General features: G+C 62.5%; 45 protein-coding genes (2 of these 45 cut by a window edge). 28 read left to right on the forward strand and 17 right to left on the reverse strand.

Going from position 1 to position 57,671, the window contains the following annotated elements:
• Positions 1–9,156, reverse strand: the 5' portion of a protein-coding gene (locus V6767_RS14580; RefSeq protein ID WP_448474141.1) for an autotransporter-associated beta strand repeat-containing protein. It extends 3,396 nt beyond the left edge of the window; only the first 9,156 of its 12,552 coding nucleotides appear in the window; the start codon lies at positions 9,154–9,156; its stop codon lies off the left edge, out of view.
• 634 nt (positions 9,157–9,790) lie between these two features.
• Here V6767_RS14580 and V6767_RS14585 point away from each other — a divergent pair.
• The 8 genes from V6767_RS14585 (at position 9,791) to V6767_RS14620 (ending at position 19,450) form a co-directional block, all read left to right on the forward strand.
• Entirely contained in the window at positions 9,791–10,498 is a 708-nt protein-coding gene (locus V6767_RS14585) for a gluconate 2-dehydrogenase subunit 3 family protein (protein ID WP_448474142.1), read from the forward strand.
• A gap of 3 nt (positions 10,499–10,501) precedes the next feature.
• Positions 10,502–12,274, forward strand: coding sequence for a GMC family oxidoreductase (locus V6767_RS14590; RefSeq protein WP_448474143.1), 1,773 nt, complete (start codon positions 10,502–10,504; stop codon positions 12,272–12,274).
• A 10-nt stretch (positions 12,275–12,284) separates the two neighbouring features.
• On the forward strand, positions 12,285–13,613 hold the full coding sequence (locus V6767_RS14595) for a c-type cytochrome (protein WP_448474144.1): 1,329 nt from the start codon (positions 12,285–12,287) through the stop codon (positions 13,611–13,613).
• 301 nt (positions 13,614–13,914) lie between these two features.
• On the forward strand, positions 13,915–14,184 hold the full coding sequence (rpsO, locus tag V6767_RS14600) for a 30S ribosomal protein S15 (RefSeq protein ID WP_230719524.1): 270 nt from the start codon (positions 13,915–13,917) through the stop codon (positions 14,182–14,184).
• 273 nt (positions 14,185–14,457) lie between these two features.
• Complete coding sequence (gene pnp / locus V6767_RS14605; RefSeq protein ID WP_448474145.1) at positions 14,458–16,596, forward strand: polyribonucleotide nucleotidyltransferase; 2,139 nt, start codon at positions 14,458–14,460, stop codon at positions 16,594–16,596.
• A 297-nt stretch (positions 16,597–16,893) separates the two neighbouring features.
• Entirely contained in the window at positions 16,894–17,901 is a 1,008-nt protein-coding gene (locus V6767_RS14610; RefSeq protein WP_448474146.1) for a class I SAM-dependent methyltransferase, read from the forward strand.
• Positions 17,898–18,305 (forward strand): bleomycin resistance protein, encoded by a 408-nt coding sequence (locus V6767_RS14615; protein ID WP_448474147.1) that lies wholly within the window; start codon positions 17,898–17,900, stop codon positions 18,303–18,305. The genes V6767_RS14610 and V6767_RS14615 overlap by 4 nt, the downstream gene beginning before the upstream one ends.
• Positions 18,306–18,430: 125 nt before the next feature.
• A complete protein-coding gene (locus V6767_RS14620) occupies positions 18,431–19,450 on the forward strand; it encodes a hypothetical protein (protein WP_448474148.1) in 1,020 nt (339 codons plus the stop codon).
• A gap of 12 nt (positions 19,451–19,462) precedes the next feature.
• On the opposite strand, the gene V6767_RS14625 is transcribed toward V6767_RS14620, so the two are convergent.
• Entirely contained in the window at positions 19,463–19,669 is a 207-nt protein-coding gene (locus tag V6767_RS14625; protein ID WP_448474149.1) for a DUF1737 domain-containing protein, read from the reverse strand.
• On the reverse strand, positions 19,666–20,565 hold the full coding sequence (locus V6767_RS14630) for an HpcH/HpaI aldolase/citrate lyase family protein (RefSeq protein ID WP_448474150.1): 900 nt from the start codon (positions 20,563–20,565) through the stop codon (positions 19,666–19,668). The genes V6767_RS14625 and V6767_RS14630 overlap by 4 nt, the downstream gene beginning before the upstream one ends.
• 151 nt (positions 20,566–20,716) lie before the next feature.
• Between V6767_RS14630 and V6767_RS14635 the strand changes: the two genes are divergently transcribed.
• The 19 genes from V6767_RS14635 (at position 20,717) to V6767_RS14725 (ending at position 39,813) form a co-directional block, all read left to right on the forward strand.
• On the forward strand, positions 20,717–20,959 hold the full coding sequence (locus tag V6767_RS14635) for a hypothetical protein (RefSeq protein ID WP_448474151.1): 243 nt from the start codon (positions 20,717–20,719) through the stop codon (positions 20,957–20,959).
• A 157-nt stretch (positions 20,960–21,116) separates the two neighbouring features.
• The gene (leuD, locus tag V6767_RS14640) at positions 21,117–21,722 is read left to right on the forward strand and encodes a 3-isopropylmalate dehydratase small subunit (protein WP_230719517.1); all 606 of its coding nucleotides are present in this window, start codon (positions 21,117–21,119) and stop codon (positions 21,720–21,722) included.
• Between the two features lie 49 nt (positions 21,723–21,771).
• Positions 21,772–22,422: a class I SAM-dependent methyltransferase gene (locus tag V6767_RS14645; RefSeq protein WP_448474178.1), complete on the forward strand. Its 651-nt coding sequence runs from the start codon at positions 21,772–21,774 to the stop codon at positions 22,420–22,422.
• A gap of 280 nt (positions 22,423–22,702) precedes the next feature.
• Entirely contained in the window at positions 22,703–23,095 is a 393-nt protein-coding gene (sdhC, locus tag V6767_RS14650) for a succinate dehydrogenase, cytochrome b556 subunit (RefSeq protein ID WP_448474152.1), read from the forward strand.
• Between the two features lie 10 nt (positions 23,096–23,105).
• Positions 23,106–23,486 (forward strand): succinate dehydrogenase, hydrophobic membrane anchor protein, encoded by a 381-nt coding sequence (gene sdhD / locus V6767_RS14655; protein ID WP_448432142.1) that lies wholly within the window; start codon positions 23,106–23,108, stop codon positions 23,484–23,486.
• 7 nt (positions 23,487–23,493) lie between these two features.
• A complete protein-coding gene (gene sdhA / locus V6767_RS14660) occupies positions 23,494–25,335 on the forward strand; it encodes a succinate dehydrogenase flavoprotein subunit (protein WP_448474153.1) in 1,842 nt (613 codons plus the stop codon).
• A 53-nt stretch (positions 25,336–25,388) separates the two neighbouring features.
• The gene (locus V6767_RS14665; RefSeq protein ID WP_448462929.1) at positions 25,389–25,763 is read left to right on the forward strand and encodes a virulence factor; all 375 of its coding nucleotides are present in this window, start codon (positions 25,389–25,391) and stop codon (positions 25,761–25,763) included.
• Positions 25,763–26,542 (forward strand): succinate dehydrogenase iron-sulfur subunit, encoded by a 780-nt coding sequence (locus V6767_RS14670; RefSeq protein ID WP_448474154.1) that lies wholly within the window; start codon positions 25,763–25,765, stop codon positions 26,540–26,542. Before V6767_RS14665 ends, V6767_RS14670 begins: the two co-directional genes overlap by 1 nt.
• Positions 26,543–26,788: 246 nt before the next feature.
• Positions 26,789–27,379 (forward strand): protease inhibitor Inh/omp19 family protein, encoded by a 591-nt coding sequence (locus tag V6767_RS14675; RefSeq protein ID WP_448474155.1) that lies wholly within the window; start codon positions 26,789–26,791, stop codon positions 27,377–27,379.
• Positions 27,380–27,470: 91 nt separating this feature from the next.
• Entirely contained in the window at positions 27,471–28,625 is a 1,155-nt protein-coding gene (zapE, locus tag V6767_RS14680; RefSeq protein WP_448474156.1) for a cell division protein ZapE, read from the forward strand.
• Between the two features lie 175 nt (positions 28,626–28,800).
• Positions 28,801–29,763 carry a malate dehydrogenase gene (gene mdh, locus V6767_RS14685; protein WP_230719507.1) on the forward strand — a complete coding sequence of 321 codons (963 nt, stop codon included), beginning with the start codon at positions 28,801–28,803 and terminating at the stop codon, positions 29,761–29,763.
• Positions 29,764–29,792: 29 nt separating this feature from the next.
• A complete protein-coding gene (sucC, locus tag V6767_RS14690; RefSeq protein WP_448474157.1) occupies positions 29,793–30,989 on the forward strand; it encodes an ADP-forming succinate--CoA ligase subunit beta in 1,197 nt (398 codons plus the stop codon).
• 6 nt (positions 30,990–30,995) lie between these two features.
• Positions 30,996–31,901, forward strand: coding sequence for a succinate--CoA ligase subunit alpha (gene sucD / locus V6767_RS14695; RefSeq protein WP_230719505.1), 906 nt, complete (start codon positions 30,996–30,998; stop codon positions 31,899–31,901).
• A gap of 158 nt (positions 31,902–32,059) precedes the next feature.
• Positions 32,060–35,044 carry a 2-oxoglutarate dehydrogenase E1 component gene (locus tag V6767_RS14700; protein WP_448474158.1) on the forward strand — a complete coding sequence of 995 codons (2,985 nt, stop codon included), beginning with the start codon at positions 32,060–32,062 and terminating at the stop codon, positions 35,042–35,044.
• A gap of 96 nt (positions 35,045–35,140) precedes the next feature.
• Complete coding sequence (odhB, locus tag V6767_RS14705; RefSeq protein WP_448474159.1) at positions 35,141–36,394, forward strand: 2-oxoglutarate dehydrogenase complex dihydrolipoyllysine-residue succinyltransferase; 1,254 nt, start codon at positions 35,141–35,143, stop codon at positions 36,392–36,394.
• Positions 36,395–36,420: 26 nt separating this feature from the next.
• On the forward strand, positions 36,421–37,035 hold the full coding sequence (locus V6767_RS14710; RefSeq protein ID WP_448474160.1) for a LysE family translocator: 615 nt from the start codon (positions 36,421–36,423) through the stop codon (positions 37,033–37,035).
• A gap of 15 nt (positions 37,036–37,050) precedes the next feature.
• Positions 37,051–37,689, forward strand: coding sequence for a LysE family transporter (locus V6767_RS14715; protein ID WP_448474161.1), 639 nt, complete (start codon positions 37,051–37,053; stop codon positions 37,687–37,689).
• 100 nt (positions 37,690–37,789) lie between these two features.
• On the forward strand, positions 37,790–39,196 hold the full coding sequence (gene lpdA / locus V6767_RS14720) for a dihydrolipoyl dehydrogenase (RefSeq protein ID WP_448474162.1): 1,407 nt from the start codon (positions 37,790–37,792) through the stop codon (positions 39,194–39,196).
• A 77-nt stretch (positions 39,197–39,273) separates the two neighbouring features.
• Positions 39,274–39,813, forward strand: coding sequence for a cytochrome b (locus V6767_RS14725; protein ID WP_448474163.1), 540 nt, complete (start codon positions 39,274–39,276; stop codon positions 39,811–39,813).
• A gap of 4 nt (positions 39,814–39,817) precedes the next feature.
• Here V6767_RS14725 and V6767_RS14730 read toward each other — a convergent pair whose 3' ends face one another.
• The 6 genes from V6767_RS14730 to V6767_RS14755 form a co-directional block, all read right to left on the reverse strand.
• Positions 39,818–40,858, reverse strand: a complete 1,041-nt coding sequence (locus V6767_RS14730; protein ID WP_448474164.1) for an ABC transporter ATP-binding protein — start codon at positions 40,856–40,858, stop codon at positions 39,818–39,820.
• Positions 40,859–40,862: 4 nt separating this feature from the next.
• Positions 40,863–42,482: an FAD-dependent oxidoreductase gene (locus tag V6767_RS14735; RefSeq protein ID WP_448474165.1), complete on the reverse strand. Its 1,620-nt coding sequence runs from the start codon at positions 42,480–42,482 to the stop codon at positions 40,863–40,865.
• Between the two features lie 4 nt (positions 42,483–42,486).
• Positions 42,487–43,329 carry a carbohydrate ABC transporter permease gene (locus V6767_RS14740; protein ID WP_448474166.1) on the reverse strand — a complete coding sequence of 281 codons (843 nt, stop codon included), beginning with the start codon at positions 43,327–43,329 and terminating at the stop codon, positions 42,487–42,489.
• Positions 43,326–44,222: a carbohydrate ABC transporter permease gene (locus tag V6767_RS14745; RefSeq protein ID WP_448474167.1), complete on the reverse strand. Its 897-nt coding sequence runs from the start codon at positions 44,220–44,222 to the stop codon at positions 43,326–43,328. The genes V6767_RS14740 and V6767_RS14745 overlap by 4 nt, the downstream gene beginning before the upstream one ends.
• Positions 44,223–44,297: 75 nt before the next feature.
• Positions 44,298–45,539: an ABC transporter substrate-binding protein gene (locus tag V6767_RS14750; RefSeq protein WP_448474168.1), complete on the reverse strand. Its 1,242-nt coding sequence runs from the start codon at positions 45,537–45,539 to the stop codon at positions 44,298–44,300.
• 43 nt (positions 45,540–45,582) lie between these two features.
• Complete coding sequence (locus tag V6767_RS14755) at positions 45,583–46,626, reverse strand: LacI family DNA-binding transcriptional regulator (RefSeq protein WP_448474169.1); 1,044 nt, start codon at positions 46,624–46,626, stop codon at positions 45,583–45,585.
• Between the two features lie 709 nt (positions 46,627–47,335).
• Here V6767_RS14755 and V6767_RS14760 point away from each other — a divergent pair.
• Positions 47,336–47,578, forward strand: coding sequence for a plasmid stabilization protein (locus V6767_RS14760; RefSeq protein WP_448474179.1), 243 nt, complete (start codon positions 47,336–47,338; stop codon positions 47,576–47,578).
• Positions 47,579–47,608: 30 nt separating this feature from the next.
• Here the strand turns inward: V6767_RS14760 and V6767_RS14765 are convergent, their stop codons facing one another.
• From V6767_RS14765 to V6767_RS14800, 8 genes are all read right to left on the reverse strand, one after another.
• A complete protein-coding gene (locus tag V6767_RS14765; protein ID WP_448474170.1) occupies positions 47,609–49,672 on the reverse strand; it encodes a bifunctional sugar-binding transcriptional regulator/dihydroxyacetone kinase subunit DhaK in 2,064 nt (687 codons plus the stop codon).
• Positions 49,672–50,334, reverse strand: a complete 663-nt coding sequence (gene dhaL, locus V6767_RS14770; RefSeq protein WP_448474171.1) for a dihydroxyacetone kinase subunit DhaL — start codon at positions 50,332–50,334, stop codon at positions 49,672–49,674. Before dhaL (V6767_RS14770) ends, V6767_RS14765 begins: the two co-directional genes overlap by 1 nt.
• Before the next feature lie 66 nt (positions 50,335–50,400).
• Positions 50,401–52,149 carry a dihydroxyacetone kinase subunit DhaL gene (gene dhaL / locus V6767_RS14775; RefSeq protein ID WP_448474172.1) on the reverse strand — a complete coding sequence of 583 codons (1,749 nt, stop codon included), beginning with the start codon at positions 52,147–52,149 and terminating at the stop codon, positions 50,401–50,403.
• 24 nt (positions 52,150–52,173) lie between these two features.
• Positions 52,174–52,929: a GolD/DthD family dehydrogenase gene (locus V6767_RS14780; RefSeq protein ID WP_448474173.1), complete on the reverse strand. Its 756-nt coding sequence runs from the start codon at positions 52,927–52,929 to the stop codon at positions 52,174–52,176.
• Between the two features lie 86 nt (positions 52,930–53,015).
• Positions 53,016–54,011, reverse strand: a complete 996-nt coding sequence (locus V6767_RS14785; RefSeq protein WP_448474174.1) for a substrate-binding domain-containing protein — start codon at positions 54,009–54,011, stop codon at positions 53,016–53,018.
• Between the two features lie 94 nt (positions 54,012–54,105).
• Positions 54,106–55,131, reverse strand: coding sequence for an ABC transporter permease (locus V6767_RS14790; protein WP_448474175.1), 1,026 nt, complete (start codon positions 55,129–55,131; stop codon positions 54,106–54,108).
• A gap of 81 nt (positions 55,132–55,212) precedes the next feature.
• A complete protein-coding gene (locus tag V6767_RS14795) occupies positions 55,213–56,691 on the reverse strand; it encodes a sugar ABC transporter ATP-binding protein (RefSeq protein ID WP_448474176.1) in 1,479 nt (492 codons plus the stop codon).
• Between the two features lie 298 nt (positions 56,692–56,989).
• Positions 56,990–57,671: the 3' portion of a LuxR C-terminal-related transcriptional regulator gene (locus tag V6767_RS14800; RefSeq protein ID WP_448474177.1), read on the reverse strand. It continues 80 nt past the right edge of the window; the window shows 682 of its 762 coding nt (coding positions 81–762); its start codon lies off the right edge, out of view — the gene reads right to left on this strand; it ends in the stop codon at positions 56,990–56,992.

Below are 57,671 nucleotides of genomic sequence, written 5' to 3' on the forward strand. Positions count from 1 at the left end.
GCTGATGGCGCCGCCCATTGTGACGGTGACGGACGAGGATGCGAGGTCGATCACGGCTTCGCTGCCGGCGAGCGTGATGGCGCGGGTCGCGTTGAACGATCCGGTGGCCACAAGTCTGCTGGCGTCGCCGAGCGACAGCGCGCCAGCCGCGTCGCCGAGGTTCTGATCGCGCGCGATCGAGACCAGCGTGCCGGCGGTGACGGTGGTGCCGCCCTGATAGGTGTTTGTTCCCGAAAGCAGGTATACCAGGCCAGAACTCGTCAGCGTCAGAGCGCCGGCGCCGTGGATTGTGCCGCCGAGACTGATCGTGCCGGTGCTAAGCGTCGTTTCGATCGTGCCGTTGCCGCTTCCAAGCGTGGTGTCCCGACTGATCGCACCCGCCGTGGTAACTTCAAGCGTTGCGTTATCGAGGCTCAGATGGGCGGTTGCGCCAAGGGCCGCATCATCGGCGATCGAGAGCACTGCGCCGCCGCTGACATTGGTGTCGCCGGCATAGCTGTTGGCGGTGTTGGCGAGCACCAGCGTGCCCGCGCCGGTGAGGTTGAGATCGCCGGGGCCGGAGAAGACCCCGTTTGCCGTCAACGTGGCGGCGCTGCTGGCGATGTTGATTGTGCTGCCCGATGCGGCAAGCGTAACATCGCGCGCCGAGGTGAACCCGGCGGTAACATCCAGCGTTGCCGCTGCAATGCTGATTTTGTTGGCGGCATCGCCGAAATTGCCGTCGCTGCCAACGGACAACGTGCCCGCCGTGACATAGACGGTGCCGGTAAAGCTGTTGGCGCCGCCAAGGACCAGTGTCCCGGGTCCGGTCTTCTTGAAGTCGGCGGAACCGTCGATCACCACGTCGACCGTTGCCGTATAGCTCGCATCGGTCACTTCTGCGGTGAAGCCTGAGGGAGCGGCCAGGGTCAGCTTGTCGCCGCCGGTTGCCCCTTGAAGCGTGTAGCCGTCCACCGAGAATTGCATGCCGGCAGTCCTGACGGCCCCCGAGGTGGTGCTGTCGATCGAGACGACCTGTGGTCCGCCGGGGGAAGCGGAGAAAACGGCCGTATCGCCGTCGACCCAGGCCGAGGCCGCATTGAGGTTGTCGACCCAGTTCTGGGTTGCGCCATTCGACCAGGTGCTTGTGCCGCCGATGGCGGGGCCGCCGCTCGTGTTCGGCCCGTTCCAGGTAAGGAGGTTGGATATAGCCGTAAGCTCCAAAACCACGGTGCTGGTGGGCCCCGACGTCGTTGTGGAGAGCGTGGGCGCAAGTCCGGCGGAATGGTTGACATGGCCAAGCGTCATCGCGCCGACCGAACCGCTGACGAGTGTGGTGTAGCTCAGAAGATTGTAGGTCCCCGCGCCAAGCGTGCCGGTGCCGGTCGGCCCAGTGGTCACCTGAACCGCGCCGGCAAGCGTGGCATTGCTGGCGCTCACCAGTACCGGCGCCGCCGCGCCGGAGACATTGGCCGCAAAGGTCGAGCCGGGGCTGCCCGCATTGAGAACCAGCGTATCGACGCTCAACTGTGCCGAATAGTCGGCGGAAAGTGTCGCGCCGTCGGCAATGTTCAAAGAACCCGCCGCCGAGCCGTTCGATGTTGCGCTGACGAAGGTTGCGCCCGAATTGACGGTGATGTTGCCCGTCCAGTTGCCCGTCAGCTTGAAGTCGCCGGCGGCAATCGCCAGGGCGCCGGAATAGGTGTTGCCTGTGCCGGAGACGTCCAGCGTTCCGGGGCCTGTCTTGGTCAGGTCGCCGCTGCCGGTAAACGCGCCGCTTGCCATCAGTGTCGCGCCTGATGCAACAACGCCGATAGCATTCCCCGTGGAGCTGATGGCAAAATCGCGGGCCGTGGTCATGGTGCCCGCGCCGGTTAAGGACAGCGCGCCGCCGGACAGCGTCACGCCGCCTGAAGCATCGCCGAGGTTGCCGTCGCCGGCGACATGGATGGCGCCGGCGGAAATCGTGGTGCCGCCGGTATAGGTATTGGTTCCGGAAAGCACCAGCGTGCCCGCCTGGGTCTTGGTGATCGCGCCGTCGCCGGAAATGACCTGTGCGAAGGTCATGGAGCCGGTATTGTTGAAGTTGACCGTCGTGCCGGCCGCAGCGGCGATGCCGCCACCGACATTGCCGTCATTGCTGCCATTGCCAAACTGCAGCGTGCCGCCGGTGAGGGCGATATCGCCGGTAAAGGTGGCGCTGTTGTCGGCCGCGATTACCAGCGTGCCATTGCCGGACTGAGTCAGGTCGCCCGCTCCCGAGATCGCGCCGGTCAAGGTCAGCGTATCGGCGGCGGCGGAAAGCGCAATGCCGTTGGATGCACCACTGACCGTAAAGCCGCGCGCGCTGGAAACCGTGCCTGAAACGGCGAGCGTGCCGCCCGAAAGCGTGACGCCGCCGGAAGCATCGCCGAGATTGCCGTCGCTTGTGATCGACAGCTGGCCCGCAGAAATCGTGGTGCCGCCGGTATAGCTGTTGCCGGTGTTGGATAGAACGAGAATACCGTCGCCGGTCTTCTCAAGGCTCCCCGCTCCGCCGGTCTCCGAAACCGTTCCGCTGATTGTAAATGTCTTCGTCCCGTCCACTTCAATGGTCAGATCCGCAGCCAGCAGGCCCAAATCACGCGCTGTCGCCATTGTATCGGTGACATGAAGCGTGCCCCCATACGCCAGGATATTGCCCGCGCTGTCGCCGAGATTGGCATCGCTCGAGATCGCAAGCGTGCCCTCATCGAGGTACGTTCCGCCGGTATAGGTATTGGTGCCGCTAAGTGTAATTGCGCCGCCGGCGCTGTTGACGTCCAACGCGCCGCTTCCGGAAATCGTGCTGCTGATCGTGATATCGGGGGCAGTGAAATCAGTCGCGATCTGGCCTCCGGAACCGGTCAGGCTGATCGCGCGGGAGAAGGACGTCATGGAATCAAAAACTAAAATCCCGCCATCATTAAGCGTCACGCTGTTGGCGGGATTGCCGAGATTGCCATTGTCGGAGATAAAGACTTGCACCTGATCAATGGTTACGTCGCCGACAAAACTGTTGCCGGCATTGCCGAGCACCAGATTGCTGTCGCCGGTGATATCGATATCGGCTGTGCCGTCCAGCAGCACATTGAGGGTGGTGGTATTGCTCAGGCCATTGACAGCAATTGTCACCGATGTGCCGCTTGCCGGCGTCAGGGTCAGCTTGTCACCGGTCGATCCGGTCACCGTATAGCCGTTAACATCGAACTGGAGACCGCCGACAACGATATTGCCGGAAACGGTTGCGGTTTGCGCGCCACCCGGCGTGGCCGAGAAGATCGCGACGTCGCCCGGGTTCCATGCGGTCGGGGTGTTGAGCGGCAGGCTGGTGTCCATCCAGTTGGTGGTCGGGCTGTTCGACCATGTGCTCGTACCGCCAACAATGGTCGTGCCGGTGACGGTGGCTCCGTTCCAGTAGAGCGTGGTGGCGCCCGATTTGACGTCGAGATAGATCGTCGAGCTGTTCTGCGCCAGGGCTGCCACGAGACCGGGTTGGAGCGAAGGCGTCGTGCGTAGCGTCAGGTCGGAGAGGCCGCCGGCCGAAATCGTCGAGAACGAAACCAGATTGTACTGGCCGGCCGCCAGCGCAGAGCCAGAGCTCACGTCGACAGTGCCGTAAAGCGCGGCGCTGGTGGTCGCCACCAGAGCCGGCGCGGCGGGCGCGGCAACGGAAAACGACAGGATCGATCCGGGCGTTCCCGCTTGCAGAACCAGTGTGTCGATGGTCAGAACCGCCGTCGAGTCGGCGCTGATCGTGCCGCCGTCGGCAATCGTGACGGCTGAACCGATCGTGCCGTTGGCGCCGGTGCTGGCGAGTGTCGCGCCGGATGCGATCGTGATATCGCTGCTTGCAACGGTCCCGGCGACCTGCAGCCCGCCGGCGCTGACAGTGGTCGCGCCGGAATAGGTAAAGCCAGTGCCGGAGAGATAGAGCGTGCCGTCGCCGGTCTTGGAGAACGCGCCGCTGCCGGTCCAGTTGCCGCTGGCCGTCAGCGTATCGCCCGCGCTGCCAACCTCGATCGTCGCCCCGCCTGCGCCGAAACTGACGTTGCGCGCCATCGAGAAAGTCGAGGACGCCAGAAGCGCACCGCCATCAAGCGTAAGATCGCCGCCGACATTGCCGAGATTGGCATCGGCCGAAACCGAGACGACGCCTGCGTTCACGGTCGTGCCGCCGGTATAGGTGTTGGTCCCCGAAAGCGTCAGCGTGCCATCGCCGTTTGCGGTCAGGCTGGAGCCGGAAATGACCCCTGTCGCCGTGAGCGTTTGCGCGGAGGCAACCGAGATCGTGCCGCCGCCGGTGCCGAGCGTCACCATGCGGGCCGTTCCGGTCGTGCCGCTCACGTCCAGCGTGGCGCCGGCAAGCGTCAGATTGCCGGTTGCGTTGGAGCCGAGATTGCTGTCATCGGCAATCGACAGCGTGCCGGCCGAAACCGTCGTGTCACCGGAATAGGTGTTGGTCCCCGACAGCACGAGCTTGCCGTCGCCGGTCTTGTGTACACCGGTGGAGCCGCCCAGAATGACGCTGATCGTGGCCGTGTCGCCGGCATTGGCGACCTGGATCTCGGAGGAGGGGCCGCTGTGCGGATCGAGGGTGAGGACATCGCTGCCCGTGTTGCCGGCAATGGTGTAACCGTCGCCGGTGAAGATCATGCCCGCGACGTTGACGGCGTTGGTCGATGAATTGACGGAGACCGTGCCGCCGGTATTGGCGAAATGGGCGACCGCCTGCTGCACCCAGGCAGAGGGCGTGCTGTAGGTCACATCGGTCCAGTCCTGGGTGGTGCCGTCATTGATCCACGCGCCCGAACCGCCGCCGGAGCCGTTGCCGTTCCAGTAAAGATCGGTCGCACTCGGCGCAGCCTGCACGACCAGTGTTATCACACCGCTGACATCGCTCACGCTCGCGGCCTTACCGGCTGCGACATGCAGCGAGGAGACGTCGAAATCGCTGGTCGCGCCCGTCAGCGAGCCGCCGGAATAGTCGATCAGCGCATAATTGCCGACGCCAAGCGTGTTGGATGGATTGGCAATGGCGACCGACGAATTCACCGTCAGCCCGCCGGAGGCCACGAACAGCGCCGAACCGCCCGCATCGGCGGTGGCAAGGTCCACCTGCACCGTCGAACCGGAGGAAAGCGTCAGCAGGCCGCCGGTCAGGTTCAGCACCGTGCCCGCCGCAGCCGACATCAGCGTGCCGCCGCCCGATATCGTGGTGGGGCCGGCAATGCTGGAACTGCCTGTCGCGGTCGGCCCGCTCAACGTGCCGTTGATCATGGCCCCGCCGCCGAATCCTCCGCTCAGTTGCCCCCCGTTCTCCAGCAAAAGGGTCGCGCCGGCGGCGACGGTGGTGAAGCCATAAAACAAGCTTGAAGAAGCGTTAATGATCGTCTTTCCGCCGAGGATCGAGAGACCCTCTCCCGTACCGCCCGATTGCAGGTTTGCGGGCAGGGTAAAGGACGTCGCTGTGTTGATTGCGAGCGTACTGCTGTCGACAACAATCTCGGAAACGTAAGTGGGCGATGTCGAGCCATCGCCGATCTGAAGCGTCGCTCCGCCCGAAATCGTCGTCGTGCCGCTGTTGGTGTTGCCCGTCCCGGTGATCAACACGGTGCCGGCTCCGGAGATTTCGAGATTCTTGCTGCCTGAAAGGTTGCCGGAAAGCTGCAGCGTATCGCCGCTGTTGAGGACGGAAATCCCGCTGTTGGCATCGATTTTCACCTGCTGGGTCAGCGCCGCTGAAGCCGTGGCCTGCAGCGTGCCGCCATCGAGCGTGAGAGTGCTTCCCGTACCGAGACTGCTTGCGGCGGCAATCGACAGGACGCCGCCGCTGATGGTGGTATCGCCCTTATAGGTGTTTGTGCCCGACAGGATCAGTGTTCCGTCGCCGGTCTTGTGCAGGAGGTAGCCTGACAGGTCCTGGAGCGTGACCGCGAGCGTCGCAGTCACGCTGGCGTCGACCTCCATGAGAACGTCAATGCCGGTCGAGGGGGCGAAAGTCAGGGCGTCTGAACCGGTGTTGCCTTGTATGGTGTAGTCGGATTTGAAAGTCAGACCGCCGATATTGACCGCGCCGCCGCTGCTGTCGACCTTCACGGTTCCGGCCGTCGCGCTGAAAATCGCCGTCTGTCCGGAATTGTCCCACACCATCTGCGGATTGGTGGCCGCATTGTCGGAGGACCAGTTCGCGTCGACAAGCGACCAGATGCCGTCGCCGCCGATGAAACTGCCCTGCGCGCCGGCGCCGTTCCAGTAAACACCCGTGGGCGGGTTCATGACCTTCAGCACAAGCGCGTTGTGGTCGTAAAGCACGGCGGCGATCGTGCCGACGGGAATGAGAGACCCGACGGAAGCGGCCATGAGAGACGGCGTGCCAGACGCCGTGCCGGCATAGTTGATCAGCAGATACTCGCCGATGGGCAGGCTGACGCCGCTGTCGACGGAAACCTGAAGCGTGCCGCCCTGCACGTCGATATCCTGCGTCAGATAGAGCGGTGTGGTGAGCGAACCAGTGGGATCAAGGGTGACCTTGAAGGTGGAGCCGCTTTCGAAGGTCAGCAAGGACGTTCCGACGGTGGCGGAGCCATAGGTTATCGCGTTGCGGTATTCGCCGACCAGATGTCCGCTGCTCGTGATTGTGACATCGCCGCCAAGCGTTTTCTGTTCAAGCTCAAGTTTTCCGTTTCCGCTGACGGTGGTCTTGCCAAGAAAGCCGGCTCCGTCCGCCCGGTAGGTCGTTCCATGGGTTGTGACGTTGAAAGCTGCATTGGTCGTGGCGCTGCTGAAAGTGCCGGCAATGTAGGCATCATTGCCTGTGCCGCCAAGGCTGGCCAGAACCGTATTGTCCTGCAAAGTGATAGACTGTGCGCTAAGCAAGTAACCATCCCGATTGGATCCGGTGCCAAACTGCAGCATGCCTGAGGCGACGGTAATGTTGCCCGAATAGTCGGAGAAGCCGCTCAGTTCGCCGATAACGACGTTCCCGTCGATTGTCAGATCATATGCGTTCGAACCAGGCGGGTCCATCATGCGGAGGCCAGCCAATGTCATGGTCGCCGCGCCGGAGGTGGCAAGCGTGGTGTCGTTGTCGACTTCGATTGCGCCGAGATTATCGAGCACGACTGTGCTTGTGGCCAGCAGCGTGCCGCCGTTGAGATAAAGGTTTACGCCGCCTGCGCCAAGCTGGCCGCGATCGGAGACGGACAACGTGCCTTCGGTGACCTTGATATCGGCAAAACCGTTCGCCGCTGCCAGAACCAGCGTGCCGGCGCCGGTTTTCTCCAGGCCGACGCCGGAGGCCGTGTTAAGGCCGATATTGACGGTTGTGGTGTGGCCGGCATTGACCACGTCGATCGGCACGAAATTGCCCGTTGTCGCCGTCAGCGTCATCGCCGTCGCGCTTTGACCGGCCAAGTATTCGAGCGAATAGCCGTCGCTTTCGAACCGCATGCCCGAAGCGTTGAAGGGCGTGCCGTTGTCGACGGTGACCGAGCCGCCGGACGCGGCAAAAATGGCATAACCGTTCGTGGCGTTCCACGCTGCCGGCGAGCCGCTGGCGGCGGCATCGCCGTACCAGACCGTGTTGGCTGCCGACCATGTGCCCGCGCCGCCGAGCAAATTGCCGGTCGATCCCGTGGCATTCCAGTACTGCTCGTTCAGGAGCGAGATCAGGTTGAGCGTGATGACGTTGCCGCTCTCGGTAAAATTCGCGCTGACGCCGTAAGCGGCGGTGTGCGTGCCCAGAGTGAACAGGGCCAGAGCGTCGCTATATGAACCGTAGCCAATAATCTGATAGCTCGTTCCGGCCGTCAGAACTGTGCCGCCGCTGTCGAGATTGACCGTCACAGTACCCGCGACATGCAATCCGTCGGTGGAAAAGATCGGCGCCACAGTGGACGTATTCGTCACGGTCAGGTCGATGGTCGACGATCCGCTGAACGAAAGCCCGCTGGCCCCCGCGCCGAGGGTTGCCGTCGCATTGCTGGCATCGCCAATAATCGAGCCATCGGTGACGACGACCGTTCCGGTCGCCGCGGCCGCGCTGCCCAGTGTCATGGCGTTGCCGCTCGTGATTTTCACCGTGCCGCCCAGCTTGGCGTTGTCATCAAGCGTAAAAAACGCGGTCGAAACATTTGTGGTGCCGAGAAAGCCGCTGCTGTCGCCTGTGAACCTGACGGAACCGGTGTGGCTGCCCGATACCTGATTGAAAAGAGAGATCGAGGCGGACGCATCCGTGCTTGACAGGTTTCCCGAAATCAGCGCCTCGGCGGCGACGCCGGTGACAACCATCGCGGAGCCGCTTGTGCCGCCGAAGACAACATCGGCCGCAAGCGATCCGTTCTCATAAGATGGATTTATGGCAATGCCGACCTGCAGCACGGAATCGTTCTTCAGGGTGATCGTGCCGCTGTAGGTGCTGTTTCCCGTCGTCGTCAAAGACGTCCCGTCGATCGTCAGGTCGCCGGCGCCTTGCAGATTGCCGGTTCGGAAGTAAACCTGCGAACTGATCGCGCCGCCGCCATTGAGAATGCCGCCGCCTGTACCGATCGTGAGCGAATCCATTACAACGCCCTGCACGTATGTGACGATCGTCGCATTGTTCTCGATCGTGACATCGGCGCTGCTGCCGCCGAACCCGCCGACACCCGTGCCGACAGTGCCTGCCGAAATCGTCGTGTCGCCCGTATAGGTGTTGGCGGCTTCCAGGAATAGATATCCATCTCCGGTCTTGTGCAGGCCGGCGCTGCCGGCCAGAACGGCCGAAATCACGGCAGCATTGCTGCTGCCGACGACATTGATTTCCACCGGAGCGCCGGCGCCGGGAGAGACAAGGGTGAGGATGCTGTCGGGAGGGCTGCTCGTATTCGGGCCGAGCGTGTAGTTATTTATGCTGAACGTGATGCCGCTGACATTGATCGTGCCGCCGGCCGCCGCCGAACTGTCGATCATGACCGTTGCCGCCGTTGTGCCGCCGAATATCGCGTTGGTTCCTGTCCAGGCGGCATTGGGCGTGCTCGCCGTGCTGTCGGTCCAGTTGAGCCCGTTGACCGACCATGTTCCGGCGCCGCCGGTCAGCGTGCCCGTTGATCCTCCCCCGTTCCAGTAGAGATCCTGCGCGCGCGCCGCGCCGCCCTCTGGCCCGGCGAGGCCAAACAACAGCGCGCTGGCGCAGGCGGTCCCTGCAAGCAGCCGCGACAGGCGATGTCGCGTAAAATACCGAGTGTGAAAAGCGATAGTGGCGCTGTTGCAGCGCAGGGATTCAATACAGTTCATCATGCCCCCGATGACGAATCGTGAATGTAAATTCCTCATTATTTATAACTATTATTCAGAAATCTCAAGTAAATTATGTAATGTCTGTTTACGTTTAATAGTATTTTTATCGTTACATCTAATAAATTATATTATTTTTAAGTTAATTAAACTATTTTCATTCACGTAGAGGTTCCTGTCCAAGGTGTCTCGCCGACGGCTTTTGTGTATGGTGGGATCGTCGCTCCCTGCGTCTGGGAGAGCGGAGAATTGCTATCGGGCTGATCGCAACCGGCGCTGGTATTACGCTTATCTTCTTTTTGTTCCACGACGTTCCGAAAATAATCGCCTTCTCTCGCCGGCCATGATGAGTCACAATGCTTGACATTGAGGGTTTCGGTCCGTCACGCTTGGCGTACCGTTGGTCTTCCGGGCACAAATCCGGAAGCAATGGAGCCGCCTCCGTATCCGGAGCGAAATCCGGACTATTCGCAGGCGGGGAGAGATGACCGGCCCCGGCCGGCGAAAGGAAATAATCATGAGAGATATGCCAGGACGTCCATCCCGGCGCGGGTTCCTCAAGGGGAGCGCTGCGGGGGTGGCGATTGCTTCGCTTGCGGGTGCGGTGAAGGCACAAGCGCCTCAAAAGGAACCGCCGCCGCCGCTCGACCAGTATGAGCGGGTCTATTTCAACGAAGCGGAATGGGCGTTCGTCATGGCCGCCTGCGACCGTCTCATTCCCGCCGGCGGCAACGGCCCGGGGGCGATCGACTGTCGGGTGCCGGTCTTCATCGACCGGCAGCTCGCAGGCAATTTCGGCAAGGCAGCGGACTGGTACATGCAGGGCCCGTTCGATCCCGCCGCCAATCCCACGCTCGGTTTCCAGAGCCCGCTGACGCCGGCGGAAATCTATCGCCAGGCGATTCCCGTCTTTCAGGAATGGTGCAGCCAGACGCATGGCGACCGTTTCGAAAGTCTCGAAGCGGCAAAGCAGGATGCCGCGCTGACATCGCTGCAGAAGGGCGAGGTGGGGCTGGCCCCCGAGCTGCGCGATTTCTTCCAGTTCCTGCTCGCCAACACCAAGGAGGGCTATTTCGCCGATCCGTCCTATGGCGGCAATCACGACATGCAGGCCTGGGTCTATATCGGCTTTCCCGGCGCGCGCGGCGCCTTCACCTCCTGGCCGGGCCGCGAGAACGCGCAATATCCGCTCGGCCCCGTGGCAATCAACGGAGACAGGGCGTAGATCATGGCAACGAGAACAGATCCCAAGAAAGACGTCGTCATCATCGGCCTCGGCTGGACCGGGGCGATCATGGGCATGGAGCTCGCCAATGAGGGGCTCGACATCCTCGCGCTCGAGCGCGGCGACGACCGCAGCACGGTGCCCGATTTCCAGTATCCCAACATTTTCGACGAACTGAAATACGCCGTGCGTTACGACCTGATGCAAAAGCCGGTCAACTCCACGCTGACCGTGCGTCACAATACGCAAGAGACGGCGCTTCCCTATCGTCACCTCGGCTCGTTCCTGCCGGGCGAAGGCGTCGGCGGGGCCGGCGTTCACTGGAACGGCCAGAACTGGCGGCCGCAGGCGGTCGAATATCGCCTGCGCTCCTATGTCGAGGAGACCTTCGGCGCCGATATCATTCCGGAAAACATGCAGCTTCAGGACTGGGGCGTGACGGCGGAGGAGCTGGAGCCGCACATGACCAAGTTCGAAAGCGTCGCTGGCATTGCCGGCAAGGCGGGCAATATCAATGGCGAGATCCAGGAGGGCGGCAACCCGTTCGAGGCGCCGCGCTCGGCCGAGTATCCGATGCCGCCCTTGAAGAACACCTGGGATTCGGAGCTGTTCGCGGAGGCCGCCCGCAATATGGGCTACCATCCGTTCCCGCGGCCGGCGGCCAATGCCTCGATCCAGTATACCAATGACTACGGCATGCAGCTTGGGCCGTGCAATTACTGCGGCTACTGCGAGCGTTTCGGCTGCAACAATTATTCCAAGTCATCGCCGCAGGTCTGCATTCTCGACGCGCTGAAACGCAAGCCGAATTTCAGCTACAGGACCCGCTCGGAGGTGCTGAAGATCGAAAAGGCCGCCGACGGCAAGACCGCCACGGGCGTGACCTATTTCGATGAGAAGACCGGCGAGGAGGTGTTCCAGCCGGCCGATCTCGTGCTGGTCTGCGCCTATTCGCTGCACAATGTCCATCTTCTGCTGCTGTCGGAAATCGGCGAACCCTACAATCCCGATACCGGCGAAGGCGTTGTCGGGCGCAACTACTCCTACCAGATGACCGGCGGCACCAGCCTGTGGTTCAGGGACAAGGTGTTCAACCCGTTCGTGGGCACCGGCGCGGGCGGCATGTCGATCGACGATTTCTCGATGTCACAGATCGATTTCGGCAAGGAAGGCTTTATCGGCGGCAGCTACATCACCGGCGGCCACACCGGCGGTCGTCCGATCCAGCAGATGTCGCTCCCGCCGGGCACGCCGGCCTGGGGCGCGGGCTGGAAGGACGCCGTTGGCGAATGGTATGGCCACAACCTGTCGATCGGCTCGCATGGCTCCAACATGGCCTATCGCGACACCTGTCTCGATCTCGATCCCACCTACAAGGACCGCCACGGCCGTCCGCTGATGCGCATGACCTTCGACTGGAAGGACAATGATATCAGGATGACCCAGTTCATGAAGGCCAGGATTGAGGAGATCGCAGAGACTTTGAACCCGGATGCCATGGCATCGGGCTACAAGGGCGATGGCGCCGAGTATGACGTGCGCCCCTACCAGTCGACCCACAATGTCGGCGGCGCGATCATGGGCGTCGACCCGAAGACCTCGGCGATCAACCGCTATCTCCAGAGCTGGGACTGTCACAACGTCTGGGTCATGGGCGCTTCCGCCTTCCCGCAGAACATCCAGTATAACCCCACGGGCGCGGTCGGTGGCCTCGCTTACTGGGCGCTGGAGGCGTTGCGCAAGGACTACCTGCCCAACCCCCGGCCGTTGATGTGAGGAGCGGATCATGAAAACCTTTCTTCGCATCATTCTCGCGCTCATCGTCATCGGCGTCGTGGCGCTTGCGGCGATCATCTTCGTGCCGCCGTCCCTCACCAAGCCGGATGACAAGCTGGCGGCCGACTGGGAGCCGGCGCCCGGCGAGGGCCAGTACGTCACCCAGATGGCCGACTGTCAGGCCTGTCACACGGCAGAGGACGGCGAACCCTTTGCCGGCGGGCGGCCGATCGAAAGCCCGATGGGCACGATCTGGTCGAGCAACATCACCCCCGATGATGAAACCGGCATCGGCGGCTGGACCTATGATCAGTTCCATGCTGCCCTCGTCGACGGCATCGCGCCGGGCGGCGTGCACCTCTATCCGGCCATGCCCTATGAGAACTACCGGCATATGAAGGAGGAGGATATCCGGGCGATCTGGAGCTACATCCACAACGATGTCGCGGCGGTCGACAACCCGGTGAAGGAGACCGAGCTCGACTTCCCGTTCAACCAGCGCTGGGGCATTCGTCTGTGGAACTGGGCCGCGCTCGGCAAGCCTGGCTTCCGGCCGGATGACGCGGCGAGCGAAAGCGACCAGCTTGAGCGCGGGGCCTATCTGGTGCAGGCGCTCGGCCATTGCGCGGCCTGTCACAGCCCGCGCAACATGATCATGGCCCAGGACGGCACCAATGCCGATGATCCGGCCTTTCTGACGGGCGGCGAGATCGGCGGCTGGACGGCGCCCGATCTGCGCACGGCGGAATCCGCGCTGCAGACCTGGACCGACGCGGACCTGAAGGACTATCTCACCACCGGCCGCAACGCCCATTCGGCGGTGGTCGGCGAGATGCAGCTCGTGGTCGGCGAATCCCTTCAATACATGAAGGATGAGGATGCCGATGCCATGGTCGGCTATCTCCGGGCGATCTCGGACGTCACGCCTGACCCGCAGCCCGTCCCGGACGAGCGGACGACGGACCGACTCGATGCCGCCGACGATCCGACGACGGCGAAGCTGAAATCGGCTGAAAACCTTTCAGGCGGAGAGCTGCTCTATCTCAACAACTGTAATGCCTGCCACATGCCGGACGGCCGCGGCGCGCCCGGCGTGTTCCCGGCGTTGAAGGGCAATTCGCTGGTGACTGCGCCGACGACCAGGGGGCTGACCGAAGTCATCCTCCACGGCGCGACGCTACCTTCGACGGCCGAGCGACCGGAACGGCTGGAAATGCCGGCCTTCGGCGACCGGCTGTCGGATGCCGATATCGCGACGCTGGCGACCTTCCTGCGCAGCGCCTGGGGCAACTCCGCCCCGGCCGTGACCGAGAACGACGTCAAGGCCGTGCGCCAGTAAGACTAAGTGCCCGCCGCTTTGATGAAGCGGCGGGCCCGGCAATATCCATTGCAGTGGAATTGCGCTTCCGCAAAAGCGGCGCGGCATCACGAACGAGGCCGCGCCGTGCGCGATACGGCCCCGGCAAAATGCCTGCCTTGCTGCGCTGTCGCCCCGTGCGCAACGCGACACTCGACATTACGCTCTGTTTGGCCTATATGGGCGCCAGCATTGAAACAGATGCGCATGAATGGCCCCTGCTGGACGACATCCCGGCCCGGGCGACTTGAAACACCCTCATTTCTCAAAGAAAGGATGACCGATGTCGATTACTGCTGAACGCAAGGCAGAGCTGATCAAGGAATTCGCAACCAAGGAAGGCGACACCGGTTCGCCGGAAGTTCAGGTTGCCATCCTGACCGAACGGATCACCAACCTGACCGAGCACTTCAAGGACCACAAGAAGGATAACCATTCCCGCCGTGGTCTGCTGACGCTGGTTTCGACCCGCCGTTCGCTGCTTGACTATCTGAAGCGCATCGATGAAAGCCGCTATACGAGCCTTATCGGCCGTCTCGGCATTCGCCGCTAAGCTTTATCCGGCGGGCGTTTGCGCCCGCCGTTTCCATTTGCGCTGACAAGCGCCGGTTTTGCGCCGTGGCGGGCGCTGGATCAGAAGACGCGGCCCCGGAACGTCCGGCGCCGCATGCCGAAACGGACCTGTCATGGGGCAGGATTGCAGGCTGCTTCGCCACCGGAAGCAGCACGTTGTCTTGCCCGTGACGTGTCGAACGAAACGTGACGCCGCGATGTCGCCTTTCCTTCGGGCAAGAGCGGGATCGCAGCATTTGTTAAAGGACAAGACATGTTCAATTGCCACAAAGTGGAAATCGAGTGGGCCGGTCGCACGCTCACGCTGGAGACCGGCAAGATTGCCCGTCAGGCTGACGGCGCGGTTCTGGCCACCTATGGCGAGACCGCCGTTCTCGCCACCGTCGTCTCCGCCAAGGAGCCGAAGCCGGGCCAGGATTTCTTCCCGCTCACCGTCAACTACCAGGAAAAGACCTTTGCAGCCGGCCGCATTCCCGGCGGTTATTTCAAGCGCGAAGGCCGTCCGAGCGAAAACGAGACCCTCGTTTCCCGCCTGATCGACCGTCCGATCCGTCCGCTGTTCCCGGAAGGCTACAAGAACGACACCCAGGTGGTGGTCACCGTTCTCCAGCACGACCTTGAGAACAACCCCGACATTCTCGCCATGGTCGCGACCTCGGCCGCGCTGACGCTGTCCGGCGTTCCGTTCATGGGCCCGATCGGCGGCGCGCGCGTCGGCTACATCAACGGCGAATATGTGCTGAACCCGCATATCGACGAAATGCCCGAAACCGCGCTCGACCTCGTTGTCGCCGGCACGGGCGATGCCGTTCTGATGGTTGAATCGGAAGCTCAGGAGCTTCCCGAGGACGTCATGCTCGGCGCCGTCATGTTCGGCCACAAGGGCTTCCAGCCGGTGATCGACGCGATCATCAAGCTCGCCGAAGTCGCCGCCAAGGAGCCGCGCGAGTTCGAGCCGGAAGATCATTCCGCGCTTGAAAACGACATGCTCTCCTTCATCGAGACCGAACTGCGCGACGCCTACAAGATCACCGAGAAGGCCGCCCGCTACGCCGCCGTCGACGCCTGCAAGGCGAAGGTGAAGGAGCGTTACGCCCCGGCCGAAGGCGAGGAAGCAAAGTACACAGCCGAAGAAATCGGCGCCGTGTTCAAGCACCTCCAGGCCAAGATCGTGCGCTGGAACATTCTCGACACCAAGAGCCGCATCGACGGCCGCGATCTCGAGACCGTCCGTCCGATCGTCTCGGAAGTCGGCATCCTGCCGCGCACCCATGGTTCGGCGCTGTTCACCCGCGGCGAAACCCAGGCGCTGGTGGTTGCCACGCTCGGCACCGGCGAAGACGAGCAGTATGTCGATGCCCTGACCGGCATGTACAAGGAACGCTTCCTGCTGCACTACAACTTCCCGCCCTATTCGGTCGGCGAGACCGGCCGCATGGGCTCTCCGGGCCGCCGTGAAATCGGCCACGGCAAGCTTGCATGGCGCGCGATCCGGCCGATGCTGCCGACGGTGGAACAGTTCCCCTACACGCTGCGCATCGTCTCGGAAATCACCGAATCCAACGGCTCGTCCTCGATGGCGACCGTCTGCGGCACCTCGCTGGCGCTGATGGATGCCGGCGTTCCGCTGGCAAAGCCGGTTGCCGGCATCGCCATGGGCCTGATCCTGGAAGGCGAGCGATTCGCGGTTCTCTCCGACATTCTCGGTGACGAGGACCACCTCGGCGACATGGACTTCAAGGTCGCAGGCACCGCCGACGGCATCACCTCGCTGCAGATGGACATCAAGATCGCCGGCATTACCGAAGAGATCATGAAGGTCGCGCTCGGCCAGGCCCAGGGCGGCCGCAAGCATATTCTCGGCGAAATGTCCAAGGCGATCACCGAGGGCCGCGAGCAGCTCGGCGAATATGCTCCGCGTATCGAGATGATGACGATTGCCGTCGACAAGATCCGCGACGTTATCGGTTCGGGCGGTAAGGTCATTCGCGAGATCGTGGAAAAGACCGGCGCCAAGATCAACATCGACGACGACGGCACGATCAAGATCGCTTCTTCTTCCGGCAAGGAAATCGAAGCGGCCAAGAAGTGGATCCACTCGATCGTCGACGAGCCGGAACTGAACGCGATCTATGAAGGCACGGTCGTCAAGACCGCCGATTTTGGCGCTTTCGTCAACTTCTTCGGCCCGCGCGACGGTCTCGTTCACATCTCGCAGCTTGCTTCCGAGCGCGTTGCCAAGACCACCGACGTGGTCAAGGAAGGCGACAAGGTCTGGGTCAAGCTCATCGGCTTCGACGAGCGCGGCAAGGTCAAGCTGTCGATGAAGGTCGTTGATCAGGAAACCGGCAAGGAAATCGAGCGCAAGCCGAAATCCGACGCCGCCGAGTAAGGCTGGCCTGAGTGGTGGGGTTACGTCTCTGAAGAGGCGGGCTCGGCGCTGGACGTGACAAGGCAGCGGCGCGGCATACTCCACACGATCTCCCCCCTTGAGGGGGAGATGTCGCGAAAGCGACAGAGAGGGGTAATGGGCACAAGCCCGTAGCTCCGCATTTGCCGATAGGGTTCACCCCTCTCTGCCCCTTCGGGGCATCTCTCCCTCAAGGGGAGAGATTGAGGGAAAGAACCGCAAGGCATTCATTTTCAGGCGTGAGCAGCTATCGCTCGCGCCTTTTTCACAGGTGACATCATGGCCCGCGAGACGCTGAAAACCATTTTCCATCCCTTCGAAAGCGGCACGATCGCCATGCCCGAGGGCGGGCGTTGTCTGTTTCTGGGCGCTGAGCCCGGTTACCGCGTGCCGGAGGGCTTTGGTGCGGCGATCGAGGCGGTGCAGCCCTATCGCCCGCATTTCATCGGGCTGGAGCGCGCTCATGCCGACGTTGCGCCGGAGGCGGGCGAGGGGCGTTACGACCTGACGCTCATCCTGCTCACCAAGCATCGCGGCGAAAACGAGAACCGGATCGCGGAAGCGCTCGCAAAGACCGTGCCCGGCGGTTTCATCGTGATCGCGGGCACCAAGGAAGAAGGCATCCAGTCGCTGCGGAAGCGGCTCGGCCACCTGTTTGCCGATCTCGATTCCATGCCGAAATATCATGGCGTCGCCGTGTGGTTCACCCGCCCGGAGGAACCGTCGGAAGCGCTCGCGAAACTCACCCACCCGACGGTCGAGATCGATGGCCGGTTCACCACCGTGGCGGGCCTGTTCTCGCATGACCGGATCGACGAGGGTTCTCGCATTCTCGGCGAGCGCCTGCCGGAGGATTTTTCCGGCCTCGCCGCCGATTTCGGCGCCGGCTGGGGCTATCTTGCCGCAATGCTCGCCGAACGCGCGCCGCGCACGGAGGGCATCGATCTCTACGAGGCGGATTACCGCGCGCTGGAACGCGCCAAGGTCAACCTGGCGGGCCAGCAGGGCGCATTCCGTTATTTCTGGCAGGACCTTGCGGGCGAGAAGGTCAGGACGCGCTACGACCTGATCATCATGAACCCGCCCTTCCACGCCGGCAAGGCCGCCGAACCCTCCCTCGGCAAGGCGCTGATCAAGGCCGCCTGCGACGCGCTGAAGCCCGGCGGGCGGCTGCTTCTGGTCGCCAATCGCGGCCTGCCCTATGAGCCGGTGCTTGCGGAAAACTGCAAGGAGAGCGGCGAGGACTATCGCAATGCCCGCTTCAAGGTCCTCTGGGGCCGCAAGTGAGGTTCAACGCCCTCATTCCGGAACTCGGCGTGAGGGACCTTTCGAAAAGCCTCGATTTCTATGTCGGCCTGATCGGCTTTTCGATCGCCTATGACCGCCCGGAGGAGGGCTTTGCCTTTCTGGAACTGGGCGCGGCGCAGCTCATGCTGGACACGATCGGCATGGGGCGGAACGTGGGGGACGCGCCGCAGAACCTTGGCGGCGGCATCAACTTCCAGCTCGAGGTCGCTGATTTCGACGGTATCGTCGCGCGGCTTGCCAAGGCGGAATGGTCGCTCGTACTCGGTCCCGAGGAGCGGCGCTATCGAACGCCGAATGGCGAAAGAGGCCAGCGCCAGCTCTGGGTGCGAGACCCGGACGGATATCTGCTCAGGCCGTTTCAACCGGTCCAGACAATTCGATGACTGCTCGCATGCCCCTCCGCGTCGATGGGCACCTTGACATGTAGTATTCTCTTCCATCTCAGGTTGTGGTAGGAGTGTTCTGTTTCTCCGGATTGTATTTTCGTGAATCGGAAGGAGCGGCGTGATTGCGATGCATTCTGCATATCGGTACGGAGAAGACCGGCACCACGGTTCTTCAGAATTGGCTCTACCTCAATCGTGAGGCGTTGAGCAGGTCGGGCGTTTATCTCAGCCTCCGGCTTGGTAACACCAACAATCTCTATATCAGCGAGTATTTTCAAAGTAATATAGATGCCTGGGCGCGAGAGGTGGGCATCAGCACGCTTGCTGAGAAAGACCGTTTTTTTAGCGGTTTCGAGAGAGCCCTCGATGAAGAGTTTCGCCTTGCCGCTGAAAAGCACGACGTTTTTCTGATCACGTCGGAATTTCTCCATAGCCGTCTGACAGAAAGGGAAGATATCAGACGGCTTGCCGCGTTTCTCGCCCGGCATTGTACGGCTGTGACGGTCATCTGTTATTTCCGGGAGCAGAGCAGCATGGCTACATCGCTCTACTCGACTGCGCTGCTGCGCGATTGCACGCTCTCGCTCGCAGACTATCTCACGCAAAATGTAAAGCCTTCGCGCTACTACTACAATTTCGAAGCAATCGCGGATAACTGGAGCGCCGTTTTCGGACGATCCTCCTGCGACTTCAGAATTTACAGGCGGGATGGTTTTGTCGGAAATGACATTCGCAGGGATTTTCTTTCGGCGCTCGAGCGGCCGATAGACGCCGATGCGCTGGACTACCGAGCAACCGCCGAAAATCAAGCGCTCATGGCGTTGCAGGCGGAGGCGATGCTGGCGATCAACCGCGCCGTGCCATTCTACGAAAACGGTACGCGCAAGGTTAATGAGCGCAATTTACAGCTCAAACAGCGCCTGCTCGCGGTCAATGCCCTTCATCAAGGTTTGTTGGGCTATGAAGGGGCGGGAGAGATTTCAGAACGGTTTGAGATCAGCAATGCCGCCTTCTTCGGCAAGTATTTCGACAATGAAGCCGGGTTTTCCCCTGTTCCCGAAGGACGAGAAAAGGGCGCCGGCCAAGCCGGCGCCGATCTTGTCAGGGAATTGATGGCGGCACTGCTGCCTCTCATCCGGTAGCCGGGCTGTTCTTTATTGCTCGCCGAGCTTGATCGATGGATCATATTCCTTGCCCTCGACTTCCTTCACCACGGCCTGGCCGCAATAGGTTTTGCCGAGATTGGGATCGAAGGTCAGCGACGGTGCGCCGTGGAGTTCCCAGCCCTTGTTCAGCGCGTCAGTGACGCGGTGGCAGAAGGACGAGTCGTCCGGGCCGGTGAGGAAGCGGTAGAGTTTCATCGGGTATCCTTTGTCGATTGAATGGCGTCGACCTTGGCCAGCAGCGACCGGGCCTGCTCCAGATGCAGGCGCTCGACCATGCGGCCGTCGAGATCGATGACGTTTAGCGCTTCCGCGCCCGGCTTTGCAAATGCTTCCACGATCGCGCGCGCCTCGGCCACGGCGTCTTCCGACGGGCTGAAATGGCGGTTGGCGGCCTCGATCTGGTTGGGGTGGATCAGCATCTTGCCGTCAAACCCCATGGCCGCGCCTTCGGCGCATTCGGCCGCATAACCCTCCTGATCGGCGAAGTCATTGTAGACGCCGTCGATGACGCGGATGCCGTAGGCGCGGGCGGCAAGCACGGTCTGCATCAGCCACGGCACGAGATAGGCGCGGCTGGGCGAGGGCGCCACGCCGGTGTCCGCGCGCAAATCATTGACGCCGACGACCAGCGCCTCAAGCCGCCCGCCGGCCCGCACATCCGAAAACGCGCCGGCAATGGCAGCAGCATTGACCACGCCTTCCGGCGTCTCGATCATCGCCCAGAGCTTGATCCGCTCCGGCGCGCCGTTTCTCTTCAAAAGCGCGCCGGCCGTGGCTACGCATGCGACATTGCCGACCTTCGGCAACAGAACGGCATCGGGCTGGCAGGCCAACACGGTTTTCATGTCCTCGCTGCCGTCTTCGGTATCGAGCGGGTTTACCCGGATCGCGGTCACGCCTTCGGGCCGGTCCTCGCTATAGAGCCGCTCGAGATTCTCGCGCGCCTCGGCCTTTTTGCCCGGGGCAACCGCATCTTCCAGATCGTAGATGATCGCGTCGGCCGCCAGCGTCCTCGACTTTTCCAGCGCGCGGCGGTTGATGGCGGGGACGCTCAGCAGAGAACGCCACAGTTTTATGGAAGTCATGGCCATATTCCTGACAATTTCCGGACTCACAAGTTTTAGCAGTGCCTGAAAATGATGCTTCGCAAAGTTTTCGTTCGCATTCAATGAGACAAAATGGTCTCTGCCCCTTGCGCAAAGGCCACCGACGCGCCAGATTAACAGGTGTGAAAGGAAACTGATGATGGAAAACATCCGCTCCGTAGTAATGGCAATCGTCGGGCTGGCTGCCGTGGCCTTCGTGACCGTATTTGCTTTTTCCGTTGGTCTGGCGCTGATGGGCGTTCTTGCCGTGCTGACCGTTGCCCGCATGGTTGCCGGCAAGCTTAATCAGGCACCGGTTCCGGTTCGCACCCGCGACTGCCGCCGCAAGGATGGCATGCGTGTGTGGGATGATGGCAAGGGCAAGATCATCGACCTATAAGAGGTTCGCTTTCGCGGTTCGATCGCTTTTCGGGCAGCCCTTGCGGCTGCCTTTTGTTTTCGTCCACGCGTACCAAAAGGTACAGTTTTCCGTTGAAAGCGGCGTAAAACCGCTATAGAGCGATGGCAAGCTCAATAAAATCTGCCGAGGATGTCCCATGGAAAAATTTGTCAAGCTGACGGGCGTTGCCGCGCCGCTGCCCGTGGTCAATGTCGATACCGACATGATCATTCCCAAGGATTATCTGAAGACGATCAAGCGCACCGGTCTCGGCGTCGGGCTTTTCGCCGAGGCGCGCTACAATCAGGACGGTTCGGAAAATCCGGATTTCGTTTTGAACAAGCCCGCGTATCGCGACGCCAAGATTCTCGTGGCCGGCGACAATTTCGGCTGCGGCTCCTCGCGTGAACACGCGCCCTGGGCGCTGGCCGATTTCGGCATCCGCTGCGTGATTTCCACCAGCTTCGCCGACATTTTCTACAACAACTGCTTCAAGAACGGCATTCTGCCGATCATCGTTTCGCCGCAGGAGCTGGAGAAGCTGATGGACGACGCCGAGCGCGGGTCCAATGCGGTTCTGACGGTCGATCTGGAGAACCAGGAAATCACCGGTCCCGATGGCGGTTCGATCAAGTTCGAGCTCGACGCCTTCAAGCGCCACTGCCTGCTGAACGGCCTCGACGACATCTCGCTTACGCTCGAAAAGAGCGACAATATCGCCAGCTACGAAAACAAGCTCGCGGCCGAGCGCCCCTGGGCCTGATTGCGCGCTTTCTTCCGGTAAATGGCCGGGAGAGAGCTTTTTCATGCGCATGAAAAACCCCGAAGCCTTCATTCTCGAGAACACCGAAATCCTGGCCCCGCCGCATGTGCCGGAGATCCGCCTGCGGCTTGCGAGCGAGGTGCATGATCTGTGGCAGAAGACCGAGGCCGAGCTTGAGGCAACCGGCGTGCCGCCGCCATTCTGGGCCTTCGCCTGGGCGGGCGGGCAGGGGCTGGCGCGTTATGTGCTGGATCACCCTGACTGCGTGGCCGGCAATAGGGTCATCGATTTCGCCAGCGGCTCCGGACTGGTGGCGATCGCCGCGGCCAAGGCGGGCGCTGCCTCTGTTCTCGCGGCCGATATCGATGCCTTCTCGGGCGTTGCCGTCAAGCTCAATGCCGAGCTGAACGATGTCGCGCTCGGCTTTACCAGCCAGAATCTGATGGAGACCACGCCGGATTGCGACGTGCTGCTTGCCGGAGATGTGTTCTACGATGCTCAATGGGCGGCGGCGCTGCTGCCCTGGTTCGCACGACTGACGGCGCGTGGTATCACCATTCTCGTCGGCGATCCCGGGCGGGCCTATTGCCCGAAGGAGCTCCTGGAGCGGCTGGCCGAATACCAGGTCCCGGTCACGCGCGTACTGGAGGACAGCGAGGTGAAACGGACCAAGGTCTGGCGCTTCATCGGATGTACCTGAGTCGTCAAACATGAGTTGTGCACTCATGTTAACCGCTTGAAATTCCACGACCCGGATGGACTTGATGACAAAAGCATGCGAATTTCCGGTTCCGATAAACGGTCTTGTTCGATCCGCGGACTGTCAAACCGATTAAATCGGGACGGGCGGAGCGAATGGACTTGTCGCGGCCGTTTGCGGTGGCTACACCACCGGTGAACGTCGGTTGCGTCCGGCTCTGGTTGCCGGGCGATGCCGAATGCATAATTGCCGCGTCCTATAGAACGCCTGCGAGGTTTTGATGGCCACTCCGACCAGCAACCGGCCCCTATCGCCGCATCTTCAAGTCTACCGGTTCATTCCGACGATGGCGATGTCGATCATCCACCGCATCACCGGCGGCGCGATGTATTTCGGCACGATCCTGCTCGCTGCCTGGCTGGTCTCTGCAGCCATGGGCAAGGACGCCTTCGATTGCGTGAGCTGGTTCTTCGGCTCCTGGCTCGGGCTTTTGATCCTGTTCGGCTACACCTGGGCGCTGGTGCACCATCTGCTCGGCGGCCTTCGCCATTTTGCCTGGGATCTCGGCCATGGTCTCGGCAAGGAATTCACCACGAAGCTGGCGGTCGCTCTGCCTTTCGTCTCGGTCGCGGTCACGGTCCTTCTGTGGATCGTAGGGCTTCTGGTCTGGTAAGGAGAGCACCATGGATATGCGTACACCGCTGAAAAAGGTTCGCGGCCTCGGCTCCGCCAAGGAAGGGACCCATCATTTCTGGATGCAGCGGATGACGGCCGTCGCGCTCGTTCCGCTGTTCGTCCTGTTCATCATCTTCATCATTGCCCATATCGGCGCGCCCTATGAAGAAGTCGTGGCGAGCCTCGCCAATCCCTTCATCGCCGTGCTGATGGGCCTGATGATCGTCGCCGGCCTCGTCCACATGCGCATCGGCATGCAGGAAATCATCGACGACTACATCCATGGCGAAGTGCTGAAGCTCCTCGCGGTGATGGCGAACACCTTCTTCACCGTGCTGATCGGCGGGCTCTGTCTGTTCGCCATCCTGAAAATCGCGTTTGTAGGATAATATTCACATGGCTAATCCTTCTTCTCCCGCCGCCAATGGCAAGGCCTATGAATATGTCGACCACGCCTATGACGTGATCGTGGTCGGCGCCGGCGGTTCCGGCCTGCGCGCCACGCTCGGCATGGCCGAACAGGGCTTCAAGACCGCCTGCATCACCAAGGTGTTCCCGACGCGCTCGCACACCGTTGCCGCCCAGGGCGGCATTGCCGCCTCGCTGCAGAACATGACGCCCGATTGCTGGCAGTGGCATCTCTACGACACCGTCAAGGGCTCCGACTGGCTCGGCGATGTCGACGCGATGCAGTATCTCGCCATGGAAGCGCCGCAGGCGGTCTATGAGCTCGAGCATTACGGCGTGCCCTTCTCGCGTAATGAAGAGGGCAAGATTTATCAGCGCCCCTTCGGCGGCCACATGCAGAATTACGGCGAAGGTCCGCCGGTGCAGCGCACCTGTGCTGCCGCCGACCGTACCGGCCACGCCATCCTGCATACGCTTTACGGCCAGTCGCTGAAGAACAACGCCGAGTTCTTCATCGAATATTTCGCGATCGACCTGATCATGAGCGAAGACGGGACCTGCACCGGTGTGGTTGCCTGGAACCTCGATGACGGCACGATCCATCGCTTCTCGGCCAAGATGGTGGTGCTTGCGACCGGCGGTTACGGCCGCACCTATTTCTCGGCGACGTCCGCGCATACCTGCACCGGCGATGGCGCGGGCATGATCGCGCGCGCCGGCCTGCCGCTGCAGGACATGGAGTTCGTCCAGTTCCACCCGACCGGCATTTATGGCGCGGGCTGCCTGATTACCGAGGGCGCGCGCGGCGAGGGCGGTTATCTTGTCAACTCCGAGGGCGAGCGCTTCATGGAGCGCTATGCGCCGTCGGCCAAGGACCTTGCCTCGCGCGATGTAGTCTCGCGCTGCATGACCATGGAAATCCGTGAGGGCCGCGGCGTCGGCAAGAACAAGGATCACATCTTCCTGCATCTCGACCATCTCGATCCCGCGGTGCTCGCCGAGCGCCTGCCGGGGATTTCCGAGAGCGCCAAGATTTTCGCCGGCGTCGATGTGACCCGCGAGCCGATCCCGGTGCTGCCGACCGTCCACTACAATATGGGCGGCATTCCGACCAATTATTACGGTGAAGTGCTGAACGCCGACGGCGACAATCCCGAGCGTCTTGCGCCCGGCCTGATGGCGGTCGGCGAGGCCGGTTGCGCCTCGGTGCATGGCGCCAACCGTCTCGGCTCCAATTCGCTGATCGACCTCGTGGTCTTCGGCCGCGCCGCGGCGATCCGCGCCGGTCAGGTGATCGATCGCGAGGCGTCAATCCCGGCGCTCAATATCGAAGCCTGCGACAGGATCATGGAACGCTTCGACAAGACCCGCCACGCCTCCGGCTCGCAGCCGACGGCGGTGCTGCGCGACAAGATGCAGCGCGCCATGCAGGAAGAGGCGGCCGTGTTCCGCACCCAGGAAACGCTGGAGGAAGGCTGCCGCCGGATTTCGGAAATCTGGAAGGAACTGCCGGACGTCAAGGTCACCGACCGCTCGATGATCTGGAATTCCGACCTTGTCGAGACGCTGGAACTGCAGAACCTGATGGCCTGCGCGATCACCACTGTCTACGGCGCGGAAGCCCGCAAGGAAAGCCGCGGAGCGCATGCTCGCGAGGACTATGCAGATGGCCCGTTCGCCGGTCGCGACGACGAGAACTGGCGCAAGCACACGCTGGCCTGGGTCAATGAGGCCGGCGACGTCAAGCTCGACTACCGCCCGGTTCACACCGACCTCATCGCCGACGGCATCGACATCAAGAAGATCGCGCCCAAGGCGCGGGTGTATTGATGGCAGGTTGGCCGTCAACAAATATGCTATAATGGCGGTGAAAGGACACCGCCATGAACGTGATCGGACATAACAGCAGAGTACCGCCGGTTTCGAAGGGGCGCTCCATGTATGCGATTGTTTTCGACCTCGATACCAACAGCCTCAAGGAAGTCTATCCGGGGCAGTCGTGGAACAACGCCTACTATGAAATTCGCAGCTTTCTGGCGGACCGCGGCTTTGGCTGGCAGCAGGGCAGCACCTATTTCGGGGATGACAGCGTTGATGCCGTGGGCTGCGTGTTGACGATCCAGGAACTGACGGATGGTTTCGACTGGTTCGCGGCTTCTGTTCGCGACATTCGAATGCTGCGTATCGAAGAAAACAACGACCTGATGCCGGCCGTTGAGCGCGCTTCGGCGAAGAAAACAGGAAAAGGCAAAGCCTGATGGTTGAATTCACGCTTCCCAAGAACTCGAAGATCAAAACGGGCAAGACCTGGCCGAAGCCGGAAGGCGCTTCCAATCTTCGCGAGTTCAAGATCTACCGCTGGAACCCGGATACCAGCGAGAACCCGTCGATCGACACCTATTTCATCGATCTCGATGATTGCGGGCCGATGGTTCTCGATGCGCTCTTGTACATCAAGAACAATATCGACCCGACGTTGACGCTGCGCCGGTCCTGTCGCGAGGGCATTTGCGGGTCCTGCGCGATGAATATCGACGGCACCAACACGCTCGCCTGCACCAAGGGCATGGACGACATCAAGGGCGCGGTGAAGATCTATCCGCTTCCGCACATGCCGGTGGTGAAGGACCTGGTGCCGGACCTCAACAATTTCTACGCCCAGCACCGCTCCATCGAGCCCTGGCTCAAGACCGTCTCCCCGCCGCCGGCGAAGGAGTGGAAGCAGAGCCATGAGGACCGCGTCAAGCTCGACGGGCTTTACGAGTGCATCCTGTGCGCCTGCTGCTCGACCTCCTGTCCGTCCTATTGGTGGAACGGCGACCGCTATCTCGGCCCGGCCGTGCTGTTGCAGGCCTATCGCTGGCTGATCGACTCCAGAGATGAGGCAACCGGCGAGCGGCTCGACAATCTGGAAGACCCCTTCCGGCTCTATCGCTGCCACACCATCATGAACTGCACCCAGGCCTGTCCGAAGGGGCTGAACCCCGCCAAGGCGATTGCCGGCATCAAGAAGATGATGGTCGAGCGTTCGGTCTGATCGTTCGTTCGGGCGCCTCGGTTTCTTACGCCGCTTACGCAATCGTGAAGCCGGTTCAGGCGCCGGCATGGTTGCGCTTTCGGGTGAATGTGGTGTAGCCCTTGCCGGATTGGACTTGCGCACGATATGATTGCCGACAGGTCCGGTCGTCGCCTCGCCTATTTGGTGTGGCGGGCAGGCAGGCACTTTGAAGCTGTGCAAACGGGGCTGTGCCCCATTGCGCCAGAGGAGCAGGAGTTCGGGTTGATGGTTCACAAGGTTTTGGTGGTCGCGGCAGTGACCGGGGTTCTCGCCCTCAGCGCATGTCAGCGGACGACCTATGATTATTCTCCGCCGGCGCCTCCGCCGCCGCAGCCCTTGACCCCGGCGCCTGCCGGACAGGTGCAGAGCGGCTCGCTGCCGCCGCCCGGTGGCGCTTCGACGACCGGCACCTACGGAACCACCCAGCCGGGCATGACCGATACCACCGCGACGACGGGGCAGTATCCGGCAGCCCCGGGCGCCCCGACCGAAACGGCGGGCGGCATGGGCAATGTTTCCGCCCCGGCGGGCGCGGTTCCGGTGACCAATTCGGCGCTTGTGGGCAGCTGGAAAGTGAACGAAGGCGGCGTTTCCTGCGATATGTTCCTGACGCTGACCAATCTCGGCGAAGGCCTGCGCGGCGGCACGCGCGGTTGCACCGGCGGGCTTTCCACCATGAAGTCCTGGGGCATCAATGGCGATCAGGTCGTGCTCAACGATGCCAATGGCTATGCCATCGCCAGGCTTTACAAGACCGCCGACAATCGCATCGAAGGCACCAGCAGCTCCGGCCAGCAGGTCGTGCTGAGCCGCTGACGAAAAGGGCCCGGACGGGCCCTTTTTTCTGCCTTACCCGGCGGGCCGCCTGGCGGAGCTCGCCACCAGATTCCCAAAACCGGAAATATTGATGGCTGCGACCGTGACCGCGCGCCTGCAGGCGCTGACTGACGACAAGACACTGAGCCCGGACGAAGCGCAGCGCGCGGTGGCGGCAGAACTCGACACGGTGCTTGAAGGGCTGAAGGCGGCGCCATCGCGGCGGAAGGGCAAGCTGCTGTCGCGGCTCTTCAGCGGCGGCAAGAGCGGCGGGCCTCTGACCCAAGGCCTTTACATTCACGGCAGCGTCGGGCGCGGCAAGACCATGCTGATGGACATGTTCTTCGAACTTGCGCCGATTGCGGACAAGCGCCGCGCCCATTTCTTTGCTTTCATGGCCGATGTGCAGGACAGGCTGAATGCCTATCGCCGCAAGCTCAAGGCCGGCGAGGTGAAGGAGGCGGATCCGATCGGCCCGGTGGCGGACGAGATCATCGCCGAGAACCGGCTTCTGTGCTTCGACGAATTCACCGTCACCGATATCGCCGACGCGATGATCCTGTCGCGGCTGTTTTCCGCGCTGTTTGAGCGCGGCTGCGTGCTGGTGGCGACCTCCAATGTGGCGCCCGACGATCTCTACAAGGATGGCCTCAATCGCGGCCTGTTCCTGCCCTTCATCGATGTGCTGAAGAACAATGTCACGGTAACGACACTCGATTCTGCTACCGACTATCGCATGGAGAAGTTCGAGGGACGGCCGGTCTACCTGACCCCGCTTGACGAGAAGGCGGCGACACGGATGGACGAGAACTGGGACCTTTTGACAGGCGGCAAGGAGGGCGAGCCCGAGGAGATTGAAATGCGCGGCCGCGTGCTGCATGTGCCCAAGGCCTGTGGCGAAGTGGCACGGTTCACCTTCGACGACCTCTGCAAAAGGCCGCTCGGGGCAACGGACTATATGGCGATCGCCAGGCGCTATCGCACGGTGTTCATCGATGGCGTGCCGGTGCTCGGTAGCGATAGCCGAAATGAAATCAAGCGCTTTATCATGCTGATCGATACGCTTTACGACCAGACGATCCGCACGGTGATTTCAGCGGCGGCAATGCCGGAGGATCTCCTGCCCGAGCGCAAGGGCCGCGAGGGCTTCGAATTCGACCGCACCGCCTCGCGGCTTTTCGAGATGCGCAGCACGGATTACCTTGCAGCGCACAAGAAAAAATGGGCCGCAAATGCGGCGGAATGACGATCACGTCTTTTTGAATTCTTACCTTTACGTCAATTAAAATATATATAACCGATTGAAAATATTAGCCTCGGAAAAACCGGTTGAAAATCGCCCGGATAGGGGCTATCCCAACTTGCGACATGGGCAGGCTTTGCGGCGTGCTCGGAAATGGATTTTTCAGAGGATATAATTCATGGCGCGCAATAAAATCGCATTGATCGGTTCGGGCATGATCGGGGGCACGCTCGCGCATCTCGCCGGGCTCAAGGAACTGGGCGACGTCGTCCTGTTCGATATCGCGGACGGTCTGCCGCAGGGCAAGGCGCTCGACATCGCCGAATCCTCGCCGGTTGACGGCTTTGACGCCAAGCTTTCCGGCGCATCCGATTATTCCGCCATCGCCGGCGCCGATGTCTGCATCGTCACCGCCGGCGTGCCGCGCAAGCCCGGCATGAGCCGCGACGACCTGCTCGGCATCAACCTGAAGGTCATGGAAGCCGTCGGCGCGGGCATCGCGCAGCATGCTCCGAACGCCTTCGTCATCTGCATCACCAACCCGCTCGACGCCATGGTCTGGGCGCTGCAGAAGTTCTCCGGTCTTCCTGCCAACAAGGTCGTCGGCATGGCCGGCGTTCTCGACTCGGCCCGGTTCCGCTACTTCCTCGCCGAAGAGTTCAACGTTTCGGTTGAAGATGTCACCGCCTTCGTTCTCGGCGGCCACGGCGACACCATGGTGCCCGTCGCGCAGTATTCGACGGTTGCCGGCATTCCGCTGCCCGATCTGGTCAAGATGGGCTGGACCACCCAGGAAAAGCTCGACGCGATCATCACCCGCACCCGCGGCGGCGGCGGTGAAATCGTTGCCCTGCTGAAGAACGGCTCGGCCTATTACGCGCCTGCCGCTTCCGCCATCGCCATGGCCGAAAGCTACCTCAAGGACAAGAAGCGCGTCATGCCGGCCGCTGCCCACCTCACCGGAGAATACGGCGTCGACGGCATGTATGTCGGTGTTCCGATCGTCATCGGCGAGGGCGGTGTCGAGCGCATCGTCGAGATTCCGCTGGAAGGCGAGGACAAGGCCGGCTTCGACAAGTCGGTGGACGCCGTGAAGGGCCTTTGCGATGCCTGCAAGGAAATCGCGCCCTCGCTGAAATAAGCCGCTTTCTCTAAAAGGACGGATATCGAATGAATATTCATGAATACCAGGCCAAGGCTCTGCTCAAGAGCTACGGCGCGCCGGTGGCCGATGGCGTCGCCATCCTGACCAAGGATGAAGTCGACGCCGCCGTGGCCAAGCTTCCCGGCCCGCTTTACGTGGTCAAGAGCCAGATCCATGCCGGCGGCCGCGGCAAGGGCAAGTTCAAGGAACTCGGCCCCGATGCCAAGGGCGGCGTTCGTCTGGCGAAATCGGCGGACGAAGTGAAGGCGTTTGTGGACGAGATGCTCGGCAACACGCTGGTGACCAAGCAGACCGGCCCCGCCGGCAAGCAGGTCAACCGCCTCTATATCGAGGACGGCGCCGATATCGACCGCGAACTCTACTGCTCGCTTCTGGTCGACCGCACCGTCGGCCAGGTGGCCTTCGTGGTCTCCACCGAAGGCGGCATGGACATCGAAGCCGTCGCCGAGGAAACCCCAGACAGGATCGTCACCGTGGCGATCGACCCGGAAACCGGCGTCACCGCGTCCGACGTCAAGACGCTGTGCGAGGCGCTGAAGCTTGAAGGCGATGCGGCCAAGGACGCTGAGCGCCTGTTCCCGATCCTCTACAAGGCCTTCGTCGAAAAGGACATGAGCCTGCTCGAGATCAACCCGCTGATCGTCATGGAAAACGGCCATCTGCGCGTTCTCGACGCCAAGGTCTCCTTCGACGGCAATGCGCTGTTCCGCCACGACGATGTTCGCGCGCTGCGCGACACGACGGAAGAGGACGCCAAGGAAATCGAGGCATCGAAATATGACCTCGCCTATGTCGCGCTCGACGGCAATATCGGCTGCATGGTCAATGGCGCGGGCCTTGCCATGGCGACCATGGACATCATCAAGCTCTACGGCGCCGAGCCCGCGAACTTCCTCGATGTCGGCGGCGGCGCTTCCAAGGAGAAGGTCACGGCGGCGTTCAAGATCATCACCGCCGATCCGGCCGTGAAGGGCATTCTGGTCAACATCTTCGGCGGCATCATGCGCTGCGACGTCATCGCCGAAGGCGTGATCGCGGCCGTCAAGGAAGTCGGCCTCAAGGTGCCGCTGGTCGTCCGTCTCGAAGGCACCAATGTCGAACTCGGCAAGAAGATCATCAACGAGAGTGGCCTCAACGTCATCTCCGCCGACGATCTCGATGACGCGGCCCAGAAAATCGTTTCGGCCGTGAAGGAGGCCTGAGTACCCATGTCCATTCTGGTCAACAAAGACACCAAGGTTCTGGTTCAGGGCCTCACCGGCAAGACCGGCACCTTCCACACCGAGCAGGCCCTTGCCTATTACGGCACCAAGATGGTCGGCGGTATCCATCCGAAGAAGGGTGGTTCCGAATGGTCCTCCGGCGTTGACGGCACCAATCTGCCGATCTTTGCCTCGGTTGCCGAAGGCAAGGAGAAGACCGGCGCCGATGCGTCGGTAATCTACGTTCCGCCGGCAGGCGCGGGCGCTGCCATCCTGGAAGCGATCGAGGCGGAAATTCCGCTGATCGTCTGCATCACCGAAGGCATTCCGGTGGCCGACATGGTCAAGGTCAAGGCGAAGCTCGACAAGTCGAAGTCGCGTCTGATCGGGCCGAACTGCCCCGGCGTTCTGACGCCGGAAGAATGCAAGATCGGCATCATGCCGGGCTCGATCTTCAAGAAGGGCTCCGTCGGCGTTCTGTCGCGCTCGGGCACGCTCACCTATGAAGCCGTGTTCCAGACCACCAATGAAGGCCTCGGCCAGACTACGGCCGTCGGTATTGGCGGCGACCCGGTCAAGGGCACCGAGTTCATAGACATGCTGGAAATGTTCCTGGCCGACGACGCCACCCAGTCTATCATCATGATCGGCGAAATCGGCGGTTCGGCGGAAGAGGAAGCAGCCCAGTTCCTGAAGGACGAGGCGAAGAAGGGCCGCAAGAAGCCGATGGTTGGCTTCATCGCGGGCCGCACCGCCCCTCCCGGCCGCACCATGGGCCATGCCGGCGCCGTGATTTCCGGCGGCAAGGGCGGCGCTGAGGACAAGATCGAGGCGATGGAATCGGCAGGCATCACTGTGTCACCGTCTCCGGCGCGTCTCGGCAAGACGCTGGTTGAAGTCCTGAAGGGCTGATCCAGTTCAGAAAGATGTCGTGGCGGCCGGCGGGTCGCCACGAAAATACCGTTTTCCTCGTGATGTCACGCGGCTGAACGGAATTTCAGAGGGTGGACCGGCGTGAGGCCGGTTTCACCGTTTCAAGCGGGAGGCGGACTTTTTGTCCGCGCGTGTACATGTCCAGGCAAGAAGCCAACGAACAATTTCTCTTGACCTCGTTTCTCGATGGGGCGAATGCCACCTATATCGAGCATCTCTACGCGGCCTATGAGGATGATCCGAATTCGGTGTCGGAAGAGTGGCGCGATTTCTTCAAGGCGCTCGGCGATGATCCGGACGCGGTGAGGAAGGCGGCCGAAGGCGCGTCCTGGAAAAAGGACAACTGGCCGGTCAAGCCTGCTGACGAGCTGACCGCCGCCCTTGACGGCAACTGGGGCGATGTCGAGCGCGTGGTGGAGAAGAAGCTTACCGCCAAGGCCGCCGCCGAAGGCGCCGCCCTTTCCGGCGAGGAAGTGTTGCGCGCCACCCGCGATTCCGTGCGCGCGCTGATGATGATCCGCGCCTTCCGCATGCGCGGCCATCTGCACGCCCATCTCGATCCGCTCGGTCTGGCTGGCATGGCCGACGACGACTACAACGAATTGTCGCCGCAGGCCTACGGCTTCACCGACGCCGATTTCGACCGCCCGATCTTCATCGACAATGTTCTGGGGCTGGAATACGCCACGATCCCGGAAATGGTCGATATCCTGACCCGCACCTATTGCTCCACGCTCGGCGTCGAATTCATGCACATCTCCAATCCGGAGGAGAAGGCCTGGATTCAGGAGCGGATCGAAGGTCCTGAAAAGAGCATCACCTTCACCGAGAACGGCAAGAAGGCGATCCTGCAGAAGCTGGTCGAGGCCGAGGGCTTCGAGAAGTTTCTGGACGTCAAGTACAAGGGCACCAAGCGTTTCGGCCTTGATGGCGGTGAATCGCTGATCCCGGCGATGGAGCAGATCATCAAGCGCGGCGGTTCGCTGGGCCTGAAGGAAATCGTGCTCGGCATGCCGCATCGCGGCCGCCTCAACGTGCTGTCGCAGGTCATGGCCAAGACCCACCGCGCGATCTTCCACGAGTTCAAGGGCGGTTCGTTCAAGCCCGACGATGTCGAGGGCTCGGGCGACGTGAAGTACCATCTCGGCGCGTCCTCCGACCGCGAGTTCGACGGCAACAATGTCCACCTGTCGCTGACGGCGAACCCGTCGCATCTGGAAATCGTCGATCCGGTGGTGATGGGCAAGGCCCGCGCCAAGCAGGATATCCTCGCCACCCAGCGCGAGGGCGAGATCGTGCCGCTGTCCGAGCGCGCCAAGGTGATGCCGCTTCTGCTGCATGGCGATGCCGCCTTTGCCGGCCAGGGTGTCGTTGCGGAAGTGCTCGGCCTTTCCGGCCTGCGCGGCCATCGCGTTGCCGGCACTGTGCATTTCATCGTCAACAACCAGATCGGCTTTACCACCAATCCGGCCTTCTCGCGTTCCTCGCCCTATCCGTCGGATGTGGCGAAGATGATCGAGGCCCCGATCTTCCACGTCAATGGCGACGATCCGGAAGCGGTGGTCTATGCCGCCAAGATCGCGACCGAGTTCCGGATGAAGTTCCACAAGCCGGTCGTCATCGACATGTTCTGCTATCGCCGCTTCGGCCATAACGAGGGCGACGAGCCGTCCTTCACCCAGCCGAAGATGTACAAGGCCATCCGCGGCCACCAGACCGTGACCCAGCTCTACGCCGAGCGGCTGATCAAGGAAGGCCTGATCACCAAGGACGAGTTCGAGCAGATGCTTTCCGACTGGAAGGACTTCCTCGAACAGGAATTCGAGGCCGGCTCCTCCTACAAGCCGAACAAGGCCGACTGGCTGGACGGCGAGTGGTCGGGCCTGCGCGCCGCCGACAATGCCGACGAGCTGCGCCGCGGCAAGACCTCGGTTCCGATGAAGACGCTGAAGGAAATCGGCAAGAAGCTGACCGAGGTTCCGGAAGGCTTCAACGTGCACCGTACCGTCCAGCGCTTCCTCGACAACCGCGCCAAGATGATCGAGACCGGCGAGGGGATCGACTGGGCGATGGCCGAGGCGCTGGCCTTCGGCGCGCTCTGCCATGAGGGCTTCAAGGTTCGGCTTTCCGGTCAGGACGTCGAGCGCGGCACCTTCTCGCAGCGCCATTCGGTGCTCTACGACCAGGAAACCGAGGAGCGTTATATCCCGCTCCAGCATATCCATCAGGCCCAGGGCCGCTACGAAGTCATCAATTCGATGCTTTCGGAAGAAGCCGTGCTCGGTTTCGAATACGGCTACTCGCTGGCGCGCCCGAACGCGCTGACGCTGTGGGAAGCCCAGTTCGGCGACTTCGCCAACGGCGCGCAGGTGATCTTCGACCAGTTCATCTCCTCTGGAGAACGCAAATGGCTCCGCATGTCCGGCCTCGTCTGCCTTCTGCCGCATGGCTATGAGGGGCAGGGGCCGGAGCACTCGTCCGCCCGTCTGGAGCGCTGGCTGCAGATGTGCGCGGAAGACAATATGCAGGTTGCCAACTGCACCACGCCGGCCAACTATTTCCACATCCTGCGCCGTCAGCTGAAGCGCGACTTCCGCAAGCCGCTGATCCTGATGACGCCGAAGTCACTGCTGCGCCACAAGCGCGCGACCTCGACGCTGTCGGAAATGGCCGGCGAGACCGCGTTCCATCGCCTGTTGTGGGATGATGCGGTCGAGCACGACACGCCGATCAAGCTGGTCAAGGATGCCAAGATCCGCCGCGTGGTTCTGTGCTCGGGCAAGGTCTATTACGATCTGTTCGAGGAGCGCGAGAAGCGCGGCATCAACGACGTCTACCTGCTGCGCGTCGAGCAGCTCTATCCCTTCCCCGCCAAGGCGCTGATCAACATGCTGTCGCGCTTCAAGAACGCGGAGATGGTATGGTGCCAGGAAGAGCCGAAGAACATGGGCGCATGGTCGTTCATCGAGCCCTATCTGGAATGGGTGCTGACCCATATCGACGCGAAGCATACGCGGGTGCGTTATGCCGGTCGTCCGGCGGCAGCCTCCACGGCCACGGGCCTGATGTCGCGCCATCTGGCGCAGCTCGAGGCCTTCCTGGAAGACGCGCTCGGCGAGTGATTTGAACTTTCCCAGCATGCCGGTTGAGGAACCCGGCATGCGCAAACCGCCGGAAGGCGTTTTGAAACAGACATTATCAAGATCGGGACTTTTGAAATGGCCACTGAAATCCGCGTTCCCACTCTGGGCGAATCCGTTGCCGAGGCGACTGTCGGTACCTGGTACAAGAAGGTCGGCGACGCGGTTGCCGCCGACGAGCCGATCGTCGAGCTCGAAACCGACAAGGTGACCATCGAGGTTCCCGCTCCCGCCGCCGGCGTGCTTTCCGAAATCGTTGCCGAAGCCGGTGAGACGGTGGAGCTGAATGCCCTGCTCGGCCAGATCGGCGAAGGCGACGGCGCTGCCGCCAGCGAGAAGAAGGACGAAAAGCCCAAGGAAGAGGCCAAGAAGGACGAAGCGCCGAAGGAAGAGGCGAAGTCTGAGGAAAAGGCCGAGGGCAAGGAAAGCAAGGGCGGCGACATGCCGGCCGCTCCCGCCGCCGCCAAGATGATGGCCGAGAAGAACATCTCGGAAGATCAGGTGGAAGGCTCCGGCAAGCGCGGCCAGATCCTGAAGGGCGACGTGATTGCCGCGGCCGCCAAGGGCACATCGGCTCCGGCCCCGGCCGAAGCAAAGGCGCCGGCCCGCGCCCCGTCCAAGGTCGAGGATGCCGACCGCGAAGAGCGCGTCAAGATGACCCGCCTGCGCCAGACCATCGCCAAGCGCCTGAAGGATGCGCAGAACACCGCCGCCATGCTGACCACCTATAATGAGGTGGACATGACGGCCGTGATGGAGATGCGCTCCAAGTACAAGGACCTGTTCCTGAAGAAGCACGACGTCAAGCTCGGCTTCATGGGCTTTTTTACCAAGGCCGTCTGTCACGCCCTGAAGGAAATCCCGGCGGTCAATGCCGAGATCGACGGCACGGACATCATCTACAAGAACTTCTGCCACATCGGCATGGCCGTCGGTACCGACAAGGGCCTCGTGGTTCCGGTCGTGCGCGATGCCGACCAGATGTCGATTGCCGAAATCGAGGCCGAGATCGCCCGTCTCGCCAAGGCGGCCCGCGGCGGTCAGCTTTCGATGGCCGACATGCAGGGCGGCACCTTCACGATCACCAATGGCGGCGTCTACGGTTCGCTGATGTCCTCGCCGATCCTGAACGCCCCGCAGTCCGGCATTCTCGGCATGCACAAGATACAGGAGCGTCCGATGGCGATCGGCGGCCAGGTCGTCATCCGTCCGATGATGTATCTGGCGCTGTCCTATGACCACCGCATGGTCGACGGTCAGGAGGCTGTAACCTTCCTGGTGCGCGTCAAGGAAACGCTGGAAGATCCCGAACGCCTCGTTCTCGATCTCTGATCAACAAAACCGGGGGGCCGGAAAGCATGAGCATCGAATTTCTGATTACGGCGCTGATTGTGGTTCTGGCTCCCGGTACGGGCGTGGTCTACACGCTCGCCACCGGTCTGGCGCAGGGCAGGATGGCAAGCGTGGCGGCCGCCTTCGGCTGCACGCTCGGCATCATTCCGGCGATCCTCGCCTCCGTCTTCGGCCTCGCCGCGCTGTTTCACACCAGTGCGCTTTTGTTCCAGACGGTGAAGTTCGCCGGCGTTGCCTATCTGCTCTATCTCGCCTGGCAGACGCTAAGGGATCGCGGCACGCTCAGGGTTTCCGGAGAGGGGACTCCGCGGCGAGGCCTTTTTGCGATCGTCCGCAACGGCTTCCTGATCAACATCCTCAACCCGAAGCTCTCCGTTTTCTTCCTCGCCTTCCTGCCGCAATTCGTCTCGCCCGCTGCCGCGGCACCCGTTCTCGAAATGCTGATGCTTTCGGCCGTGTTCATGGCGATGACCTTTGCCGTCTTCGTCGTCTACGGCCAGTTTTCCGGGCTGATGCGCGACCGGGTGCTGTCGAGCGAACGGGCGATGGCGTGGATGCGGCGCAGCGTGGCCCTGGCCTTTGCCGGTTTCGGCGTTAAACTCGCGCTCAGCAGGCAATAAACCGGGACGCCCTTCATGCAGCATCAATACCTGATTGAGCTCGCGTCGCTGATGGCGATCTTTTCCTTCGCCATCGTCGCTCCCGGCGCGGATACCGCGATGATCATCCGGCAGGCGCTGGTGCATGGCAGACGCTCGGCGGTGCTTAGCAGCTTCGGCGTCGGCACCTCGCTGATGTTCCATGTGAGCTACACGATCATGGGGCTGGGCCTGATCATCTCGCAGTCGATCATGGTCTTCAACGTGATCAAATGGGCGGGCGCGGCCTATCTGATCTATCTCGGCATCCAGTCGCTGCGTTCTGGCAAGGTCGATGTTTCGCCCGTAGCCCAAGCCGGCGCAACGGCGAGGCAGGGAGCGGGAAAGGCCTTCTCGCTCGGCTTTCTCGCCAACGCGCTCAATCCGAAGCCGGTCTTGTTCTTCCTGTCGATCTTCTCGACCGTGGTCAGCCATGAGACGCCCGCGGCGGTGAAATTCGGCTATGGCCTCGTCATGGCGACATGCCTGATCGCGTGGTTCGTCGGGGTATCTCTGTTCCTGACCACGCCGCGCATGCGCTCGGCATTCGAAAAGGCGAGCGTCTGGATCAACCGCGCAAGCGGCGCGGTGTTCATCGCTTTCGGCCTGAAGCTGGCAACGGAAAAGGCGGGCTGAGCCGACGACTAGAAATACGGCCATTGGCCGCCAGGAAATACGGTCATGCAGCGCCCATCCTTCGCATCGGCGATGACCTCAATAAAGAGAAGGAAATCAGATGTCCTATGATCTCATCGTAATCGGTTCCGGCCCCGGCGGCTATGTCTGCGCGGTCAAGGCGTCGCAGCTCGGCATGAAGGTCGCCGTTATCGAAAAGCGTGCCACCTATGGCGGCACCTGCCTCAATATCGGCTGCATACCGTCCAAGGCGCTGCTGCATGCTTCCGAGCAGTACGCCCATGCCGCCCATGGCATGGAGAGCCTCGGGGTGAAGCTTTCGGGCGTCGAACTCGACCACGAGAAGCTGATGGGCCACAAGGACGCGGTTGTGAAGTCGAATGTCGAGGGCGTCGCCTTCCTGTTCAAGAAGAACAAGATTGACGGCATTCAGGGCACCGGCAAGATCCTCGCGCCCGGCAAGGTGCAGGTGACCAAGGAAGACGGCTCGACCGAGGAGCTTGAAGGCAAGAACATCGTGATCGCCACCGGCTCCGATGTCGCCGGCATCCCGGGCGTCGATGTCGAGATCGACGAGGAGACGATCGTGTCCTCCACCGGGGGCATTGCGCTGAAGAAGGTGCCGGAGAAGATGATCGTGGTCGGCGGCGGCGTCATTGGGCTCGAGCTCGGCTCGGTCTGGTCGCGCCTTGGCGCCAAGGTCACCGTGGTCGAGTTCCTCGACAAGATCCTCGGGCCGATGGATGGTGAGGTTTCCAAGCAGTTCCAGAAGATGCTGGCCAAGCAGGGCCTCGACTTCAAGCTTTCCGCCAAGGTAACGGCGGTCGAGAAGGCCGACAACGGCGCGAAGGTCACCTTCGAGCCGGTCAAGGGCGGTGATGCCGAAACCATCGAGGCCGACATCGTGCTGATCTCGACGGGCCGCAAGCCCTATACCGAGGGCCTTGGCCTGGAAGAAGCCGGCGTGAAGCTGGACGATCGCGGCCGGGTGGAAATCGACAACCACTTCAAGACCAATGTCGACGGCATCTATGCGATCGGCGATGTGGTGAAGGGCCTGATGCTCGCCCACAAGGCCGAGGACGAGGGTGTCGCGCTTGCCGAAATCCTCGCCGGCCAGGCCGGGCACGTGAACTATGACGTGATCCCGAGCGTGGTCTACACCCAGCCGGAAGTCGCCTCCGTCGGCAAGACCGAGGAAGAACTGAAGAAGGACGGCGTCGCCTATAATGTCGGAAAATTCCCGTTCATGGCCAATGGCCGCGCCCGCGCCATGGAAACCACTGATGGTTTCGTCAAGGTGCTGGCGGACAAGGAAACCGACCGCGTGCTCGGCGTCCACATCGTCGGCTTCGGCGCCGGCGAGATGATCCACGAGGCGGCGGTGCTGATGGAATTCGGCGGCTCGGCCGAAGACCTCGGCCGCACCTGCCACGCCCACCCGACCATGTCGGAAGCGGTGAAGGAAGCAGCCCTCGGCGCCTTCTTCAAGCCGATCCACATGTGAGGCGTTCCCCGCCCGCCTTATGAAAACTTCGTGACCTTCGAAAGTGCGGCTTGCTTTGCAGGCCGCATTTTCGTTTCATGGTTTATCCGAACAAGCTCTTGATAAGAGGGGTAAATCCTGTGCGTCCGACTCCGGTTTCCTTTTCGCGCTCGCAGCGCGCCCTGCACTGGATCATGGCGTTGCTGATCCTGTTCAACCTGCTGTTCTCCGATGATCTGGTCCGCTGGGGCGTTCTGTATTACGGCAACAAGCCCATTCCGGACGATGTCCAGCTCTCGGCCGATATCCACGCCTATGTCGGGATCACGGTACTCGTTCTCGCATTGATCCGGCTGGCGCTGCGCTTCATTCAGGGCGTCCCGCCGGAGCCCGCGGGCGAGCCGGCGATCTTTCGGCTGCTGTCGAAGGTGGCGCACTGGACGTTTTATCTGATGTTCATCGTGATGCCGCTTGCCGGCATCGCCGGCTATTATTTCGGAAGCGGCGCAGCCGCGCTGGCGCATGCCAATCAGATGAAGCTCGTGATGTGGTTTCTGATCATCACCCATATCGCCGCCGTCGCGGTCCACCAGTTCTACTGGCGGACCGGGATATTGAAGCGGATGACAACCGGCTGAGGGCTTACCGCGCGGTGGCCAGACGGTTGCCAGCCTCGTCGAACGCGTGGCAAAGCGCGGGCGCGGCGGCGAGATGGATCGTGGCGCCGGCGGCAAGCTCCCGGCCTGCCGGCTGTTCCAGTATGATCGGACCGTGGCCGTCGACATCGGCATGGACCAGCCGCGCATTGCCGAGATATTCCGTCAGCCTGACCTTCGCGGCGATGGCGCCCTGATCCTCCGAGGTGATCTCGAAACTGTCCGGCCGGATGCCGCAATAGCGGGTTTCGGGCGGAAGCCCGCTCGCGGCGCGAAGGGTCTCGAACGCCGGCGTCAGCTCGAAGATGTTCATCTTCGGCGCGCCGATGAACTGGGCGGCGAACAGGTTCGCCGGGCGCTCGTAAAGGTCCTCGGGGCTGCCGACCTGCTCGATCCGCCCGTCGCGCAGGAGCACGATCTTGTCGGCAAGCGTCATCGCCTCGACCTGGTCGTGGGTCACATAGATCATCGTCCGCTTCAGCCGCCCATGCAGCTCCGAGATCTGGGTGCGCATATGCACGCGAAGCTCGGCATCGAGGTTGGAAAGCGGCTCGTCGAACAGGAAGGTTTCCGGCTGACCGACGATCGCGCGGCCGATCGCCACGCGCTGGCGCTGGCCGCCGGACAGCTCTCGCGGATAGCGTTCGGTGAGGGTGTCGAGCTGCAAGGTGGCGACGGCCTCTTCCACCAGCCGGTCGATTTCGGCGGCCGGCGTCTTGCGCACCTTCAGCCCGAAGGCGATGTTTTCTCGCACCGTCAGATGCGGGTAGAGCGCGTAGGACTGGAACACCATCGCCACGCCGCGCTTGGCGGGCGCGATATCGTTCATGCGTTTCCCGCCGATCTCCAGCGTGCCGCCGGTGATATCCTCGAGCCCGGCGATCATTCTGAGCAGCGTGGACTTGCCGCAGCCGGACGGGCCGACGAACACGCAGAATTCGCCGTCCTCGACCGTAAGATCGATGCCCTTGATGATCTCCGCCGCGCCATAGGACTTTCTGACGCCCTTCAGTTCAAGCTTGGCCATGTCTTCACTCCACGCGTCCGAACAGTTCGAGCCGCGGCGTTTCACGGATATGCTGCGGCCATGCGAGCGGCACCTCGAAGCGGCTTTTAAGCAGGCTCTGGAAATCCGCAAGCCGCTCCGGCGTCTCGCGCACGCCGTGCGGCGAGATGTCGTTGTCGAGGCAATAGGCGGCAAGCGCGCCGACGCTTTCGCCGATATTCCATTCCACTGGATGAAGCCGGTAGCAGCCATTCGTCAGATGGGTGGTGCCGATATTCTTGCAGGCCGGCAGCATGTTTTCCACCCGCTCCGGGATCAGGCTGCCCAGCGGGATCTGGAACGGCCAGTTGGCGATGTCGACATAGTTGCGCGGCGCGGTGGAGGGGTGAAGATCGATCCGGTAGGAGCCGACGCCGACGCTGTCGAAGAACTGTTCGGCGCCCTTCAGCCCTTCGCGGGCATCGATGCCGACATGGTTTTCGGTCACCGTGAACAGCGCCTTGATGCGGCGGCTCTCGCGGATATAGGGGGCGACCGTCAGGCCGTCGAGCGTGCCCATCACGCTTCCCGCCGGCTTCAGGCCGCGATAGCCATAGCCGCCGTCATGGCGCGGCGCTTCGGTCTGCATCCAGTAGAGCATGGAGAGCGAGAGCTGGCGCGCGCCCTCCAGATGCTTCTCCGCCTCCTCGGGCGAGACGCCGACAATGGGGCCGCCGCAATAGTCGATCTGCGGCCAGTTCACGAGGCAGATATCGGAGGGGTAGCGGTCGCCGACATGGTTCTTGCGGTAGAATATCCGCCGGTAGTGCCAGTTGTCCGGTGCGAACTTGGCGTCGCTGTCGCCAACGAACAGCGGGCGGTTGTCGGGCTCCAGCGTCACCGGATTGGGGCCGATGAAGGAGAGCTGGCGATCGGGCCAGAAATCGAGCTTGAAATCGCGCCAGATATCATAGTCGCGCGGGCGCTCGATGGTGTGGTCCTCATCCGGGTGATAGCTCATGGCGAAGCACCAGCTCACCGCCTGCTGGTCATTGGGGTCTGCCTCGCCGGCAAGCGCCGTCGGCTCCCCTGTCTGCGCCTGGCTCTCCGCGCCGATGACGTGTTCGACATCGCCGAGTTCCAGAAGATCGCCGAGTTCGGTGGCGTCGATGAAATAGCGGCCGGTCAGCACCATCTCGCCATGCTCGGCGGAGCGCACGGTGACGGCCGTGAAGCGGTCGCCATCGGTCTCGGCGGCGATCGGTTTGGCGTTCATGAGAACCGTCAGCCGTCCGGTCGCATACCATGGCGCAAGCAGCGCCTCGATCGCCGCCACGCCGGCGCGCGGCTCGGCGCACAAAGGAGAGACATTGCCGCTGCCGGGGTTCAGGTTGGCATCGTTGCCGGCCTCTTCGGTGAGCGGATAGTTGTCGCGGTAATAGTCGCGAATGTTCTGGCGAAGCGCGCGGTAGCTCGCGGTCGAACCGTCCTTCTCGATCCACGGATTTTCGTCCGGCGGCACGGCCTGCGTCGTCAACTGGCCGCCGAGCCATTTGAACTCCTCGGTCAGAATGACGCTGCGGCCGAGTTTCAGCGCCGAAAGCGCCGCCGCGACCCCGCCCAGACCGCCGCCGATGATGACGATGTCGCTGGTGAGTTCCTTCATTTTGTTATCCTTTCACGCCAGACAAGGCGAAACTTTCAACGATCTGGCGCTGGGCCAGAATGTAGACGATGAGCATGGGAATGACGGCCAGCGCGGTCGCTGCAAGCTGCAGGTGCCAGAGCGGCAGGCCGTAGGTGTCGGTGAAATTGGCAAGCGCCAGCGGCAGGGTGAACAGCTTGATGTCGTTGACGAACACCAGCGGCTCCAGAAACAGGTTCCACGAAAACAGGAAGGTAATGATGCCGACGGCCGCAAGCGCCGGCTTCGACAGCGGCAGCGCCACCTTGAAATAGACGCCGAAGCGCGTCAGCCCGTCCATGCGGCCGGCCTCCTCCAGTTCCTTCGGCAGGGCCAGGAAAAACTGGCGCATCAGGAAGGTCGCCATCACGCCCTGCGAGCCGAACAGCGGCAGCAGGATCAGCGGCATGTGGGTGTTCATCAGGCCGAGATTCTTCATCAGGAAGAAGTTCGGAACGATGGTGACCTCCTCCGGCATCATCAGCGCCGAGATCAACAGCAGCAGAACCAGCGCGCTTCCGGCAAAGCGCAGCCGCGCCAGCGCATAGCCGGCCATCGACGACAGGAACAGCGTCAGCCCGGTGACGATGACGGCGATATAGAGCGAGTTGAAATATTGCCGGGCGAAGGGCTGATAGGCGAAGACTTCGGAAAAGTTCGACCAGTGCATGGTGGCCGGGATCAGCGCGGCCGAGGAGAACACGTCCGCCTGACCCTTGAGCGCGCCCGACAGCATCCAGATGAACGGGAACGCGAAGGGTATGGCGAGCGCTGAAAGCCCGATGACCCAGCAGATGCGGGTGATCTTCTGTTGCAGGCGATAGTTCATTTGCGCACCGTTTTCAAAAGCATCTGCAGGATGGTGAGCGCCAGGATCAGCACGAACAGGACCACGGCGAGCGCCGAGGCATAGCCGGTGTTGAAGAACTTGAAGCCCTGCTCATAGATGTAGAAGGCGAGAACGAGGGTGGCGTTCTGCGGCCCGCCGCCGGTCATGAGATAGATATGGTCGAACACCTTCAGCGAGCCGACCACCGTGATCACCATGATCACCAGCGTCGTCGGCGCCAGAAGCGGCCATGTGATGCGGCGGAAGATGTCCCAGCCATTGGCGCCCTCCAGCCGGGCTGCTTCCTCATAATCGCGCGGGATCGCCTGCAGTGCCGCGATATAGAGGATCATGTTGAGGCCGACGGTTTTCAGCACGCGGGTGACGATCACCGAGGCCATGGCCCAGCGCGGCTCGTGAAGCCAGTTCGGCCCGTCAATGCCGACGACCGACAGCGCCTGATTGACCGCGCCGCTTTCATGCTGGAGCAGAAAGGTCCAGATGATCGCCCACGCCACGGCAGATGTAATGACGGGCGCGAAGAACAGCGTGCGGAAGACGACCACGCCCCGGAAGGGTCGCGACAGCGCGATCGCAAGCCCGAGCGCCAGCGCCATGTTGAGCGGCACGAGGCCCGCCGCAAACACCAGCGAATTGCCGAGCACATGCCAGAACGTGTCGTTGCGGGTCAGCGCGTCGACATAGTTCTCCATGCCGACGAAGCGGGACTGCTGGGTGAGCAGGTTCCACTCCGTGGTGGAATAGTAGAACACGGCGATCAGCGGGCCGACGAAGAAGATCAGGAATCCGGTCAGGATCGGGCTGACGAACAGCCAGCCGGCGATCGCCTCACGCGTCTTCAGTGTCAGTCCGGAACGGAGAGCGGACATCATCGCTTCCTTTATGCGGGCGAATTTCGAGTGGGGTGGTTTCCGGCGACCGTAGGGAAGGCCGCCGGAAAACCTCTCTTACTTCAGCAGCGGGTTGATATCGTCGCAGAGCCTGGCAAGAACGGCGGGCACATCGGCGTCGGCTGCCCACAGCGCATCGAAGTCGGGCCGCGATGCTGCCTCGATCTGCGGGTAGCGCTCATGGCTTGGCAGCACCGAACCGCCCTCGATCCCGGCCGCCACGATTTCCATCTGCTCCGGCGTCACGGCAGGGTTGCTGGAGAGGAAGGCGTCGCTTTCCAGAACGCTGATGCGCGCCGGCGGGAAGAACTCGGCCATCTTGGCGACGTTTTCCGCAGAGGTCATATGGGCCAGGAATTCGGCCGCGACCTCCTTGTTCTTGCCCTGCGCGAAGGCGACAACAGCGGCCTGGCCGACGGTCGAGGCCTCACCTGCCGGACCAGAGGGCAGGGGCGCGATCCCCCAGTCGAAACCGACATCCGCCAGTTTGGTGACGCGCGAAATCTGCGTCATCGTTAGCGCCGCGTTGCCGGAGAAGAAATCGCCCTGTTCGCCGGGCGGCACGGTAGACTGATCGGCATAGACCATGTCGTGGAAGAGCTGCACGGCTTCGGCGGCTTCCGGGCCGTCGAGGGTGCAGGCGCCGTCGCTCCAGGCTTCACCGCCATACGCGCGCACGATCGGCATCAGATTGTGCATCACGCGGGCGCCATAGCCCTGGCCGTCAACGGTCTCATAGCCCCAGACGCCGGCATCGGCGTTGCGCAGGGCGGCCGCATCGGATTTGAGCTGTTCCCAGGTCCATGTGCCGTCCGCCGCGCGCTCGGCAGGCGTTTCCAGGCCGGCCTCGTCATAAAGCGTCTTGTTGAAGTAGATTAGGAAGGGCGAGGTGGAGAAGGGGATGCCGTAAACCGCATCGTCCCTGGTCCACAGGCCCATCGCAGGCTCGGAGAAATCGGCGTAATTGTAATCATCGGCCGCCGTCAGCGTGTCGGAGACATCTTCAAGCACGCCGGCATTGACGAAGGCGGGCGCCGAGCTTTCCAGCAGCCAGCCGAGATCCGGCGGATTGCCGCCGGCAAGCTGGAGCGTCAGCTTCTGCACATAGTCGCCGAACGGAATGGTGTCGAACTGCACCGTGACGTCCGGGTGGGTTTCGGTGAAGCTCTCGGCGATGCCGTTCAGCATGGCGAGATGCGCCTCGCTGCCGGTCCACACGGTGAACCGAAGCTCCTCGGCCGCCGCCGCCGAAGCGAGGGTGCCGGTGAGGGCTGTTGCGATGATTAAACGCTTAATCATTTGGGTCGACATGATCTCTTAAACCTCCCGTTTCAGATCAGATTCAAATTGCTTTCAGCGTTTCGCCCGGCACATAGCCAAGCGGCTGCACGATATTCTCGGGCACTTTCCCGGGCTCGCGGATTTTCGCGATCAGGGTCTCGACGGCCCGTTCCCCCATTTCCTCCCTGGGAATGGAGATGCGTGTCCAGCGTTCGCCCTCGGCCTCGTCGAACAACGGGGCGGCGAGGGCGACGACGGAGATATTGTCCGGAATTGACAGGCCGCGCGCGGCGAACTGGCGTTCCAGCGCCACGGCATGGGCGAAGGTTTCGGCGAGGACCACGGTTATGCCGCTTTTCAGCAGATCATCGATCCATGCAGGGTTGATCTCTTCCGGCGTGATCCTCTCGACGGAGAGCGACAGATCGTCATGGCCGTTTTCAAGGAAGCCGCGCTCGCGGTCTTCATTCTGTTCGCGCACTTCCCGCTCGCCGATCAGCATCAGCGCGCGATGCCCCATCGCGCGGCATCGGGTGACGACATCGCTGACGGCGCTCTTGTAATCCGGCGCCACCCAGCTGACATGCCCGCCCTCGACCTCGCGCCGACCGATGGTCACGAACGGAAAGCCGATATCGCAGAGCCGCTTCAGATCGTCCTTGTCCTGCGCCGCGCCCAGAAGGATCGCCCCGTCGGCAATGCCCATGCGATTGGTGCCCTTGGGGAAGATGCTGCGCCGGCCCTTTTCGAGCGTCGACGAGGTAAACAGCAGCAGGTCCTGGCCGGAGCGCATCGCACCCCGCTCTATGCCAAGCAGAAAGGGATAGAAGAAGTTCTTCCGGTCTGCGGGAAAGACTGCCTCGTAGGTGAACACGCCGATGATATTGCGCCGTCCGCCCGCGAGCGACTGGGCCACGACATCCGGCGCATAGCCAAGCGCTTCCATGGCCGCGCGAACGCGCTTTTCGGCTTCCTCGCCAACGCGGATGGTCTTGCCGGGCTTCGGCGAAATCACGGCGGATACGACGGCGGTGGAAACCCCCGCCATCGCCGCAACATCGCTCTGGGTCACGCGCCGTGCGCGCTTCGGCCCGGTCAAAGTCAAGATTATCCTCCCGAATGCTTCTGATTAAGCGTATAATCAAAGCGAAACGCGGTCAATGGCGTCGGCGTGAAATTTTTGCCAGGTGCGTACAAAGTCAACGTTTTCAATCTCTAGATATGGTTATCTTGGTCGCTCAAAATCCTGCAACCTATCCTTTCTACGGACATCATCCTCGGGCTTGACCCGAGGATCTAACCACGGTCCCGCACGAGCGGTGTTGGCGTTTTGCAAGGGCGGATTTGAACTGACTTTTCGCCCGAGACGCCTGTCGACTCGACGCGTGCTTAGATGCTCGGGACAGGACCGAGCATGACGGCGGTGAGGGGGAAGGGCCTTATCACCAGACTGAACTAGAGCGCTTCAGGCTTAAATGGAAGCAGTTCTGTTTGCCCAAACCGGTCATTCCACGCGAAGAAGCCCGCGCGGCATAGCCATAGCTATGGCGAAGGGCTTCGACAAAGTGGAGGACCGGTTTCGGCAAACCCGAAGGGCGGCATGAATTTGCGCCATTACCGGCGGTCTTCGGCTTGGACATAGCTACGGCTATGCCCTGCGCCAAAGCCCTTGGTCCTGGCGCAAATTCCTTGCCGCAGAGCGCTTCCATTTAAGCCTGAAGAGCTCTAGCTGGATGGCTATCTCGTCATCAACGTCTCGAAGCATTATAATTCTGGTGCTGCCGATGAAGGGCAGGAGTGAAAAGGGGAGCCAGATGACAAAGCCACAATTATTGGTCCGCAGCGCCCGCGCGCGCGATCTGGCGCGTCGTCTGGCCCAGCGCGAAAGATGTTCTATTGCAGATATCGTCGAGCGCGCGCTTGAGTTCTATGCCGAGCGAGAAGTCGGATGGGACCCGGCGCGGCAATTCTATGCGCGCATTGCCGGCGAGAAGGATGACGATTTCGAAGCAATTTTCGCTGCCCACCGCAAACCTCACGCGGGGCCGGAATTTTAGTCTTTTCCGGCTCCGACGCTCAACGCGCTCCTACCGCCGCGAGAGCGCCACCGAAGAACAGGGCGCATCCAGCAGGTCGGCGAGCTCGTCGTCGAGATGCATCAGCGAGATCGAGACGCCGGCCATGTCGAGCGAGGTGTAATAGCGCCCGACCAGCGATCGCGTGACGTGCAACCCGTGGGCCGAGAGGCGCTTTCTGATGCGGCCGTTCAGGATGTAGAGCTCCATGTCGGGCGTGGCGCCCAGCGAATTCACCAGCAGGGCGACGCGATCGCCCTCCTTCGGCATCATTTCGTCGAGCAGGCGGTCGATCACGAGATCGGCGGCCTGATCGGCCGTGCCGATGGCGGCGCGGGCAATGCCGGGCTCGCCATGGACGCCGACGCCGATTTCCATCTCTTCGGGGCCGAGCTGAAAGGTTGGGCGGCGGGTTTCGATCGAGGCGCCGGGTTCCAGCGCCAGCCCCATTGTGAAGGTGCGCTCATTGGCCCGCCGCGCCACCGCCACGCAGGCGTCAAGCGGCATCATCCGCTCGCAGGCAGCGCCCGCCACCTTGAAGATGAATACATTGCCGGCGACCCCGCGCCGCGTGGCCCGCATTTCCTTCGGCGAGGAGGCGATGTCGTCGGTGGTGACCACCGCCTGCACCGCGATGCCCTCGGCGGCGGCCATTTCGGCGGCGATCTCGAAATTCATCACGTCGCCGGAGAAATTTCCGAAAATGTGCAGCACGCCGGCCCCGCCATCAACAGCGCGGGTGGAGGCGAGGATCGGATCGGGCGGGGGCGCGGCGAAAACATTGCCGACGACCACCGCATCCGCCAGCCCCTGGCCGACATAACCGAAAAAGCCCGGCTCATGCCCCGCGCCGCCGCCGATGACGAGGCCGACCTTGCCGGGGCGGGGGGCGTGCACCGAGCGGAGCGCGCGGGGCGCGCCCGGAACCGGGGCCAGAATTTCCGGATGGGCCAGAAGCGCGCTCGCCAGCGTTTCGTCGACAGCATCCTGCGGGCGGTTGATGAATTTCTTGGTGTGCACCCGTTCGGGCAGTTGCGGCGCTCTGGCGGTTTCCATCCGCTGCGGGCGGATGTCGACATTCTCGGAGCGCAATATGCCCCAGGCCGTGTCCACATCGGTGACCAGCACGCTGACATAACCGCCGCGCAGCGCCGCGAGGATCGCCTGCACCTTGTCGATCCCGCCAGCGACGGCGATCCGCTGCGGAATGGCGCGAAGCGCGGCCAGCTCGATGCCGACGGTGCGCCCGTCGAGCGGCCCGGCCACCGGCTCCCCGCGCGCATTGATCAGCCGGCCGGCAATGCTGCCGACGGCGGCGTGATAGTGCTCGTTGACGTCCACCTTGTCGAAGAAGCCGCTGGTGTGGATCGTGCTTTCCGCCCTCAGCGACGAGATGCCGAGCAGGATACGGTTCGCCGCCGCCAGCACGCCAAGCTGTTCGGCGATAACCGGCTCCTCGAACAGCACGTCGCGGACGGAAGCGGACGAGAGAATCGCGGGAGACGACAGCGGAATGCAGCGGGCGTCCAGCGCCTCGGCGAGCCGCGTGGCGCAGGCCTCTGGCGTCCACGGGATCTTGGCGGTGGTGCCGCCGGTGGCCTGAACCACCCGCATGTCGCGCAGATTGACGCGCTCGACGGCATTGGCTATCGCCAGCATCGTCCGGCCCCAGGTCACCGCAATGGTATCGCCGGATTGCGCATGCAGCGCCAGCACCTGCGCGCCCGCCGCACCAAGCCGTTCGGTCAGGGTGCGTTCGCCGCCGGTCGAGGGGATCACCAGACAATCGGCGAGGCCGAAATGTTCCTTGAGGCTTTGGGCGAGCGACAATTGCCGGAATTTTTCCGGCGCGATCTCGATCGAGACGATGCCGCGCGTTCGCGCATCGGCGAGATAGGCGTTCACGGTGGGGCGGGAAATGCCCATGGCGACTGCTATGTCGCCCTGTGTCATGCCCTCTTCGTAGTAAAGCCATGCCGCCCACAACAGCGGGTCTCCGCCGAAGCGCAGGGGCAGTTGGGAGCCGGATTGCCTCTCGGAGGCGGACAGGGCGCGCGGACCGCTCTTTCGTGCCATCAAGGGGTCTCTCGCTCGGCTGCCGCTGATACCCAGTCCCGCGCGGCGTCGATCAGCGCGGCGGCGGAAACGGCTCCGGGGTCGAGATGGCCGATGGTGCGCGCGCCAAGGCGGGCGGCGCGGCCCTTGGCCGCCACCATGCCGCGCGTCGCCTCGGCCCCTTCGGCGGCGGCGGCGGCGGCGCGGTCCATCACCTGGGCGAAGGTCGCGCCCTCGGCCCTGGCATCGCGGATTGCATGGGTGGCGGGCAGCCAGGCATCCAGCATGGTCTTGTCGCCGGGCGAGGCCTTGCCGCGCTCCTCGATCCCTTCCGATATCGAGATGAGGATATCGGCAAGACGTTCGATCGGCACCTGTTTCTCTTCCGGCATGGCAAGGCCGGCGCGGGTCAGCCCGCTGGCATAGAGCGGCCCGGTGGTGGCGCCGACGGCGTTGAGGAAGGAGCGACCGGCCTGCGTCAGCGCGACGCGGAGCGAGGGATAATCGGAAGCGTTGTGGGTCAGCGCCACGGCGGCGGCGGAAAAGCCTTCGGCCATGGCCGTGCCGTGATCGGCATCGCCGATCGCGCCATCCAGCTCCGCAAAATAATCGCGTTCATCATTCATCCGGCGCGCGAAGGCGCGAAACAGGTCGGCGAGGGCATGGCAATCGAGATACATCATGGCCGCATTATGCTGCGAGGAGGCGGGCGAGCACAAGCGATTCCGTGCCCGCCCGCGCCGCCTTCGTCAATCCTGAAGGCGGCGGGAGAACCCGTTTCCAAGTTCGGTCAGGATCATGCAGCAGGAGGTGGCACCTGCATCAAGCACCCCGCGCGAGCGCTCGCCAAGCCGGCTGGCGCGCCCGATGCGGGCCACCAGATCGACGGTGGAATCGCGACCCTTCTCGGCGGCTTTCGCCATCGCCTGAAGGGCAGGGGCGAAACCGTCCGCCTTCGCCGCGTCGAAAGCCTCGACGGCGGGCACGAAGGTGTCGATCAGCGTCTTGTCGCCAACCTTGGCCGAGCCGGTGGAGCGCACGCCCTCAAGACCCGCATTCAGCATGAGCGAAAACGCATCGGCGTCGATGGCGGTGCGGCCCTTGATGGAGGAGGCCATTTTCTGGAACATCAGGCCGTAGAGCGGGCCCATCGAGCCGCCGATCTCCGACATCAGAATATCGGACAGCACGCTCATCGCCTCGTCGAGCGTCATCTGCGAACCGGCGATCCGTTCGGCGGCACGGCCGAAGCCCTTGGCCATGTTGATGCCGTGGTCGCCATCGCCGATCTTGCCGTCGATCTCCGAAAGCCAGGCCTTGTTCTCGACGATCACCGACGCGATTTCCTCGATAATCGCCGCATTGCCGGCATTCGTTACCGAAGGACCGTTGATGGTTTCGGGCGCGCGTGGCGCGTCATCTTTCGCCGTCTCTGTCTTTGCCGGAGCAGTGGTCGCAGCCTTCGCGGCGGTCGGCTGGATTTTCGGCGCGGCGTTGCCGGTCTGGCTGAAGCCGGGCGCGGTGGCTTCCATATCCAGCAGCGCCTTCATCTCGTCGTCCAGAACCATGACCGAGAGCGTCGCGCCGATCATTTCCAGCGAGGTGAAGTAATTGCCGACATAGGCGCGGTAGACGCTCGCGCCGCGCGCCTCGATTTCCTGCTCCATGCGGTCGTAGAGCACGTAAAGCTCGTTGACCGGGGTCGCGCCCAGGCCGGAGACCAGCACGGCCACTTCGCTGCCCTCAGGCAGGTTATGGTCGTCCATTACGATCTTGACCATGTCGGCGGCGACTTCATTGGCGCTCTTCAGCGGCTCCACGCGGGTGCCCGGCTCGCCATGGTGGCCGATGCCGACTTCCATCGTGCCCGGCTCGATCTGGAAATTCGGATGACCAACGGCCGGCAGCGTGCAGGGCCCGAGCCCGACGCCGACGGAGCGCACGCTGTCGATCGCCTTTTGCGCGGCGGCCTGGACTTCGGCTAGCGATCCGCCTTTGGCGGCAACGGCGCTGCCGATCTTCCACATGAAGATTTCGCCCGCGACGCCGCGGCGCTTCTCGCGCTCGGAAAGGGGCGCGGAGCAGACATCGTCATTGGCGACCACGGTCACGACCTCGATGCCTTCTTTCTCGAGCATGCCGGCGGCCATTTTGACGTTCATATTGTCGCCGGCATAGTTGCCGTAAAGCACCGCGACGCCCGCGCCGCCATCGGCTGCGCGCATCGCATCGGCAAAGCTCTTGGCCGTCGGCGAAGAGAACAGTTCGCCCACGGCAACCGCGTCCACCATGTTGCGGCCGGTATAGCCGATGAAGGCCGGCTCGTGGCCCGAACCGCCGCCGGTGACAATGCCGACCTTGCCGGAAACGGGCGCTGCCTGCGACACGATCACGCGCGGATTGGCCGGGTGGAGCCGCACCAGATCGCGGTGGGCCCTGACGAAACCGGCCACGGTCTCGTCGACAAGATCGTCGGGGTTGTTGATAAATCTCTGCATTGAAGCGACCTTATCGTTCATCATTTACCGGACGGTGTAACCGCCATCGACCAGAAGATCGGCGCCGTTGATCATCGCCGCCTCATCGGAGGCGAGGAACACGGCGGCGGCGGCGATTTCTTCCGGCTCGGCAAAGCGTCCGCTCGGAATCTGCGCCTTCATCGCCTCGCCCTTTTCGCCTTCCCAGGCCTTGCGGCCGAGATCGGTCATCACCACGGTGGGCGAGATCGTATTGGCGGTGATGCCGTGCTTGCCCCATTCGAGCGCCAGCGTCTTGGTAACGCCGATGACGGCGAATTTGGTGGCGCAATAGGCGACATGGCCCTCGATGGCGACCGAGCCGGCCTGGCTTGCGAGGTTGACGATCCGCCCGCCCTTGCCGGCGGCGATCATCGCGCGCCCGACGGCCTGGCACATCAGATAGGTGCCGGTGAGGTTGACGGCGATGGTGCGGTCCCAGGCGGCTTTCGAAAGCTCTTCCGCAGGCGCAAGGTCGACGATGCCGGCGGAATTGACGAGAATGTCGATCTCGCCGAGTGCCGCCTTGACGTCGGCGACCGCGGCTTCAACGCTTTCGCTGTCGGTGACGTTGCATGCAAACGCCTTCGCGCCGTCAAGCGCGGCGGCCATGGCATCGGCCGCATCGCGGTTCATGTCGAGAATGGCGACGCGCGCGCCCTTGGCCGCAAACGCCCGGGCAATCGCCGCGCCGATGCCGGATGCGGCGCCGGTAACGACCGCGACCTTGCCGGCAAGTGAAAATTCAGGGGAAGACGCCATCGAAACGTCCTTTCTTCTGGCTGCTGTGACGGCCGTGCCGCGACGGGTCGCCTGCGGCCGCTATCGGCCGCAGGCGGTATTCGGTTTTACTGACGCTGCTGCAGGAGCTCGTCGACATTGTCGGCGGTTACCGGCGTCCACGGCACATTGTACTGCTTAGATTCGCCGTTGTTCCACTGCATTTCCGGGTACTTCTCCCAGATGCCGGAGGTCGGCTCATAGTCCGGGTTTACGGCCTTGATCGCAACATCGATCGCGCCCAGCGCCTGGGCCTGGCCATCCTGCAGGATCGAGTGCATGTCGCCGCGCTTGACGGCTTCCAGTGCATCGGTCACGCCATCGACACCGGCAATCGAGAAGTCGCTGACATTCATGCCGGCGGCCTTGATCGCCTCGATCGCGCCGAGCGCCATCTCGTCATTCTGCGCGATCACGCCCTTGATGTCGCCGCCATGCGCGGTCAGCCAGTTTTCCATTAGGGACTGCGCTTCGGCGCGGCTCCAGTTGGCGGTCTGCTGCTCGACAACGCTGACGCTGTCGCCGCATTCGGCGATCGCCTTTTCATTGCCTTCGCCGCGCTGAATCTGCGCGGACTGGCCGATCGGGCCTTCGATGATGACGACATCGCCGGTGCAGCTGATATCGTCGAGCACGGCCTTAGCTTCGAGATAGCCGGCCTCGACGTCGTCCGAGCCGACATAGGAAGTCAGCAGGTCGGAGTTGACCTGGGTGTTGGAGCCGACCACCGGAATGCCGGCATCGGAAGCGGATTCAACGGCCGTTGCGCCGGCTTCGATGTCGATCGGGACGAAGACGATGGCGTCATAGCCCTGGGTGATCATGGTTTCGAACTGTTCCTGCTGGACCAGCGCGTCGTAGCGACCGTCGAAGATGGTCAGGTCGACGGAGCCGTCCTTCACCGAGGGGTGGTTTTCGGCGGCATTGGCCCAGAGCTGCATGAATTCCGCGTTGAGGCCGTAAACGGCGGCGCCGATCTTCAGCGGGTCCTGCGCGCTGGCGGTGGTGGCGGCGAATGCGGCGCCGACCAGGGCTGTGGTTGCCAGGATATTACGAAGTTTCATGTCGGGTTTCCTCCCTTTGGTGACATGGTGGGTGCCGCGCAGTCTCTGAAAACGGACTGCGAATATGCGGCGTGGAAGAACCGGCGGGGCCGGATCAGGTTTCGCTCTTGCGCGAGCGGTCGAGCATGACTGCGGCGACGATCAGCGCGCCCTTGATGACCTGCTGGTAGTAGGATTCGACGCCCAGCAGGTCGAGGCCGTTGTTCATCACGCCGATCAGCAGCGCGCCGATGACGGTGCCGCTGACCCGGCCGATGCCGCCCGAAAGGCTGGTGCCGCCGATCACTACCGCGGCGATCGCGTCGAGCTCGTAGGCAACGCCGGCCTGCGGCAGCGCCGAGCCCGTGCGGGCCGCGAGCACCATGCCTGCGAGCCCGGCCAGCGCACCGGAAATGACATAGACCATGAAGCGGATGCGGTTGACGCTGAGGCCGGAGACCTTGGCGGCGTGCGGATTGCCGCCGACGGCATAGATGTGGCGGCCGAAACGGGTGTTGGTCAGCACGAAATGGGCGACGAGGAAGACCAGCGCGAACAGGATGATCGGGATTGGAAGGCCGAAGATATCGCCGGTGCCGATCCAGCGATAGCCGTCGGTCAGCGCCGGGATCGGGCGACCGCCGGAATAGATCAGCGTCAGCCCGCGCGCCGCCGACAACATGCCGAGCGTGGCGACGAAGGCGGGCACGGAAAACCGTGCCACCGCCGTGCCGGAAATCGCGCCCATGGCGATGCCGGCGGCAAGGCCGATGACGATCGCGATCGGGGCGATATAGGGCGTGCCGGGAATGAAGGCGCTGGAGGAGGTGGTAGCGAAGGAGGCCGAGACCACGCCGGCAAGGGCGACCACGGAGCCGACCGAAAGGTCGATGCCGCGCGTGAGGATCACGAAGGTCATGCCGATGGCCAGAATGCCGTTGATCGAGGTCTGCCGCAGCACGTTGACGATATTGCGCGGGCTGAGAAAATTCTCGCTGACGATCGAGAGCACGATGCAGACCAGGATCAGCGCGATCAATATGCCGTAGCGCTGGGCGATCGGCCCCAGCCGCTCGCTTATCGGCCGCTTCTGCTCGGTTCCGGCGCCGGCCGGGGTTTTGGCATTCTCAGTGTCAGTCAACGTATGGTCCTCCCCGATTGACGGGTTATCGGCAGGTGAAAGACGCGCGTTCGTGTCGGCGTCCCGTCCTGCGTCACGTTTTTACGCCGCGAGATGCAGCAGTTTTTCGGCGGACATTTCCGCCCGATCCAGGGTTCCGGCGACGCGGCCGTCGCGCATCACGATGGCGCGGTCGGCCATGCCGAGCACTTCGTCGGTTTCGGAAGAGATCATGATCACGGTCCCGCCGCCCTTGGCGAAATCGGACATGACGCGATAGATTTCCCGCTTGGCGCCGACATCGACGCCGCGGGTCGGTTCATCCAGAAGCAGCACGTTCGGCTCGGTCAGGAACCACTTGCCGAGAACGACTTTCTGCTGGTTGCCGCCGGAAAGGTTGGAAACGCCAAGCTTCAGCGACGCGGTCTTGATGTTGAGCGTCTCGACCATGCGCCCGGCAGCTTCGGTTTCGGCCTTGCCGTTCATCATCAGCGGGGTCGACATCCGGTCGAGCGTCGCAAGGCAGAGATTTTCCCGGACATCGCCGGTGAGGACGAGGCCCGAGACCTTGCGGTCCTCGGTCACATAGGCAAGACCCGCCGCGATCGCCTCAGAGGGGCGGGCGATCTGATGGCGGACGCCGTTGATCTCGATCGTGCCGTCGGTTTCCTCGGAGAGGCCGAAGAGCCTGTCGAAAATCTCGCTGCGGCCGGAACCCATCAGCCCATAGAGCGCCAGGATTTCGCCGCGATGGGCCGTAAATGACACGTCGCGAACGCCATGAGCCGCAGACAGCCCTTCAACGCGCAGTGTCGGCTTGGTTCCGGCGGTGTTGTCCTTGACGAATTCCTCCGTCAGCGGACGTCCGACGATCAGGCTGATCAGCCGGTCCTTGTCGATATCGGCGAGCGCGCCTTCCTCGACGAAGCGGCCATCGCGAAAAACAGTATAGCTGTCGCAGATCGTGAAGATTTCGGAGAGGCGGTGGCTGACATAGATCACGCCCTTGCCGCGCGCCTTCAGCGTCTTCACCGCCTCGAAAAGCTGGTCGGCCTCGGCCTCGCCAAGCGCGGAGGTCGGCTCGTCCATGATGATGACTTCGGCGTCGTAGGAAAGCGCCTTGGCGATCTCGACGAGCTGGGTTTGGGCCACCGTCAGATCCATCATCATGTCGGTCGCGCGGATGGTGAATTTCAGCCCGTCCAGCAGTTCCTGCGCTTTTGCGTTCATGGATTTGAAATCGATGCGGCCAAAGGCGCCGCTCGGCTCGCGCCCGAGAAAGATGTTTTCCGCCACCGTCATCGCCGGGATCGGGCTCAGTTCCTGCTCGATGATCGAGATGCCGTTGGCGAGCGCCTCGCCGGGGGAGGAGAACTGCACGGTCTCGCCGTTGCGCTTAATTGTGCCGCGGTCGCGCGGCTGGATGCCCATGACGATCTTGAGGAATGTCGACTTGCCCGCGCCATTGCCGCCGCAAAGCGCGTGGACCGATCCCGGCATCAGCCGGAATGCGCCCTCGATCAGAGCGGGAACGCCGGAAAACGATTTTCCGAGCCCATGCACCTCAAGCAAAGCCTGCACGACAATTCCTCCCATTCTCAGTCCATCGAACTAATGTAAAATTATGCTCGACAATTGTCTTTTAACGGCATCACTTTGCGTATGTCAAATAGGTTCTGACATTTTTAAAGACGGTGTGTGGACAAACGGGAGGAGCGCGTCCGCTACCGCCGTTTACTGCTACTGAAATGTCGAGGGTTGGCGGAGGCGCGCCATATCCAAAAAAAAACGCGATTCGGTTCTGCAACTTGCAGGTAGACGTCAGCGCGCCAAGCGGGATCGCGGGCGATCTTTTACGGATTTCGCTGGAAGAAGCTTTTCAGACCAGGTCCATGAGCAGGGCGAGGGCGACGGCTTGGGCGTTGTTGCGGGCGTTGAGTTTTCTGCGCATTTTCGCCAGATGGTAGGCTGCCGTTCTGTCAGCCAGCATAAGCTCATCGGCTATCTGCTGCACATGCAAGCCGTTCATGACGCGAATGAGGCATTCCCTGTCGATAGCGTCCAGTTTGAAATGCTCGCGGATGAACTGGCTTCCGTCCATTCTCGCGACAATGGCGTTCAGCAGGAATGAGAGGTCCTGCCAAACCTGCGGAAAGTTGGCGTCGTGCTCGGCGGCCGAAAAGCCCGCTGGTTGAAGCAGAGAAAGCGACCAGAACTGTTCGCTTTGCGCATCCGTTTGATGCTGAGTGGCGAAGGTGACGCCCGCGAAACAGCGGTGATCCATCGTGAACCGGATCGTACGTTTATAGGCGGGGCCAAGCGAACCATCTTTGAGGTGTCTTTGAGACGAAGACCAGAGCATGGGCCTGTCGCTCACCCAGCAATTATCTGTCAGCAGGTCGGCTTCATGCATGCGCTCGCGCACGACCTCCGCAAGAAAATCGGGATTGAAGGTGGATTCCGTGGCGATGCCCGGTGCCTGGCCGCCGGTATAACGCCTTGCATGCGCGAGATAGTAGCGGTCGTAGCCAAACTCGCGAATTTTCCTGTCCAGAACCGCA

Source organism: Martelella sp. FLE1502, assembly GCF_053484255.1.

Excerpts from the sequence above, each read along its gene's own strand:
- V6767_RS14585 (WP_448474142.1), top strand. The coding sequence starts at position 9,791 with ATGAGAGATATGCCAGGACGTCCATCCCGGCGCGGGTTCCTCAAGGGG.
- V6767_RS14590 (WP_448474143.1), top strand. The coding sequence starts at position 10,502 with ATGGCAACGAGAACAGATCCCAAGAAAGACGTCGTCATCATCGGCCTC.
- V6767_RS14595 (WP_448474144.1), top strand. The coding sequence starts at position 12,285 with ATGAAAACCTTTCTTCGCATCATTCTCGCGCTCATCGTCATCGGCGTC.
- rpsO (WP_230719524.1), top strand. The coding sequence starts at position 13,915 with ATGTCGATTACTGCTGAACGCAAGGCAGAGCTGATCAAGGAATTCGCA.
- pnp (WP_448474145.1), top strand. The coding sequence starts at position 14,458 with ATGTTCAATTGCCACAAAGTGGAAATCGAGTGGGCCGGTCGCACGCTC.
- V6767_RS14610 (WP_448474146.1), top strand. The coding sequence starts at position 16,894 with ATGGCCCGCGAGACGCTGAAAACCATTTTCCATCCCTTCGAAAGCGGC.
- V6767_RS14625 (WP_448474149.1), bottom strand. The coding sequence starts at position 19,669 with ATGAAACTCTACCGCTTCCTCACCGGCCCGGACGACTCGTCCTTCTGC.
- V6767_RS14630 (WP_448474150.1), bottom strand. The coding sequence starts at position 20,565 with ATGGCCATGACTTCCATAAAACTGTGGCGTTCTCTGCTGAGCGTCCCC.
- V6767_RS14635 (WP_448474151.1), top strand. The coding sequence starts at position 20,717 with ATGATGGAAAACATCCGCTCCGTAGTAATGGCAATCGTCGGGCTGGCT.
- leuD (WP_230719517.1), top strand. The coding sequence starts at position 21,117 with ATGGAAAAATTTGTCAAGCTGACGGGCGTTGCCGCGCCGCTGCCCGTG.
- V6767_RS14645 (WP_448474178.1), top strand. The coding sequence starts at position 21,772 with ATGAAAAACCCCGAAGCCTTCATTCTCGAGAACACCGAAATCCTGGCC.
- sdhC (WP_448474152.1), top strand. The coding sequence starts at position 22,703 with ATGGCCACTCCGACCAGCAACCGGCCCCTATCGCCGCATCTTCAAGTC.
- sdhD (WP_448432142.1), top strand. The coding sequence starts at position 23,106 with ATGGATATGCGTACACCGCTGAAAAAGGTTCGCGGCCTCGGCTCCGCC.
- sdhA (WP_448474153.1), top strand. The coding sequence starts at position 23,494 with ATGGCTAATCCTTCTTCTCCCGCCGCCAATGGCAAGGCCTATGAATAT.
- V6767_RS14665 (WP_448462929.1), top strand. The coding sequence starts at position 25,389 with ATGAACGTGATCGGACATAACAGCAGAGTACCGCCGGTTTCGAAGGGG.
- V6767_RS14670 (WP_448474154.1), top strand. The coding sequence starts at position 25,763 with ATGGTTGAATTCACGCTTCCCAAGAACTCGAAGATCAAAACGGGCAAG.
- V6767_RS14675 (WP_448474155.1), top strand. The coding sequence starts at position 26,789 with ATGGTTCACAAGGTTTTGGTGGTCGCGGCAGTGACCGGGGTTCTCGCC.
- zapE (WP_448474156.1), top strand. The coding sequence starts at position 27,471 with ATGGCTGCGACCGTGACCGCGCGCCTGCAGGCGCTGACTGACGACAAG.
- mdh (WP_230719507.1), top strand. The coding sequence starts at position 28,801 with ATGGCGCGCAATAAAATCGCATTGATCGGTTCGGGCATGATCGGGGGC.
- sucC (WP_448474157.1), top strand. The coding sequence starts at position 29,793 with ATGAATATTCATGAATACCAGGCCAAGGCTCTGCTCAAGAGCTACGGC.
- sucD (WP_230719505.1), top strand. The coding sequence starts at position 30,996 with ATGTCCATTCTGGTCAACAAAGACACCAAGGTTCTGGTTCAGGGCCTC.
- V6767_RS14700 (WP_448474158.1), top strand. The coding sequence starts at position 32,060 with ATGTCCAGGCAAGAAGCCAACGAACAATTTCTCTTGACCTCGTTTCTC.
- odhB (WP_448474159.1), top strand. The coding sequence starts at position 35,141 with ATGGCCACTGAAATCCGCGTTCCCACTCTGGGCGAATCCGTTGCCGAG.
- V6767_RS14710 (WP_448474160.1), top strand. The coding sequence starts at position 36,421 with ATGAGCATCGAATTTCTGATTACGGCGCTGATTGTGGTTCTGGCTCCC.
- V6767_RS14715 (WP_448474161.1), top strand. The coding sequence starts at position 37,051 with ATGCAGCATCAATACCTGATTGAGCTCGCGTCGCTGATGGCGATCTTT.
- lpdA (WP_448474162.1), top strand. The coding sequence starts at position 37,790 with ATGTCCTATGATCTCATCGTAATCGGTTCCGGCCCCGGCGGCTATGTC.
- V6767_RS14725 (WP_448474163.1), top strand. The coding sequence starts at position 39,274 with ATGGTTTATCCGAACAAGCTCTTGATAAGAGGGGTAAATCCTGTGCGT.
- V6767_RS14730 (WP_448474164.1), bottom strand. The coding sequence starts at position 40,858 with ATGGCCAAGCTTGAACTGAAGGGCGTCAGAAAGTCCTATGGCGCGGCG.
- V6767_RS14735 (WP_448474165.1), bottom strand. The coding sequence starts at position 42,482 with ATGAAGGAACTCACCAGCGACATCGTCATCATCGGCGGCGGTCTGGGC.
- V6767_RS14740 (WP_448474166.1), bottom strand. The coding sequence starts at position 43,329 with ATGAACTATCGCCTGCAACAGAAGATCACCCGCATCTGCTGGGTCATC.
- V6767_RS14745 (WP_448474167.1), bottom strand. The coding sequence starts at position 44,222 with ATGATGTCCGCTCTCCGTTCCGGACTGACACTGAAGACGCGTGAGGCG.
- V6767_RS14750 (WP_448474168.1), bottom strand. The coding sequence starts at position 45,539 with ATGATTAAGCGTTTAATCATCGCAACAGCCCTCACCGGCACCCTCGCT.
- V6767_RS14760 (WP_448474179.1), top strand. The coding sequence starts at position 47,336 with ATGACAAAGCCACAATTATTGGTCCGCAGCGCCCGCGCGCGCGATCTG.
- V6767_RS14765 (WP_448474170.1), bottom strand. The coding sequence starts at position 49,672 with ATGGCACGAAAGAGCGGTCCGCGCGCCCTGTCCGCCTCCGAGAGGCAA.
- dhaL (WP_448474171.1), bottom strand. The coding sequence starts at position 50,334 with ATGATGTATCTCGATTGCCATGCCCTCGCCGACCTGTTTCGCGCCTTC.
- dhaL (WP_448474172.1), bottom strand. The coding sequence starts at position 52,149 with ATGCAGAGATTTATCAACAACCCCGACGATCTTGTCGACGAGACCGTG.
- V6767_RS14780 (WP_448474173.1), bottom strand. The coding sequence starts at position 52,929 with ATGGCGTCTTCCCCTGAATTTTCACTTGCCGGCAAGGTCGCGGTCGTT.
- V6767_RS14785 (WP_448474174.1), bottom strand. The coding sequence starts at position 54,011 with ATGAAACTTCGTAATATCCTGGCAACCACAGCCCTGGTCGGCGCCGCA.